Origin of the sequence: Paenibacillus sp. FSL W8-0426, assembly GCF_037969725.1 — a bacterium.
Taxonomy (GTDB): domain Bacteria; phylum Bacillota; class Bacilli; order Paenibacillales; family Paenibacillaceae; genus Paenibacillus; species Paenibacillus hubeiensis.
Map to the genome: position 1 here is coordinate 5,204,837 of NZ_CP150203.1, position 57,671 is coordinate 5,262,507.

At 51.5% G+C, this 57,671-nt stretch carries 52 protein-coding genes and 1 pseudogene (2 of these 53 running past the window's edge); 7 read left to right on the top strand and 46 right to left on the bottom strand.

What is annotated here, in order from left to right:
- The 3 genes from MKY59_RS23575 to MKY59_RS23585 all read right to left on the bottom strand — a co-directional run.
- On the bottom strand, window positions 1-1,004 hold the 5' portion of the coding sequence (locus MKY59_RS23575) for a sugar ABC transporter substrate-binding protein (protein ID WP_339274027.1). 265 nt of this gene lie to the left of the window's left edge; 1,004 of the gene's 1,269 nt are visible here — the first part of the coding sequence; it begins with the start codon at window positions 1,002-1,004; its stop codon lies beyond the left edge, outside the window.
- A 181-nt stretch (window positions 1,005-1,185) separates the two neighbouring features.
- Entirely contained in the window at window positions 1,186-2,214 is a 1,029-nt protein-coding gene (locus MKY59_RS23580; RefSeq protein WP_236415678.1) for a LacI family DNA-binding transcriptional regulator, read from the bottom strand.
- 103 nt (window positions 2,215-2,317) lie between these two features.
- Entirely contained in the window at window positions 2,318-3,565 is a 1,248-nt protein-coding gene (locus tag MKY59_RS23585; RefSeq protein WP_339274029.1) for a metallophosphoesterase family protein, read from the bottom strand.
- Between the two features lie 924 nt (window positions 3,566-4,489).
- On the opposite strand from MKY59_RS23585, the gene MKY59_RS23590 reads away from it, so the two are divergent.
- Complete coding sequence (locus tag MKY59_RS23590) at window positions 4,490-4,864, top strand: iron-sulfur cluster biosynthesis family protein (protein ID WP_339274031.1); 375 nt, start codon at window positions 4,490-4,492, stop codon at window positions 4,862-4,864.
- Window positions 4,865-5,194: 330 nt separating this feature from the next.
- Here the strand turns inward: MKY59_RS23590 and MKY59_RS23595 are convergent, their stop codons facing one another.
- The 5 genes from MKY59_RS23595 to MKY59_RS23615 all read right to left on the bottom strand — a co-directional run bounded on the left by MKY59_RS23595 (window position 5,195) and on the right by MKY59_RS23615 (window position 10,179).
- On the bottom strand, window positions 5,195-5,488 hold the full coding sequence (locus tag MKY59_RS23595) for a hypothetical protein (protein WP_339274033.1): 294 nt from the start codon (window positions 5,486-5,488) through the stop codon (window positions 5,195-5,197).
- Between the two features lie 458 nt (window positions 5,489-5,946).
- Window positions 5,947-6,807: a carbohydrate ABC transporter permease gene (locus MKY59_RS23600; RefSeq protein WP_339274034.1), complete on the bottom strand. Its 861-nt coding sequence runs from the start codon at window positions 6,805-6,807 to the stop codon at window positions 5,947-5,949.
- 25 nt (window positions 6,808-6,832) lie between these two features.
- Complete coding sequence (locus MKY59_RS23605; RefSeq protein WP_339274035.1) at window positions 6,833-7,777, bottom strand: sugar ABC transporter permease; 945 nt, start codon at window positions 7,775-7,777, stop codon at window positions 6,833-6,835.
- Window positions 7,778-7,805: 28 nt separating this feature from the next.
- Complete coding sequence (locus tag MKY59_RS23610; protein WP_339274037.1) at window positions 7,806-9,155, bottom strand: extracellular solute-binding protein; 1,350 nt, start codon at window positions 9,153-9,155, stop codon at window positions 7,806-7,808.
- A gap of 52 nt (window positions 9,156-9,207) precedes the next feature.
- Window positions 9,208-10,179 (bottom strand): amidohydrolase family protein, encoded by a 972-nt coding sequence (locus MKY59_RS23615; protein WP_339274038.1) that lies wholly within the window; start codon window positions 10,177-10,179, stop codon window positions 9,208-9,210.
- 461 nt (window positions 10,180-10,640) lie between these two features.
- Between MKY59_RS23615 and solA the strand changes: the two genes are divergently transcribed.
- Window positions 10,641-11,801 carry an N-methyl-L-tryptophan oxidase gene (gene solA / locus MKY59_RS23620; RefSeq protein WP_339274039.1) on the top strand — a complete coding sequence of 387 codons (1,161 nt, stop codon included), beginning with the start codon at window positions 10,641-10,643 and terminating at the stop codon, window positions 11,799-11,801.
- A 62-nt stretch (window positions 11,802-11,863) separates the two neighbouring features.
- Here the strand turns inward: solA and MKY59_RS23625 are convergent, their stop codons facing one another.
- The 25 genes from MKY59_RS23625 to MKY59_RS23745 all read right to left on the bottom strand — a co-directional run bounded on the left by MKY59_RS23625 (window position 11,864) and on the right by MKY59_RS23745 (window position 34,116).
- Complete coding sequence (locus MKY59_RS23625; RefSeq protein WP_339278461.1) at window positions 11,864-12,829, bottom strand: zinc-binding alcohol dehydrogenase family protein; 966 nt, start codon at window positions 12,827-12,829, stop codon at window positions 11,864-11,866.
- Between the two features lie 129 nt (window positions 12,830-12,958).
- Window positions 12,959-14,335 carry an FAD-dependent oxidoreductase gene (locus MKY59_RS23630; protein ID WP_339274040.1) on the bottom strand — a complete coding sequence of 459 codons (1,377 nt, stop codon included), beginning with the start codon at window positions 14,333-14,335 and terminating at the stop codon, window positions 12,959-12,961.
- Window positions 14,336-14,433: 98 nt separating this feature from the next.
- On the bottom strand, window positions 14,434-14,850 hold the full coding sequence (locus MKY59_RS23635; RefSeq protein ID WP_339274041.1) for a hypothetical protein: 417 nt from the start codon (window positions 14,848-14,850) through the stop codon (window positions 14,434-14,436).
- A gap of 287 nt (window positions 14,851-15,137) precedes the next feature.
- Complete coding sequence (locus tag MKY59_RS23640) at window positions 15,138-17,195, bottom strand: methyl-accepting chemotaxis protein (protein ID WP_339274043.1); 2,058 nt, start codon at window positions 17,193-17,195, stop codon at window positions 15,138-15,140.
- A gap of 461 nt (window positions 17,196-17,656) precedes the next feature.
- On the bottom strand, window positions 17,657-17,869 hold the full coding sequence (locus tag MKY59_RS23645; RefSeq protein WP_339274044.1) for a hypothetical protein: 213 nt from the start codon (window positions 17,867-17,869) through the stop codon (window positions 17,657-17,659).
- 67 nt (window positions 17,870-17,936) lie between these two features.
- Window positions 17,937-18,263, bottom strand: a complete 327-nt coding sequence (locus MKY59_RS23650) for a hypothetical protein (RefSeq protein ID WP_339274045.1) — start codon at window positions 18,261-18,263, stop codon at window positions 17,937-17,939.
- A 121-nt stretch (window positions 18,264-18,384) separates the two neighbouring features.
- Entirely contained in the window at window positions 18,385-18,612 is a 228-nt protein-coding gene (locus tag MKY59_RS23655) for a CPCC family cysteine-rich protein (protein ID WP_339278462.1), read from the bottom strand.
- A gap of 218 nt (window positions 18,613-18,830) precedes the next feature.
- A complete protein-coding gene (locus MKY59_RS23660) occupies window positions 18,831-19,127 on the bottom strand; it encodes a hypothetical protein (protein ID WP_339274047.1) in 297 nt (98 codons plus the stop codon).
- Between the two features lie 122 nt (window positions 19,128-19,249).
- Window positions 19,250-20,485: an IS110 family transposase gene (locus MKY59_RS23665; protein WP_339274049.1), complete on the bottom strand. Its 1,236-nt coding sequence runs from the start codon at window positions 20,483-20,485 to the stop codon at window positions 19,250-19,252.
- A 68-nt stretch (window positions 20,486-20,553) separates the two neighbouring features.
- On the bottom strand, window positions 20,554-20,829 hold the full coding sequence (locus MKY59_RS23670) for a hypothetical protein (protein ID WP_339274051.1): 276 nt from the start codon (window positions 20,827-20,829) through the stop codon (window positions 20,554-20,556).
- Window positions 20,830-20,993: 164 nt separating this feature from the next.
- Complete coding sequence (locus MKY59_RS23675; RefSeq protein ID WP_229523048.1) at window positions 20,994-21,365, bottom strand: hypothetical protein; 372 nt, start codon at window positions 21,363-21,365, stop codon at window positions 20,994-20,996.
- Between the two features lie 14 nt (window positions 21,366-21,379).
- Window positions 21,380-21,769: a hypothetical protein gene (locus tag MKY59_RS23680; protein WP_339274057.1), complete on the bottom strand. Its 390-nt coding sequence runs from the start codon at window positions 21,767-21,769 to the stop codon at window positions 21,380-21,382.
- 56 nt (window positions 21,770-21,825) lie between these two features.
- Window positions 21,826-22,548 carry an RHS repeat-associated core domain-containing protein gene (locus MKY59_RS23685; protein ID WP_339278463.1) on the bottom strand — a complete coding sequence of 241 codons (723 nt, stop codon included), beginning with the start codon at window positions 22,546-22,548 and terminating at the stop codon, window positions 21,826-21,828.
- Between the two features lie 591 nt (window positions 22,549-23,139).
- Entirely contained in the window at window positions 23,140-23,460 is a 321-nt protein-coding gene (locus MKY59_RS23690; protein WP_339274059.1) for a hypothetical protein, read from the bottom strand.
- A 5-nt stretch (window positions 23,461-23,465) separates the two neighbouring features.
- Window positions 23,466-24,281, bottom strand: a complete 816-nt coding sequence (locus MKY59_RS23695) for an RHS repeat-associated core domain-containing protein (protein ID WP_339274060.1) — start codon at window positions 24,279-24,281, stop codon at window positions 23,466-23,468.
- A 567-nt stretch (window positions 24,282-24,848) separates the two neighbouring features.
- Window positions 24,849-26,012, bottom strand: a complete 1,164-nt coding sequence (locus tag MKY59_RS23700; RefSeq protein ID WP_339274062.1) for an iron-containing alcohol dehydrogenase — start codon at window positions 26,010-26,012, stop codon at window positions 24,849-24,851.
- A gap of 119 nt (window positions 26,013-26,131) precedes the next feature.
- Window positions 26,132-26,434: an AbrB/MazE/SpoVT family DNA-binding domain-containing protein gene (locus MKY59_RS23705; RefSeq protein WP_339274064.1), complete on the bottom strand. Its 303-nt coding sequence runs from the start codon at window positions 26,432-26,434 to the stop codon at window positions 26,132-26,134.
- A gap of 219 nt (window positions 26,435-26,653) precedes the next feature.
- Window positions 26,654-27,853 carry an MFS transporter gene (locus MKY59_RS23710; protein WP_339278464.1) on the bottom strand — a complete coding sequence of 400 codons (1,200 nt, stop codon included), beginning with the start codon at window positions 27,851-27,853 and terminating at the stop codon, window positions 26,654-26,656.
- A 407-nt stretch (window positions 27,854-28,260) separates the two neighbouring features.
- A complete protein-coding gene (locus MKY59_RS23715; protein WP_339274066.1) occupies window positions 28,261-29,295 on the bottom strand; it encodes an ROK family protein in 1,035 nt (344 codons plus the stop codon).
- Between the two features lie 196 nt (window positions 29,296-29,491).
- The gene (locus tag MKY59_RS23720) at window positions 29,492-29,761 is read right to left on the bottom strand and encodes a hypothetical protein (RefSeq protein WP_339274068.1); all 270 of its coding nucleotides are present in this window, start codon (window positions 29,759-29,761) and stop codon (window positions 29,492-29,494) included.
- Between the two features lie 163 nt (window positions 29,762-29,924).
- Window positions 29,925-30,356 (bottom strand): DUF2262 domain-containing protein, encoded by a 432-nt coding sequence (locus MKY59_RS23725; protein ID WP_339278465.1) that lies wholly within the window; start codon window positions 30,354-30,356, stop codon window positions 29,925-29,927.
- Window positions 30,357-31,044: 688 nt separating this feature from the next.
- Complete coding sequence (locus tag MKY59_RS23730) at window positions 31,045-31,524, bottom strand: YbaK/EbsC family protein (protein WP_339274070.1); 480 nt, start codon at window positions 31,522-31,524, stop codon at window positions 31,045-31,047.
- Between the two features lie 30 nt (window positions 31,525-31,554).
- Window positions 31,555-32,112, bottom strand: coding sequence for an XRE family transcriptional regulator (locus MKY59_RS23735; RefSeq protein ID WP_236415649.1), 558 nt, complete (start codon window positions 32,110-32,112; stop codon window positions 31,555-31,557).
- A 335-nt stretch (window positions 32,113-32,447) separates the two neighbouring features.
- Window positions 32,448-33,122 (bottom strand): hypothetical protein, encoded by a 675-nt coding sequence (locus MKY59_RS23740; RefSeq protein WP_339274072.1) that lies wholly within the window; start codon window positions 33,120-33,122, stop codon window positions 32,448-32,450.
- 1 nt (window position 33,123) lies between these two features.
- Window positions 33,124-34,116, bottom strand: a complete 993-nt coding sequence (locus MKY59_RS23745) for a hypothetical protein (protein WP_339274074.1) — start codon at window positions 34,114-34,116, stop codon at window positions 33,124-33,126.
- A gap of 397 nt (window positions 34,117-34,513) precedes the next feature.
- On the opposite strand from MKY59_RS23745, the gene MKY59_RS23750 reads away from it, so the two are divergent.
- Window positions 34,514-36,781, top strand: a complete 2,268-nt coding sequence (locus MKY59_RS23750; RefSeq protein ID WP_339274076.1) for an MFS transporter — start codon at window positions 34,514-34,516, stop codon at window positions 36,779-36,781.
- A 157-nt stretch (window positions 36,782-36,938) separates the two neighbouring features.
- Here the strand turns inward: MKY59_RS23750 and MKY59_RS23755 are convergent, their stop codons facing one another.
- Window positions 36,939-37,397 (bottom strand): MarR family transcriptional regulator, encoded by a 459-nt coding sequence (locus MKY59_RS23755; protein ID WP_236415645.1) that lies wholly within the window; start codon window positions 37,395-37,397, stop codon window positions 36,939-36,941.
- 141 nt (window positions 37,398-37,538) lie between these two features.
- Between MKY59_RS23755 and MKY59_RS23760 the strand changes: the two are divergent.
- Window positions 37,539-38,420, top strand: a pseudogene (locus MKY59_RS23760) (SDR family NAD(P)-dependent oxidoreductase).
- 132 nt (window positions 38,421-38,552) lie between these two features.
- Here MKY59_RS23760 and MKY59_RS23765 read toward each other — a convergent pair.
- Window positions 38,553-39,002, bottom strand: coding sequence for a GNAT family N-acetyltransferase (locus MKY59_RS23765; RefSeq protein ID WP_339274078.1), 450 nt, complete (start codon window positions 39,000-39,002; stop codon window positions 38,553-38,555).
- Between the two features lie 327 nt (window positions 39,003-39,329).
- On the opposite strand from MKY59_RS23765, the gene MKY59_RS23770 reads away from it, so the two are divergent.
- A complete protein-coding gene (locus MKY59_RS23770) occupies window positions 39,330-40,256 on the top strand; it encodes a LysR family transcriptional regulator (RefSeq protein ID WP_339274080.1) in 927 nt (308 codons plus the stop codon).
- Window positions 40,257-40,321: 65 nt separating this feature from the next.
- On the opposite strand, the gene MKY59_RS23775 is transcribed toward MKY59_RS23770, so the two are convergent.
- From MKY59_RS23775 to MKY59_RS23810, 8 genes are all read right to left on the bottom strand, one after another.
- On the bottom strand, window positions 40,322-41,080 hold the full coding sequence (locus tag MKY59_RS23775; RefSeq protein ID WP_339274082.1) for an SDR family NAD(P)-dependent oxidoreductase: 759 nt from the start codon (window positions 41,078-41,080) through the stop codon (window positions 40,322-40,324).
- 173 nt (window positions 41,081-41,253) lie between these two features.
- Window positions 41,254-43,053: a M28 family peptidase gene (locus MKY59_RS23780; RefSeq protein ID WP_339274083.1), complete on the bottom strand. Its 1,800-nt coding sequence runs from the start codon at window positions 43,051-43,053 to the stop codon at window positions 41,254-41,256.
- Window positions 43,046-44,284: an amidohydrolase gene (locus MKY59_RS23785; protein WP_339274085.1), complete on the bottom strand. Its 1,239-nt coding sequence runs from the start codon at window positions 44,282-44,284 to the stop codon at window positions 43,046-43,048. Before MKY59_RS23785 ends, MKY59_RS23780 begins: the two co-directional genes overlap by 8 nt.
- Window positions 44,285-44,329: 45 nt before the next feature.
- Complete coding sequence (locus MKY59_RS23790) at window positions 44,330-45,313, bottom strand: dipeptide ABC transporter ATP-binding protein (RefSeq protein WP_339274086.1); 984 nt, start codon at window positions 45,311-45,313, stop codon at window positions 44,330-44,332.
- Window positions 45,297-46,316 carry an ABC transporter ATP-binding protein gene (locus MKY59_RS23795; RefSeq protein WP_339274088.1) on the bottom strand — a complete coding sequence of 340 codons (1,020 nt, stop codon included), beginning with the start codon at window positions 46,314-46,316 and terminating at the stop codon, window positions 45,297-45,299. Before MKY59_RS23795 ends, MKY59_RS23790 begins: the two co-directional genes overlap by 17 nt.
- On the bottom strand, window positions 46,294-47,217 hold the full coding sequence (locus tag MKY59_RS23800; RefSeq protein WP_339274090.1) for an ABC transporter permease: 924 nt from the start codon (window positions 47,215-47,217) through the stop codon (window positions 46,294-46,296). The genes MKY59_RS23795 and MKY59_RS23800 overlap by 23 nt, the downstream gene beginning before the upstream one ends.
- A 41-nt stretch (window positions 47,218-47,258) precedes the next feature.
- Window positions 47,259-48,209: an ABC transporter permease gene (locus MKY59_RS23805; protein ID WP_236415632.1), complete on the bottom strand. Its 951-nt coding sequence runs from the start codon at window positions 48,207-48,209 to the stop codon at window positions 47,259-47,261.
- Window positions 48,210-48,298: 89 nt separating this feature from the next.
- Window positions 48,299-49,906: an ABC transporter substrate-binding protein gene (locus tag MKY59_RS23810; protein WP_339274093.1), complete on the bottom strand. Its 1,608-nt coding sequence runs from the start codon at window positions 49,904-49,906 to the stop codon at window positions 48,299-48,301.
- Window positions 49,907-50,157: 251 nt separating this feature from the next.
- Here MKY59_RS23810 and MKY59_RS23815 point away from each other — a divergent pair, with 251 nt between their 5' ends.
- Together MKY59_RS23815 and MKY59_RS23820 are read left to right on the top strand one after the other, a co-directional pair.
- Entirely contained in the window at window positions 50,158-51,660 is a 1,503-nt protein-coding gene (locus MKY59_RS23815; RefSeq protein WP_339274094.1) for a carboxypeptidase M32, read from the top strand.
- 228 nt (window positions 51,661-51,888) lie between these two features.
- A complete protein-coding gene (locus MKY59_RS23820; RefSeq protein WP_339274096.1) occupies window positions 51,889-53,643 on the top strand; it encodes a glycoside hydrolase family 13 protein in 1,755 nt (584 codons plus the stop codon).
- Window positions 53,644-53,750: 107 nt separating this feature from the next.
- Here the strand turns inward: MKY59_RS23820 and MKY59_RS23825 are convergent, their stop codons facing one another.
- The 3 genes in view from MKY59_RS23825 to MKY59_RS23835 are tightly spaced (at most 4 nt apart) and all read right to left on the bottom strand, a layout consistent with a single transcriptional unit that may run on beyond the window.
- Entirely contained in the window at window positions 53,751-55,274 is a 1,524-nt protein-coding gene (locus MKY59_RS23825; RefSeq protein WP_339274098.1) for a fatty acid--CoA ligase family protein, read from the bottom strand.
- Entirely contained in the window at window positions 55,271-56,836 is a 1,566-nt protein-coding gene (locus tag MKY59_RS23830) for an acyl carrier protein (protein ID WP_339274100.1), read from the bottom strand. The genes MKY59_RS23825 and MKY59_RS23830 overlap by 4 nt, the downstream gene beginning before the upstream one ends.
- Window positions 56,837-56,840: 4 nt before the next feature.
- Window positions 56,841-57,671: the 3' portion of an alpha/beta hydrolase-fold protein gene (locus MKY59_RS23835; protein WP_339274101.1), read on the bottom strand. 552 nt of this gene lie beyond the right edge of the window; 831 of the gene's 1,383 nt are visible here — the last part of the coding sequence; its start codon lies off the right edge, out of view — the gene reads right to left on this strand; its stop codon occupies window positions 56,841-56,843.

Here is a 57,671-nt window from a genome sequence, read left to right on the forward strand (position 1 = left end):
ATCTGCGCTTCCGGCGTCGTCAACGCGGCGATGATTTTGAACGCTTCTTCTTTATGCTTGGAAGCGTTCGTGATCGTGAAGCCGTTAAAGAATGCATTCGTTTCGCCCCAGATCGGGGAAATGTCCCAGTTGATGCCCTCGACTTTGGCCAAGGAACCGATGTTCCAGAAACCTGTCGTTTCCATGGCAATCTTGCCTTGCGCGAACAGCGGATCGGCACCGATATTGCCCATGTCGGCGATTTCGGTCGGTGTCGGGGACGCTCCGTATTTGAAAGTCAGATCATTCATAAATTGCAGCGCTTTGCGGACAGGCTCGGTGTTGAATGTCGGTTTGCCACTATCGTCGAACAGCGAACCGCCGTTCTGGTAGATCAGCTGCATCCACTGCGGCCACCAGCTGCCTGGATAGTAGCCCCATTGCACCGTTTTGCCGTTCTCCTTCACGGTCAGCTTCTGGGCTGCCGCAAGCAGGTCTTCCTGGGTCCAGTCTTTGGTCGGGTACTCCACGCCCGCCTTGTCGAACAAATCCTTGTTATAGAAAAGCACCATGGCGCCCGCACGGTCAGGCAGGCCATATTGTTTGCCGTCGTATTTCATCAGGTTGGCAATGTCGTCGGAATAACGTTCCGAGATGCTGACATTGTTCGCTTGCAGCATCTCGTCAAGCGGAATGATCTGATTTTTGGAAGCATAGGCCTGGTAGTTCTCCGCAATCATCATAATGTCCGGTGCGGTACCGCCCGCGATCATCGTCTGTACTTTCTGGTCATAGTCTCCGGCAACCACGTTCAGTTTCACATTAATGTCGGGATACGTCTGTTTCACAATATCGAGCCGTTCCTGATAGATCTTTTTCTCATCTTCCGAACCCCAAATCGTCATGCTGAGATCCACCTTGCCGCCGGAACCGCCGGATGCACCGCTGTCGCCTTTGCTGCAAGCCGTAAGTGCGAATACCATTGTGAGCATTAATAACGAAATGATCTTCAAGCTTCTTTTCATACCGTGCGCCCCCTAGAAAGTTGAATGTTTTGGTGAAACCCATTTCATGAAATGGGTTTCATAAAGCCGGAAATTAAAACCCGATCCATTTTTATGAAAGGGGTTTCATTTACGAACCCATTATATTTCACCCTTCGCAGAAATGTCAACGCTTTCTTTTCCAAAAAAACATGTCCCCCTCTTAACGAGGGGCAGGTCCCGTGCTCTGGCGTACGATCAGCTCCGGCTGCAGCACCGTCTGTTTTTTGGGCTTTCCCTGATTGATCAGCTCATGCAGCACGTCTACGCCGAGCTTGCCGAGCTGGTACGTATTTTGCGAAACGGTCGTCAGTTCGGGGATAACCGCACCCGCCAGCGGCGTGTTGTCGAAACCCACAATCGAAATATCGCCAGGGATGGACAGTCCGTGTTCGATCGTGGCTTTGATCGCTCCGATGGCCGTGTTGTCATTGACGCATATGACCGCCGTCGGCGGATTGTCGCGTTCCAGCAGCTCATTCATCAACCGTTTGCCGTCATCGATGGAGAAGCTGCCCAGCAGTTGGCGGTCCTTCGGGAGTTCGAGCCCGTGTTCGCGCAGTTTTTTTTGCACCGCCTTCACTTTGACCATCGTGGTCGACGTCTCGGGCGATCCGCCTACAAACGCGATTTCCCGGTGGCCCAGCTCCAGCAAATGCTCTACGGCCAGCACCGCGCCTGCCCCCTCATCGGTATATACCCGGCGAAAGCCGCCCTTGGCAATATTTCCGTTCACCAGCACGATGGGCATGCGTTTGCCCATATCGATCATTTCCTGCGCCATGTTCTCCGGGCAGTTCTGGAGGTTGATCCGCCCGCCGAGAAACATGATGCCATCGACCCTTTTCTCGCGCAAAATGGATAAATATTCGGATTCCCGTCCATAGTCCCCTGCCGTATTGCACAGGAAAAACGTATAGCCCAGCCCCCGCGCTTCATTCTCTGCCCCCCAGAACACTTCGGGGAAAAACGGGTTGGTGATGTCCGGCAAAATGATCGCGATCGTGCCCGTTTCCTTCTTGATCAGGCTTCTTGCCTGCGCATTCGGCTGAAACTGGTGTTTCTCGATGATCGACATGATCCGCTCCCTGGTGCTGGCGCGCACGGGCGCCGTGTCGTTCAGAACGCGGGAGACGGTGGATACGGATACGTTCGCTTCCTTGGCGATGTCGTAAATGGTAATTGGCGTCATGGCAAACCTCTCTCTTTCTCTCGTTTTCCTGCTAATCATACCAGATAAGGATTGCCAATGAAATGGGTTTCATAACCTTGCATTCGGGCGAAATACCACGACCTTATCTTCCTGCATTATCGGCTTCTTCCCTCGTTAAAATAAAGAGCCGACCATCGGCGTTTAAAATTTGCGTGCCGTTATCCAGCTGGACGAGCGGCTGTTCCCAGTGGGTATGCCCGCAAAAAACGACCGTCTCCGGCCCGGCCTCCAGCGCCTGCCGGATCAGCGGTTCGCCCATGCACCCGAGTTCGGGAATGCCCGGGCTCTGGTGCAGCAATAGGCAATCCGGCTGCTGCTTCAGCAGCTTGGTCAGGGATTGCAGGTACTGCTTCTCCGGCAGCCGGTTCGGCTTGTCCGGCCGGCCGATGATGCCGCCGAGGCCAGCGATGCGCAGCGGTCGCTGCTGGCCTACGGCGCGGGGTGCGGGCCTGCCCGGCACGGGGCCCGCATGGCTTGGCGCGGGGCCGTCCGGAACGGGGCCCGCGCTGACCACGCCCGGGGCATCCAGGTAATGGATGCCTTCGGCGCGGTGCAACCGATGAGCGGATGCCTCATCGGTGAGATCGTGGTTGCCGTCGACGCCGGCAACCCAGCTGAACGCTTCCCGGAAGGCCAGCCATACGGGAAGCGGATTGCCGCTGGCGCCGCGCTTGCCGCGCCGGGCATAGAGGTCGCCGCACAGCAATACGCCCGTGCGGCGCGGATCGAGCTGCGGCCAGTACACTTCCAGCAGCAGCTTCGCGTGTTCCGGCAGCAGCTCGCCGAGCAGCCGGTCGACGGTTTGATCCCGTGCACCGTCTTCGCCCATATTAAAGGCATACAAATTTGCAGCGTTTGGATCACGACCGCTGACGCAGCTCCCGGTTCCACCCTTTATACCACTGTTGCCGCCAATTTGTTCATTGGCGTATTTGTTGGTGTTTTCGTTAGTGTATTCGTCGTCCTGCTCCATATTGTGTACGCAAGGGCTCCCCCCGTTGTCGCTCAACCCCCGACCGGTGACCTGTCTTTCATTTCCACTGCACACTTTCACAGGCACGATGCCTTGCAAATCCGAAGCCACCAACAAAGCATCAAGATGCTCCGGCAGCCCGGAAACGATCGCATGATAGATCGGCAGCCTGGCCGCCGCGACCTCTCCGCCCGGAACGGCATTCAGGTAATCGAACCCATCCATCGGCTCCGCATTCAGTTTGACGATTTTCACGTCACTCACCTCCTCTGTTTGACGCTGCCAAGTTAGACTGCGGGCCTTGACCGACGTTGTATAATCATGCGTAAATTGGTTACAGCCCGCACTTGTATGCAATCCAACTCGCTCGTCGAATCACCAGTTATGTTTATAATCACACAGAGAGTGCAGTCCGCCCAACATCATCTGCTGCTCTCATCCTGCATATATATAGTCCTTCTCCTCCAATCACGCTTCTCCATAAATCACTAGACAATTTTGCCACACCATCTGCGATTTCTCCATCCACTCCGGATGCGCTCCCGTATTTGGCCTTGATTACCCACCCCAACATCAGAGCGAAGTTGGGCCCCGAACATCATCGGCGGGCAACGAACCCGAGACGTCTTATTTGGCCACATTTCGGCGGGGTTGAGCGCTAACGAACTTGAGCGTCGTTATTGGGGCTAAATCGCGTGTTTGTGACTCGTTTTATGCATATTAACGTGTCTCATGTTCGTTACATTTCAAAGTGTGGGATTCCCGCAGGATAAGGTGTACAATGTTCGTTAGAATTTCTCGTTGCGTATGTAAGCACTCCAAAAGGGGCGCAAACACAGATCAATAGCCGATATCATCAGCACAGCGACCTCGACAGTCTCTTTTACTAGGCGCATATCTCATATGCAACGGGATGCATCTCACCATTCACATTCACATTCGCATACACATGCATATCCACATACACATTCTCTCCCAGCCTTATGCTTCCGTGCCAATCCGCTAATCTGTCCAAAAATGAAGCAGCGTGAGGCACCCGAGGCTAATCCAGCACATCATTAACAATGTCACCCTCATTGTAAACGGATCTTTCCACTGATTCCAACATAAGCTCAGCGCCACCCTCACCTAAATGGCGGTACTCCAAGGCATTCCGCATCCCCGCAGCCCAAACAACCTGCTCATATTTTGCATCAAGCTCCCTTTGACTTTCTCATTCTAAGCGGCGGCACACGCCCATATACTGGATTGTAAGCGAATTCATAAGAGGATTAGAGGAGTGTGATCGACGTTATGATCATTCAGGTCAGCCCATTGGCGGAATCCAGGCTGCGTGCGAAGCTGGAGGACCGGCCAGGAACATTCAAGCTGTTCTATGACACGGATGGATGCGGTTGTGACGGGATTGCGGTGCTCCTGATCGTGAACGAGCCGGACGACGATGATATTCACATTGAAGCCGGAAAGCTGCCATTTATCATCAACAAACAGCAAAAGATCTATTTCGAGTCTTGCCTTCGCCTGCAATCAGAAGACAGTTTCCCTTCCTTCCGATTGAGCAGTGACTCCATGATTTACGGCAATCATGTCAAGGTCCATGATCTTCGGGACATCGCAGACACTTCGCCGCAGCCGCTCAGTTGGTTCGTACGATAAAGTACTCGTCGTGGAACTGCTCATATGTTAAAAAGCTAGCACCCTAAGTGAAGTGCAACCTAAGAATAGACATTCGTAAAACCCCTTAGTTATTCCGTTGAATTCTAGGGGGTTATTTTACTAAGAGAAAAAAGTTTAAGCGATATTCCGAAAACCTCAAGCCAGAAGTCATTCTACTTCATGTTAAAAAAGCAAGACGCCCTGGTTTATCATCTCTGTCAGAGGATCTGGATACATGTTACGTTCCTATATTTCTGAAAAAGCATAAAGAAAGCCTTTATACTTCGCATAATCCCATGAATTAGCGTAATAAAGGCTTCACAATATAATTTAATAGATGGACACCGTGTCTGATGGAAGTGAAATGGTAGAAACCGCATCCCATGTACTGACTTCCTCGATTTCCTTGATCGTCAACTTGGCAAAAAAACTGTATCCTCCGAATCCTTCCTGGTCTGTTATAGCGTCCTTAAACGCAGAGAACTTCGTTTTCAAAAAGTGTTTTTTGGATATGTTGAGATCATATTTAAGCATAATATTCACTTCAATCTTTTCTTCTGTTTCATTGAGTCTATGTTCGTCCATCAGGGTTTGCAGTGGTTTGAGAATCACTTCGCCAGCCATGGCCCCATCCCCCTCTGCCTTTTGTTTCACTTCTTCGCCCTCGATTGGAGGGTATATTTTTTTGCCTTCACTGTTTTGACCGCAGGTGCCTTCAATTGTGCTTCCTTAGCTGAAACCACAGATGGAATGAATAAGAGACTAAAGAAACGATCACTTTTCTTCCTATCTGCATCCAATTCCCACCTTCTCCATTTAAATTTACAATCCTTTCCTAATGGACATCAATTGAACAGTAAATGTTTCGCTGCCTGATATTTTCCATCTGCTGCTGGTCTCCGTTAAGAAAAAAGATAAAACCTCCTTTCACTGAATAATTGAAGTGGCGAAAGGAGGTTATAACCTGTTGAATATCTCGGCGCGAAACCAATGAATTCGGAGAAAAAATCCATTTGCAAGCTTTAAGGCGTGAAGCGAGAAAAGCATCAAGGACAAGGTCCCCATCTATCTCAAGCTCCGCTTTATTTAAGGCCGGTTGTTGCGATCCCGCGAATGATTTGATTTTGGAAAAAAAGAAACAACACGATCAACGGCAGCACAGAAAGCGTGGCACCCGTCATGATCTGTACCCAGTTGCTGCTGTCCTTCGCTTCGCTGGAGAAAAACGCCATGCCTACCGGGATAGTAAACATCTCCTCGCTCTGCGTGATGATCAGCGGCCAAATGAACGAATTCCAGCTGCCGAGGAACGTCAGGATCGACAGCGTCGCCAGCGCGGGTCTCACGAGCGGTACGGCGATCCTAAGCAAAATGCCCCATTCGCCCATGCCGTCGATGCGCGCCGCATCCAACAGCTCGGCAGGCAACGACTCCATGAACTGTTTCATCAGGAAAATGCCGAATCCCGTGATCAATCCCGGGAACAGAATGCCCCAATACGTATCCATCCCGTTCAGGCCGCTTGAGACAAGATACCAAGGGATGATGAGCATTTCGGTGGGCACCATCAGCGTGCTAAGGATCAGCACAAAGATCACCTGCCTGCCCGGGAACGAAAATTTGGCCAATATGTATCCCGTGATCGTATCGAACACGCATACGCTCGCCGTAGCAATCACCGCCACGTACAGGCTGTTCAGCATCCACCGGGGAAACGCCGTTTCACGAAACATGGCTGCATAATGCGCCCACGTGAATTCGGGCGGAATCAGGCTTAGGGAGTATATATCGTCCAATGTTTTGAACGAAGTCGAGATCATCCACAGAAACGGAAATACCATCAATCCTAGCCCCAACGTAAGCAACACGTAACTGATCACAGCTCCGAAATGCTTTCGGCGTCCATTCGTGATCGCCCTGGGCCATGCGGCGGATCTGCTCATCCTTGAACATTCACCATCCTTTCCCTTACTCCTGACTGAAACGGTTGCCCATCACCTTCAACTGGATCAGCGTCAACACGAAAATGATCACAAACAAAATGACGGTTGCCGCAGAGGCCAGCCCCATGTCGAAGCTTTTGAAAGCGAGATTATAGATATGCAGCACTACGGAAATCGTGGAATCGAGCGGACCGCCGCCCGTCATATTGAGCACCTGGGTAAAGGTTTGCAGAAAACCGATCGATGCCAGCACCGTGGACAGCAGTATGACCGGGTTCAGCAGCGGCAACGTGATATGTACGAAACGCTGCCAGGCGGTCGCGCCGTCGATGGAGGCCGCTTCATAGTACATTTGCGGAATGTTCTGGAGTCCTGCCAAAAAGATAAGCATCTGGAATCCGATATTTTGCCATACCATCGCCGCGATGATCCAAAAGATCGCCTGCGCGGGCGAGTACAGGAACGTTTGCGGGCCAAGCCCGGCCTCGATAAACAAAGCATTCAGAATCCCGTTTTTCATCAGAATCCAGCGGAATACCCAGCTCACGGCCACGACGCTGGTCACATAAGGAATGAAATACGCGGTCCGGAACAGGCTGCGAAGCTTCACCACCTGCTGCAGCAGCAGCGCAACGACCAGCCCGGTCACCAGCTGCGCAGGCACGCCAACAATGACGTAGATGCCCGTGTTCAGCAGCGATTGGAGAAAAAGGGAATCGCCCAGCAATGCCGCATAGTTTGCCAGGCCGACGAACGGTTTGTCGGGCGAGAGCATGCCCCATTCCCGAAAGCTGACGTTGAAGGAATACAGGATCGGCAGAATGCGGATGACCACGAAATAAAGCAGCGGAATCGACAATCCGCCATAAATGAACAGCAGCCGTTTATGCCTGTAATGAAGCTTATGGACCCTGCGTTCGGAAAACAAACGTCGTTTCGGTCGAGAAGGAATGACGCCGGTTGTTCTCATCGCTGCGATGGCCTCCTTTGGTCAGGCTTTATTTTTTCTTGTCCTGTTTCGCCCAGTAATCATCGTACAGCTGTTGGGTTTTGGTCACCAAGCCGTTGAAAGCCTGCTCAACGGGAACCTGATTAAGCAGCACTTCATCCACCGCGTTCACGAAAAGGGTTCGTTCCTGGGTTTCGTCAATGAAGAAATGAGCATTGGCATCGTTCAGTTGCGAAATGAACGGACCCAGCAGCGGGTCGTTGACATACTTGTCCTGAAGCGCCACTTCCTTCTGCGCAGGCAGTTCGCCCACCTTTTCCACCCACTGCTCCTGCACGCCCTTGCTCGTCAAAAATTGCAGGAACGCCGTTGCGGCTTCCAGCTTCTCTCCGGTCACGTTGGCCGGAATGGCATTGGCCCAGAAGGAGGCTTGGGTCGATTTCCCTTTGTAAGACGGAAGGGGAGCAACCGCGAAATTCAGGTCCGGCGCGTCTTTTTGGATCGAACCCAATCGGTAAGAACCGTCGACGTTCATTGCGGCATGCCCGGTTTTGAACGCATTCGCGTCATCCGTGTAAAAACCGTTGATCCCGACTTTGTGCACGGTGGCGAATTCGACCAAGTACTTGAACGCTTCCAGCCCTGCCGGCGATTCGTTCCACAGAATCTTCCGGCGATCCTCGCTCGTATCCTTGCCTCCAGCCTGGTACAGCAACCCGTCGCGGAACCAGTGATGCAGCTGGGAACCCGGTTCCCAAGCAAATCCTTCCGTCACCAGCTGCCCGTTCTGGTCCGTTTCCGTCAGTGCCTTGGCATCCGAGACCAGCTCCTCCCACGTCGTCGGCGGTTTCTCCGGGTCCAGTCCGGCTTTGGCAAACAGGTCCTTGTTATAGAACAATCCCAAAGTTCTCACGCCGGTGGGCAGCGCGTAATACTTTCCATCCAGTTTGGCCGTTTGCACGAAAGGGAAAAACGTGTTCTCGATATCCGGGAAACTGCTCTCCGGCAATGGCTGCAAATACCCGGACTGCACGTATTTCGGCAGCCATCCGTAGTACAGGTTGATGACGTCCGGCCCCTTGCCGGCAGGCACCAGCGTGGCTACTTTTTGATTGTACTGGTCGTACGGAAAATTGGTTTGCTTGACTTTGATGTCGGGATGTTCGCCCTCGAATTCCTTGATTAACGCGTCGATCAGTTCCACCTTGGCCGGGAACTCGTACTGCCAGTATTCAATCGTCACTGTCTCTGCCTGCCCGGCGGCAGCGGTGTTTGCTCCCGTGTCCGCTTCCTGGGAAGGCTTTGCCGAGCAGGCCGTGATGCTTAACACCAGCGCACCTACAACCCACAAACACAGTGCTTTCCCAAGACCGAATGAAAATAAACCGGATCGTGTCAAGCCGTCCACTTCCCCTTTGCTATAGTTTTGTTTTCCTTGCATGCCGCTACATTTACGAACGGCCCTCATTGCCCGCCTTGTCTGCATTTCTGTGTCCTGCCTCACTCCCCCATGGAACGTGAAGCAAACGTCTCGCATTGTTGCCGAAGATCAGCTCGATCTCCGCCTCGCGGAAGCGCAGGTCACGGCATACCCTGACTTGATCCTGCAAATACCGGTATGGATACCCGCGCGGGAACCCGCTTGCATCCGTGCCGAAAATGATTCGCTCCGGCCCGAGCAATTCGTACGTCTTGCGGAACAGCGTTTCCAGCGTCAGCTCATACGGCACCCACCGCACCCATTGGTTGGAGCCTGACGTGTCGATATATACGTTGGGACAGCTCCAGCATAAATGCAGCAGCTCCTGGAAATAACCCGCCCCAAAATGAGGAATGATGAAGGGAATGTCCGGGTAAGCCCGAGCCGTATTGAAAATCGCCAGCGGGTTGATGTTGGGATGATGCACGATCCCCCCCGCATGGCCCAGCATCCCGAAATGGATCAGAACGGGCAGGCGGCGCTCCGCAAGGAATTTCCAGACGGGGTCCAATGAAGGTGAATCGAACGGGATCGGTGTGAGCGGGCCAAACAGTTTGTATCCTCGAAGCCCCAATTCGTCAACGGCGCGCTCCAGCTCGGAGGCAGCATCTTCGCTTTCAATCGGATGGCATGCAAAGCCGGTGAACCGGTCGGGATATCCGGCGATTTGCTCGGCCAGCTTGTCGTTGTCGTGCGCAGTGAGAAAGTTGAGCCCGCCGATCTTGTATTTGTCCAGTTCATCCACCCAACGTTCGATCAGAGGTTTCGCCGCTTCCCCGGCGGTCTCCTCAGGAGCCGGAAAATCCCACGAAAGCCTCATGCGCTCGCTTCGTTCCTTGCCGTAATTCGAAACCGATTCGTGCAGTTTGTGCGGGGACAGCAGCAGTTTATATGGCAGATGGCCGTGGATGTCGAACACTCGGAATTCAGGATTGGAAAACATCGCTTAGCTCCTCCCATGTTAGTTTTGTAAGAAAGATTTGATCGCATAAATGCCGACTAATCTTATCGGAATGTTTGTTTCAAAACTCTACCATGATTTCAATAACCATACAATGCCATGGCTTATCGAAAATTTGATGGTGGTATTGCCTTTCTTTATAAGCGAATGTATTGACTTCCTCGCAGATCAGGACTAAATTAGGCTACTATATAAACCGCACTAACAATCTCACTTGACGACTACGAGTGCAGTACCATCTTCCGATTACTGTTATCCCCGGATTTTTTCGAATGCCTTTTTCAAAGGGAAAATCCGGTGATAAGCCGTGCTTCCGATGCAGCTTTCTTGCAGAAAGCTTTTAGCGCACGCTTCGCTTCTTCAGATCGGTTCTGCCTCTCCGTTAACGTGTGGATATTTTTTTGCGGTTTTCTCTGGAGTACCAAGATACGGGAGGGTTGGCCATGTCACATAACTATGACGTTATTATCGTGGGAGCAGGCTCGATGGGCATGAGCGCGGGTTATTATCTTTCACGGAGCGGGCTCAAAACATTGCTGATCGATGCGTTCGATCCCCCGCATGGCGAAGGCAGCCATCACGGTGAACCCCGTCTCATTCGCCACGTCTATAGCGGCGGACCCGATTATATCGCGATGGCGCTGCTTGCTCAGCAGCTCTGGGAAGAGCTTGAGGATGCCTCGGGCAGCAAATTGCTCGTTCCTTCCGGCGTGCTTAACATCGTGGATCCGGGCGTTTACTCCTTCCGCGACCGCTTGGCCCATGCGGATGAGGCAGGTGTGCGTTACGAACTGCTGCGAGCAAGCGAGATCATGAAACGCTGGCCCGGCATCGACGTGCCGGAGCATTACGAAGCGATGTATGAACCTGACGCGGGTTATCTGTTCAGCGAACGCTGCGTTCAGGTGTATCGACAACGGGCCGAAGCGCATGGAGCCACCCTGTTGACGAACACGCTCGTCCAGCAGGTCGAATGCGGCCCGCAGACCGTGAGCGTCAAAACATCGGATGGCTCGACCTACTCCGCGAATCGGCTCATATTGAGTACAGGCGCGTGGTTCCGGACTTTGGAACCGTTCGTGAACCTGCCCATTCGGGCCGTGCGCAAAACGGTGGGATGGTTCGAAGCATCAGAGGAACTGTTTGCGGAGGAGCACTTCCCCGGTTTCACCCTGGCCGGACCGGAGGGCGGGTACTACGGGTTTCCAAGCATCGGCGGGGCGGGGTTAAAGATCGGCCGCCACGATACGGGCCAACCGTGGACGCCAGGCTCTCCCCCGACTCCCTTCGGCAGCGAAGAAACCGACGAAGGCGACCTGCGCAGGCTGCTTGAACGCCGGATGCCTCGCGCTGCGGGGAGATTGAAGCGTGGAGCGGTATGCAAATACGAATTCACGCCTGACGAGCATTTTATCATCGATCGGCATCCTGCCCATGATCATGTATGGATTGCCGGCGGATTTTCGGGCCATGGCTTCAAGTTCGCCAGCGCGGTGGGCAGTATTCTGTCCGATCTTGTGCAGACCGGGGTCACGGATCAGGACATCTCAAGGTTTGTCCTTTCCCGTTTTGCGGAAGCGAACATCTCCGGCACTTCCCCATAGAAAAGGGGCCTTCTGAGAAGGCCCCTTGGACGATATTCTGCTTTTTTCTGCGCATGCATGCCTCAAAATTTTTCCAAGACGATTTTCCCCACGGTCCGGCCCGTCTCCAGCATCGCGTGTGCCTTGCGCAGGTTCGCAGCGTTGATTGGCGACAATGTTTCGTTCGTGGTCGTCCGAATCACGCCTTCGTCGACGAGGCGCGCGATCTCGTTTAACAGTGCGTGCTGCTCAATCATGTCCGGCGTCTGGTACGTTGAACGCGTAAACATGAACTCCCAGGCAAACGTGGCGCTTTTGTTCATGAGCAAGGTCAGGTTTAACGGTTCAGCCGTCTCGACCACCGAGCAAATCTTGCCTTGCGGCGCGATCGCTTCGGCCATGTTCGCCCAGTGTTTCCCTGTACTGTTTAAGCACAAAATGTAGTCGACCTGCTCCATGCCGATCGCTTTCAATTGCGGCACAAATGCTTCGAAATGGTTGATGACGTAATCCGCTCCCAGTTCCTTGATCCAATCGGCCGATTCCGGACGGGAAGCCGTCCCTACGACCGTCAATCCTGAATATTTCGCAAGCTGCGTTGCGATTGAACCGACTCCCCCGGCCGCTCCGATGATCAGAATGTTTTTTCCTTCATTGTGCTCCTTCGTCTGCGATATGCCCAAGCGGTCGTACAAGCTTTCCCATGCGGTAATGGATGTCAACGGGAGCGCCGCAGCCTCTGCAAACCCCACTCGGGAAGGCTTGGAGCCAACGATCCGTTCGTCCACCAGATGAAACTCGCTGTTGCCTCCGGGACGCATAATGCTGCCCGCGTAGAATACTTCATCGCCTGGCTGGAACAGCGTGACATCCGGCCCGACCTGTTCAACGACTCCCGACACGTCCCATCCCAGCACTTTGGGTACGCTCTCCTCGCGGTCTTTCGGCGAACGGACTTTGTAATCGACGGGATTCACCGAAACGGCGTTGACCTTGACCAGCAGATCCCTTCCTGTTGGCGTCGGTGTGTCCAACTCTATGTCGATCAGGCTTTACGGATCTTCAATCGGTAAATAGTTGTACAAACCTACGGCTTTCATCGTTTTTTTCGTCATGTCTTTGTTCTCTCCTTCAAGTTGAATTCATCAATTTATATCATTATAAAAACTTGGGATACGTCATTGGATCGCGCCAAGCAGATCGTTGATCGTCTCGGCCATCGACGGATGGGTGAAAATGGTGTCGCGCAGCACCGTGAACGGCTGCTCCGATTGCATGAATACGGAAACGATGTTCACGACTTCGCTGGACTCCGCTCCGAACATCGTAAATCCGAGCAATCGATCGGAATCCGCATCCACGACCGCCTTCATCAGACCATCCGTCTGCTGCAACTGGCGAGCCCTCGTCGATGCCGTAAGAGGCAGCTTTGCCGTCTTGACGGCATGCCCCCGTTTCAGCGCCTCCTGTTCCGTATATCCGACATGTGCCAACGGAGGGTCGATAAAAACGGAGTAAGGAACGAATCGGCGGTCGACGGTCGTGCGTGTCTTGTCGCCAAACATCTGGTTTTTAACGATACGGGAGTCATCCAACGAGATATAGGTAAATTGCGGCCCTCCGTTTACGTCGCCCATAGCCCAGATATGCGGGACAGTGGTCCGAAGTGTTTCATCGACTCGGATAAACCCGCGTTCCGTCACCTCTACGCCTGCTGCTGCCAGATTCAATCCATCCGTATTGGCCCGTCTGCCCGCAGCGACCAGCACGGCATCTGCCAACCATTCTTCTTCGCCGTCAGGCCCGGACAAGAGCAGCCGTGCAGCTTCGCCCTGGCTTTCGATGCTCGTAACGTTCGTCTGCAGCCGGAAGCGAATCCCCTTCTGCTCCAGCACGTTTTTCACTTCTTCGGCAATCTCTCGATCTTCTCTCGGCAGAAACACCTTTCCGCTCTCAAGAACAGTCACCTGCGAGCCGAACCCGGCATAGATGGATGCAAACTCCAAACCGATATATCCGCCTCCGATAATCGTCAACCGCGAAGGGAGTTTAGCCAAATCCAGCATTTCGGTACTCGTATAGACATGGGGACCATGGATGCCCGGAAGATCGGGAATGTTCGGTTTGGCCCCTGTATTGATGAAGATCTGCTTGGCCTCCACCATAATGGTATCCGACTCGGTCTCCACCCGGACCTCATGCTGCGAATGAAACGAAGCCGTTCCGGTCAGCACGGTGATGTTAGGGTGGTTGTTCAGTTGATTGAAGTTTTTGTCGCGGAGCAGAGAGACCAGCTCATTCTTTTCCTGCATGGCATGCGCGTACTTGGCCTGTCTCGTTTGCTGGTCGTTCCCTTCTTCCCGTGAAGCGAGATGCGCTTGATAGGCCAACGCTTTCGTGGGGATGCAGCCGATATTAATGCAGGTCCCGCCGTACATGAAAGGCGACTTTTCCACCACACCCACCTTCCAGCCTTGCTCGGCCAGAAATGGAGCCAACGTTTTCCCGCCTTTGCCGAAACCAATGATTAACGCGTCAAATGTTTTTCTGGTCATTTTGGACCCACCTTTCTATACGAGAATGATCATTCTAAAATAGATAAAATCATCCCTCTTTGATGTGAACATTGCCTCTCCACTTGCGTACCTTATCTTCAGCTGATGGCGCTTAACAAAGGAACCGGGTTGGCCAACCACTGCACGGCTTCGTGCCAATCGGTGAAGTTCTCCTGGTGATAGGGTAACGCACCAAGCCCCTCTACCGTCCGGTTTACGCTTAACTTGGCGATGACGCTGGTCGGCTGCAGCAAAGCGATGTATTTGAGCCCGCTCTCATACGCCCGTCGGATGAAAAATTCCCCGATCCATACCTTGTCATCTGCCTTAATGGCTGCTCCGTTGCGCGTATCCATCAGCACTTTGCTGCCATTCATTTTTTTAAGCAACGCTGCGCCTTCCAAAAGGATGGTTTGAAATTCCTGCCCGTAAGCAAACCCTTTCCATTCGATAATTACGCTCTGCAGCTCCTCGTTCCATGATACGACGCCATTTTTGGATTGAAAATGAACCATGTGGGCCAACTCCTTCGACATTTGGATTGTTGTATTGAGTTTGAGAACGATCATTCTAATTCAGGTTGAGACATCTTGTTTCTTCATCTGCATTGATCTTATCATATTGAGAATGATTGGTAAAGAATTATTTTTACCGATCATTCTCAATACATTACATTTCCGTCCATCAACGTAATAAAGACGTGCACGAGCCTGAATCCATGGAACTTGAATTCAGGCCGATACACGTCTTTGTTAATTACATTCGGAACGGACGATGGGGCAGCGCCAAGGTTCCGAATAGGCTATTTCGTTTTGAAGCGGGAAGCTTCCTCGGCAAGCTGTTTGGTCAAGTCGTCGATAGTGCGAACCATGTCGGCCAGCATTTCCGTCTTGGCTGTCTGCTCCTGCATCGTCGCCGAGACTTCTTCCACGGAAGCCGATACCTCTTCCCCGGAGGCGGAAAGACTCTGTGCCGATCCAAGCACGTCGTCCTTGTCGCGTTCGATCGATGCGATCTGGCCCGCGATATCCTGGATCTGGTTCAGGATCGTGTTCATTTTTTCGGTCGCGAATCGGAAAATCTCCTGCGTATCTGCCACGCTCTGCTTATGCTGCTCGGCAATGGCCTCGATCGCCTGTACGCTGCGATTATTCTGCTCCACATGTTCGATCGTCTGCATGACGATCTGGTGGATGACGTCCGACTGCGCGGTCGTCTGCTGCGCAAGGCTGCCGATCTCTGCGGCAACGACGGCAAATCCGCGTCCCTGATCGCCTGCACGCGAAGCCTCGATGGAAGCATTAAGCGCAAGCAATTTCGTTTGTTTGGCAATGCCGGCAATGGTCTCGGTAATCTGCTGGATACCGCTTGAGCTTTCGGCCAATTGGACCGTAATATCGGAAATGTTGCGCACCTCGGCCTCATTCCGATCATTGACGGCAATCAAAGCATCAATCGTCGCCTGATTGTTGCGGAAGACGTCCTTGATTTCATCGGCCTGTTGTTTAACGGACTGGGAAACTTCGTTTACATGCTCAATTTTGTCGCCCACGTTCATGAACTTGTCCACGATCGCTTCCGTATCACTCGATTGGGATACCATGGCACGCGCAATTTCCTGTGCCGTTATCGTCGTGTCGGTGATCGAAACCGCGGTCTGCTTTGTCGATGAATCCAGCTCCGCGGTACTGGCGTGCAAAATGCCGATGGAATCGTTCATACGCGATATCAGCTGTTTGTTCGCCTCGGCCATCATGTTGAAGCTGTCTGCCAGCCGCTTGAACTCTCCGCTATATTTGCCTTCGGCCTTCACGGTAAGATCGCCTTCCGCCAGCTGTCCGAACAGCTTGGTCACGCGAGTAATCGGTTGGGTAACCAACCTTGAGATGAGAATTCCAGCCGCAATGGAGACCGCAATCGCACTGAAGAGCACGATATACATCTTGTACTTCATGGCTTCGAGTGGTTTGCTTACGTCACTCATGGAATCCTCGACGATCACCGTCCAATCCGATCTCGGGATTTTGGAGTAAAATGCGACTTTCTCCTCCGTACTGATTTCTCCCTGCTGCAGCTTTTCGCTGACTGGAAGATCAATCAGGGACTGGTACACGTCCGATTCCATTTTCTGTCCGGCCATCTTCTCGTCCGCGGAGTTGAACATTACCGTACCTACCCGGTCGAGGATGATCACTTTGCCTTCTTCATTGATTTTTACGTTCTGCAATTGGTTAACAAAAAAAGAGGTTGAAGCCGTGGACACCAGAACTCCTTCCACCTGCTTGTTGTCATCCAATAACGGCATCGCAAAGGCCGTACCCAGCGTACCCAACTGTTTGGAGATGATCCCCTCGCTGATGACGTTGCGGCCCTGGATTGCCTCTTTAAAATATGTACGGTCGCTGCGTTCCCCGCCCACTGCCTCAGGATCATTGGCGGCAACCACGACGCCGTGGCGGTCCAGAAGGATGATGTTGCTGTTGCCTTCCATGCCCGCGAGACTGTCTGCCAATATGCCGTTGGACTTGTCCACCAGCTCCTTGTTCTCTGCGAAGAACGCATCGTTATCCTGATCAGACGCATTGCGGAGACTCAGCAGTTCATGGAACGTTTGATGGGTCGTAATCAGAAACGTGGACTGTTCTTCCAGGCTTAACGAGGAAAACAGCGCTTCGCCGATCCGGTCCGAGGTGGCCCGTATTTCATCCTTGCTCTTGTCCAGCGTAATGCTCTCAGCTACCCTGTAGCACAGCATTGCTGTCACCACCAATACGATCGTGACCAGCAATCCGATCATCAGAGGCAGCTTCACCTTGAACGACATGCCCTGCATTCGCTCTTTTTCTTTGGGTTTCAACATGATTGCGTTCACCTTCCACTTTCATCATTATAATACATGTCAGTTCATATGCCTTGATTTTATATCGGCAGATGACATCTATTTCATCAGTGAAAGAGTGGCAATTATAAATTTGGAAATTCACCCCTCCAAAGTCCTTGCGAAGAAACTGGTCAAAGAAAATAAACATGGAGATGCTGATTCATGTTCTATAAGAAAAAACCTTGAAGATGTTATCCTCAAGGTTTCAGTATGGGGAGTTTATACATGTTCCTGGTAAGAAATTGACTCAACTAATGGACCAAATATCGGGATCAACTTTGTCATATACCAATTCATATCAGTTATTTTGTTGTAACTCTCTACATCAAGCACTTTTCGATTGATATCAGGACACATAATAAACATACCGTTCCCTTGAATTAAAAAGGTGCCCCCTATGTTCGTATCCTTCCAAGTCATTTCAACTTCAATGATTTCTCCTAAACTATCCTCTTTATGGCCAAAATCCTTAATAACTCTTCTACAGGAATATTGACGCTTTGCCAATCATACTCATCGTCATCGCCGATGGGTAAGAAAGTTACGTTTCCATGGTCATTATATGACCAACCGAATTCCTCCAGTTTCCGAAGAATAGTCATTCCTGAGATTTGCTCTGATAAACTTACTTCAATAGAGGATGAAACAGACATGCAAGATCTCTCCCTTTTTAAGAGGGTTTGGCGAATAAGAATCAAATCAAATATTAAGCGGCATGTTCTATTTCGTAAAATAATCACTGAGACTGCTTTGATCAACCGGTTTTAAACGGTCAAAGTATTTTTGTTCATATAGTGCCTTAACTGTTAAGTTAATATTCTCTTTACTTACTTCCTTCACTAGAACTAAATTAGGCTCAATGGAATAGTACCCATAATCCTTCAACTCCGATTCAAAATCCTGCTGCAGCCTTATGATGTCATACACATAAACATGGTATAGGTTGTTTGAGATACTAACAATGACATCGTTTCTATATCCTTTACTAATTGCTTCGCATTCGGCTAATTCTGTATCTTCGAGAAAATATACTTTTATTTCATCCACGACTCAGCCCCCATTATTTTATCGGTGATACTTTAATTTAATAAGTCCTTAAGCCCCGTTCAACAAAATAGCTGTATTTCCCCATGCAAAAGGTTACTTGGGAACACCTGTTGGGCAATCATCAGTCTTTCCCATTTAACCATTTGTTTATATAGTACTTATTAGAATTTATGCTGAGTTTATTCTGATAATCTGCTATACTTCCTTTATTGATAGACCTATAAGAATTTATATCTGTAGTTCCATCATCTTGCCACTTGCAATATGGGCAAATATCATAACCTGTTCCTGCAATCTTATCATAAAGTTCTGTTAAAGTTTTTAAACCACAACAAGGGCAAGGATACAATTCTTCTACTTCACCAATAACTTCAACTTCATATCCTGTAATAGCATAAACGATCTCTGCTAAAAACCCGTTACTAACACCTTGAAAATCCATCTCACTTAGTTCCATATTAATTTTTGAAGAACTTTCCTCAAAATACTTTGGCAAATCTATTTCTTTTTCAACAATATCACGTACTGAGCATATTAATTTAAAGAAATTCTCCCTGGATATATTTCTCATTCAATTAATCCCTTTCCTTTTAACATTAAGATTACAGCATCATCAGGACGACCATCCCATTTATAAAATGACTTGATTTTACCTCCCACATCAGTCCCTACGAATATAGATTTAGTTGACGGCTCATATCTATATATAAACGCTCCATCTTTCACTTGTATAACACTATCAGATGTGCTAGTACCAAATTCGTAAGCCATGTTAGAGTATTCTTTTGATGATTTTGCCCCAAATTCATTACCATGTTTTTCATAGTGCGCTTTTAATTTCCCCTTACTCCATAAATCAGCCATCTTCTCTGTTGGTCGCCATAAAGATTCAGCCTGTTGATTAGGATTACCCGTCCCCTATGTTGTAAAGCTGAACTATTGAAAAGTAACGGTTGTTGCTAGAATTACTAGCAATACCACCAGTTTCAGCTTGCTTGCTTTTCTACTTTTTCAGGCAGACGGAATGCTGTTTTGTTTTTCATCATGCCGTAGATGATGTTAACTAACCGCCGCATCACACATACCAATGCTTGCGTTGGCGTTTTTCCTTCTTCTTTCTTGCGGTTGAAATACTCATAAAACAGCGTATTGCGCGGCTTTTTGCTCCCTTTTGAAACTTGAACCTGTTGAACAGCCAGATTGTAAAACAGTCCATGCAACACTCGATTGCCTTGTCTGCTTTTCAGATTGACGTGCTTACCACCCGAACCCACTTTTACAGGGGCAATTCCGGCAAAACGAGCCAGCTTATCTGCACTAGTGAAGCGGTATATATCGCCTATTTCCGCTACCAATGCAGAAGATGTTACCAGATCTATGCCCGGCATTGTCTCCAGTTGAAGATCGAGTAGCTTCATCATGTTATGTAATTCGCCTTCCACTCGGACGATTTCCTTCTTGTTGAACCGGATGTCGCGGACATGGCTACGAATGAGAAAGTCACGCTGCTCCTGATACGTTCGGGTTGTGTCGCCATCTGCCTGAATCCACGCTAACAATTGCTCAGCCTTCCGGGTGGAACAAGCGTTGTTGCTGGTCAGCCGCAGAAAATGAGCCAGTGATTCTACTGTTTCGCCTTTTAGCAAATAAGGCGATGGGTACTTGTGCCAAAATGACAGCGCACATTTGCCATCCAGCTCACTAAAAAACTTCTTGTAACTTGGATAGTGGTAGCTGAGCTGCATGTGCAATTGGTTTTTAAGCGAGGTCAATGCCTTAATCAAGCCATTTCTCCTCGTCACCAATTGACCAATCGTCCAGTATACGTCCTGCGGGTTTGCGCCCGGTAACATGTCCAGTTTGTTCAGCAGGATTCTGGCTACGCACTCCGCATCCCAGCTATCGCTCTTTTGCGTGGTTGGATAGCTCTTGCGCTCGGCATACGACAGAGCAGAGTTGACCTCTTTCACCTGTTGCTTCTGATCCAGCAAGTACACAGCCAGCGAACGACCATAGCCGCCAACGTCTTCTAATCCATAGATCGGCGTAATGCCTCGTTTCTTGAACCGCTTCACAAATGCAATCAGTTCAGGGAATGCCGATGGCTTATTTTCAAACGTAACTTCGCCTAATTTCTCATGCCAGCAATTGACCACAACTGCCGTATGGGTCTTTTTATGCAGGTCAATACCTATGTAGATATGCTTCGCTTTGTAGTGCATGTCATCCTTCCTTCTACCCATCAAGTCCGATGCGTATTGAAACCATGTCGGCAACCTCAGTTCAAGCGTTAGCTGCTTACGCAGCCCGCAACGGGACGCTGGCGTGGTAGTTTATCCTTCTGATCTGCTACCGTATCCAAATGCTCCGCTCGGTTCAACAACTGCTGAATCTCTCCTCTAACCTGAAAATCTGTACGTCCTGATCGCTGCAACTCTGCCGCCTGTCCACGTAATTCCCTTGCTTGCTGACAGTAACTACGAATTTCATCCAGTAGTTGTTCATAGGCTACTTGTGCCTGTGCAATCATTCCTACCTGTTTTACTTCCTGTTCTCGTTTCGCCATATCATCCAGCTCCTTCGTTTATTTTCTGCACGCAAAAAAGCTCATTCCTACTCATAGTTCAAGTGGGAAAGAGCTTTTGAAAGTTTATCAAGTGTTTAAATTGTTTAGTGTTTGGTTTGTTGGTTGTATTGTACGATCTTGCTGTTGGAGTTGTAAACTCCTAACTATTGTCCATCCTCATTCTTTATTTCTTTCCACTCAACCTCGCTAGATTGAATGTTTAATACAATTACATCATCCAAACCATTGAGAACCATTTTAATACGCTCACCTTTTCCTTCAAATGGGAGTAGATCGACCTCTAGTATTTCACTACTATCCAAATTAAATAATTGAGGTTCAGTTTTGTAGAATGCTACATCAGAGAAAATTAATATTCCAAGCTGCATTTCTGGTTCAGTTTCAATATAGAAGGATTGTTTCCACTGACACAATTCTAATGTCATCCTTAACTGCTTCTTGACTTCATCATATTCTAAATCCTCTACAAGACTATCAAAAAGGGTATACGCTTTGATAAATTCTGATGGTTTCATTTTACTCTCCTAATCTAAGGTATAATGTGAGATGCTTTTGAGCCTTTTGCTACCGGATTACCATTAGCATCAAGGTAATAATCATTTTTCCCTGTACTATTGGGATTGTGAATATGATAATGATCCTTACCCTCAAAACCGTTTGCTCCTGGTTTCCCAGGATCAAACCTAACTTTCATTCCTGTAACAGGGTCAATATATTCTCGTGAGCTGGTATTCTTCGCCATTCCTTCAGGCGTTGTATCCTTCCAACCGTTATTAATTAATTCTTTAGGATCCTTCGGTAAATTATTAGTAGTATACTTAGCTTTTGGCGTCCCCTTAGTAGACTGCCCATTATTCGATGTGGAAGGCTTGCTACTACTCGATGATCCACTTCCGCCTCTGCTTCCACCGCCACCCATGCTTCCGCCTGGGGTCATTCTTCCTGCACTAGCGCTGCCGCTGCCATTATCTAATCCTAATAGAACATTGCTGCCGGCTTGTTTCCTTTTCCACTTGGGTCTACGTATTGAAGTAGATTGTTCTCCACATACGTATATAGATGGAGACTAAGCGGATTCGTAGCTTCTCCTTCAAATGTATCTTCGGTGATAAATCTTCCTACACTTGGATCATACCACCGGGCTCTTAAATACTGCAGTCCTGTTATTTCATCCCAATATTCTCCCGCATAACGCAGGTTATTTGGGACGGTTTCATTTGTTTGTTCCGGGTTGCCCCAGATATCATACGAATATTGGTTTAGTATGTTCCCGGAGGCATCCCGGATTTCGGTGACATCTCCATGGCCATTGGTCACATCATACTGCAATTGACTTTGTCCTGCCCATTGCCGTGCAATGGGATTGCCCGTGGCATCATGTACGTAGCCTACAGTGATCTGCACCGTTCCCGTACTGCTTACTGTTCCTTCCGCTACAAGCAATCCACGATCATCATAGTAGTACCGGGTGGTTTGACCGCCTGAAGCTCTCTCCACCATCAAACCGTCGCCATTGTAGCGGTATTTCACGTTTTGGTCGTTAACACTCGCTTCCGTTAACTGATTCCGCGCGTCATAAGTATAGGAAACGACGTTGGGCGGGCTCCATTCCCGCGCACTCTCCAGACTACTCCGATTATCCCGAACATCATAGGTGTACGTTTCAGAATATCGACTGGAGGATTTGATCCTGAAAATTGCTTGAACAAGAAAATGTAAAAGTTACCATGGACGGCAAAGAAAAATGCACCCCTAGAGTTTCATCGGTTAAATTTCCAATGTCCATTCTAAAGGGTGCACTTCACAGGGCCGATCCGGTTATATTTCGACTATCATCAGTCCGTCCAAGTATGAATCTATTGAAGGAATACCAAGCTATGATTCATTCTCTCTAGCCGAACAAAGGCGTAAAACAATTTCTTCACCATCATAAGAAAGTATGACGAAAAAATTCCTTTGCGTAGAGAACTGTTTATAGACTGCGCAACGAGGAAGAGTACCCCCTTTCAGCTCGGCGCATACGGAGACCTAGAGCGTGTTTAGACAAATCAAAAACACCAGGGATTCTGAAGATCCTGCTTCACGGATTACAAAAGGTAACCCCTGAGGTTGAGGGGCCTTGTCTTGCCCATAATTTCCTGAAGAAAGCAGCGATTAGAGAAATACGCAAACGCGACCGAAGTAGTGTAGACCTGTGCTTCGTCCCGTTTTGGATCCATATCGTTATTATTTTTACTTATCGGTATGACTATGGAGCCTTTTAGACATCCCCAACTTTAAGGCCTAGATCTAATTCATATCTAAGTAGTTTTTATACCAATCAGGGCGCTGTGCTCGAATTAATGCAAGCGCTTCAGATAGGGCACTTCCTTTTAATTTTAATATTTTTTCATAATCAATTCGTTGGGTCATAATCCAAATATGTGCTAAAGACTCACCACAACTTGCCGCTATCATTTCATCGTAATTATTGTTATTTGAAATATTAATTAAAAAATCAATTGTTTCGTCGTCTTGAAAATTAGTTCCCAGGTCAATTATTGCATCATCTTTTTCAGCATCATTTGATTTAGGATCTAACAAGATTTTCATTAAAGATTCTTTATTCATACCTATCAGCTCCCAAGGGGAATATGTGTACCTACGCTTCGTCCACCCGTTTCTCCAGTAAAGGGGTTGATATACGTTCCTTTATCATCCAATCTAGCATCAAAACGAGGTTGATTGCTTCCAGCTTGCAAGCCTTCTCTCGTACTTGCTTCGGGTTTAATTTTTAACCTCCAACTAAATACTCCATCCTTACTCTTTATTCCCCATTGTTCGACGCCTCCAGAGGTATTTTGTTGTACCCAACCTTTTTCTTTAGCCCATTCTCTCAGGTTTGCAGTGTTCTTGGAAATGCTACCAGTGTCTTTAACCGGAGCACTACTTGCCCCCTTAGTAGACTGTCCATTATTCGATGTGGAAGGCTTGCTACTACTCGATGATCTGCTTCCTCCTCTGCCTCCACCATCATCCATGCTTCCGCCTGGGGTCATTCTTCCTGCACTAGCGCTGCCACTGCCATTATCTAATCCTAACAGAACATTATTAGCCGGCTTGTTTCCTTTTCCACTTGGGTCTACGTATTGAAGTGGATTGTTCTCCACATACGTATATAGATGGAGACTAAGCGGATTCGTAGCTTCTCCTTCAAATGTATCTTCGGTGATAAATCTTCCTACACTTGGATCATACCACCGGGCTCTTAAATACTGGAGTCCTGTTGTTTCATCCCAATATTCTCCCGCATAACGCAGGTTATTGGGGACGGTTTCATTTGTTTGTTCAGGGTTGCCCCAGATATCATACGAATATTGGTTTAGTATGTTACCGGAGGCATCTCGGATTTCGGTGACATCTCCATGGCCATTGGTCACATCATACTGCAATTGACTTTGTCCTGCCCATTGCCGTGCAATGGGATTGCCCGTGGCATCATGTACGTAGTTGACTGGAGGATTTGATGCGATTTAACTTGTCATACGTGAAGAGATACGTATTTCCTTCCTCGGTTTTGCTCGTTATGTTCCGAGTGTTATCATAAGCATAGCTATAGCTCGGCCCTTGGTTCCCATTGAATGTATGGGAGAGGCCGGACAGGTTCAAACCGTCATACATGTAGGTTTCTTTCCAACCAGCAGCAGCACTTTTTTGAGCCATACTATTGTTGCCACGATACGTGTATGCAAAACTCCCGAGGACCGTTCCACTGTCACTGGCCAAACTCAGAGATGCCAGAAGTGCCGAAGCTCCCTTTTATGACAATAAGATGAGTGGCAGCTTCTAAAACACTGGTAAGAGAAGGTAAGCACTCATACAGGCCGCCAAGCTGTAACTGTAAAGTTGGAATGTCCCGATCGTTCAACGCAAAAAGCACCGCCATCCCTTGTTCAAAGGGATAAACGATGCCTGGTTTGCATGGGCCTGGCAGCAAGGCCAAGCGTAGAAATCTGTTCTTATAGCGAAGCTTGGTATATGGAGATGACGTCTTCGCGCTGCAATTGGTTGAAAAAGCCGAATGGTCCAAAACGCATGGCTTTATCGGCCATCGCATCAATCTGGCTGCCATCAATGCCGTAATCGGCCAAGCGGCTGGGAGCTCCGATCGAAGTCCAGAATTCGCGCAGCGCTTGAATGCCTTCTTCGGCAACCTGTTTGTCCGATTTGCCTTCCGTGGATACACCAAACACGTTTACGGCGAGTCGTTTGAATCGCTCTACATTGACATCGAGATTATGCTTCATCCAGTGCGGGAAAAGGATAGCCAGTCCGCCGCCATGGGGAATGTCATACACGGCCGACACCGCGTGTTCGATATTGTGCGTTGCCCAATCCCCGGCAAGACCCATGTTCAGCACATCGTTCAGTGCCATCGTTCCACAGTAGAGAATGGTTTCGCGAAGTTCATGGTTCTCCAGATCTTTAATGAGCAAAGGCGCCGTATCAATCACCGTCCGGAGAATCGTCTCGCAGAATCCGAGCTGAACCGGCGTGTTGGTGTCCGGATGGAAATAATGCTCGAAGACGTGCGACATCATATCTACCATGCCGTAGACGGTCTGATCCAAAGGAACGGTATACGTATGTACCGGATCGAGGATCGAAAACGCGGGATAGGAATATTCGCTGAACCAGGCCCATTTTTCCTGCGTATTCTCATTGGTGATGACCGAACCGTTGTTCATCTCGGATCCCGTTGCAGCCATCGTCAGCACCGTTCCGAGCGGAAGTCCGCCTTGCGGTGTGGCCTCTCGCACAACGACATCCCACATATCTCCCTCGTATTTGGCCCCTACCGCGATCGCTTTGCCGCAGTCGAGCACGCTGCCTCCGCCAACCGCGAGCACCAATTCGATCTGGTGCGTTCGGCATAACTCCACGCCTTTGTGGACCGTAGATAGGCGCGGATTCGGTTCGACGCCTGCCAGTTCGGTCACTTCTGCGCCGATTTCGTTCAATTGGGCGATCACCTGATCATACAGCCCGCTGCGTTTGATGCTCCCGCCGCCATATACAAGCAAAATACGTTTTCCGTATTTGGGTACTTCCGTTTGCAATGCCTGAAGCTGTCCTTGGCCGAAAATCAGCCGGGTCGGATTATAATACTGAAAAGATCTCATAACGTTTGTTTCCTCCAAAGAAGTCTGAATTTTTGTGGAACAACTATTATAGTTCTCTTTATATGTAAAAACAAATATAGGTTTATCAAGCGTGATCCGATCTTCACACTTGGGAATATTCACAACGATTCAGCACCCTCCGTGCCGACGTCGATTTCATCATGACGCTGATCCGCCTTCACTCTTGAAAGCAAATTTTTGAGGTGTTCACGCAACTCTTCATTAGATTCAGAAGGTTTAGTTTTGGGACGCAGTAACAATTCATTATTTTCCGTAACGCGTATTTCAATCTCCGAACCTTCCTCCAGATTAAGACGTTTAAGCAGTTGATTGGGAATCCGAATGGCACTGCTATTACCCCATTTGCTGAGTGTAGCTGTCGTCATGACCTTTTCACGCCTCTCTTTGGATTGTTGTCCCAATTATACTCCTCCTCACCACAATTGAATATCCATATGATTTACATAAAGGATAATAAAGATGGTTCGCTTTCCCCTTATTAAAGGTAAGAATATCGTCGGCGGCTCGTCTGTCCATCGTTATTTTGAAAAACAAAAACATCCCTGCACGTATTTCCACGACAGGGATGCTGTTTCGCTTTTAGCTTCGATGCCGAGGCATCGGCTGCGTAAATAAATTTCCTAGATAAGTTCCTGCTTCCGCTTCAGATATACATACAACGCGACGCCGGATACCGCGCAAATCGCTGCGCATAGTCCGATGAACCCGTATCCTGCCTGAAGTCCGCGCAGCAGGCCGGTTTCAGTTGTCTGACCGTAGAAACCCTTCACACCTTCGATGACCCAGCCGATCACGTAGTTGCCGATGACGCTGCCCACGCCCATCAGCGTGACCGTAAACGTAATCGCCGTGTCGCTGCCTTTGGGGTACCTTTTGGCAATGAAGGCCATGACCGTCGGATAGATCATCGCGATGCCTGCGCCGGATACCGCGAACAGGAACGCCAGACTTTCCCCGCCCCCAATCGCCGCGAACGTGCATACCGCCGAGAACGCAGAGAACAGGATGAGCGACAGCACAAACCCGATGCGGTCCGTCAGCGGCCCAAGCAGCAGCCGCCCAAGCGAGAACGTGAGGAAAAACGCCGACAACATGCCTGAGGCTTTGACCGTATCCCACGCATACGCTTTTTCCAGGAAGTTGACCAGCCAGCCGCCTACCGCAAGCTCCGATACAACGCCGAAGGACAGAATGGCGACCATCATCCAGAGTGCAGGATCACGCGTCAGCATTTTGAGGGAAATGCGGTCCTCATGCGCCAGATCGTCGCCCGGAAACGTGCTGCGCAGGGCAGCAATGATCGGCAGCAAACAGAGCGCCAACATGACGAGGTACATGCCGCGCCAGTCGAGCTGGTGTCCGAATATCGTGAGCGACATCACACCTGTGGCAAGCAGTGGCGCAATCGTCGAACTGGCCCCGTAGAAGAAATGGGACAAGTTCATCATCATGCCCGTATTTTTCACGAAAATCCGTGCCCCCAGAATCGCAAGCGCAATCTCCAGCATGCCGTTTCCGATGTACATGAAGAAATAGGATGATGCAAAAAGCGGATACGTATGAGACAAATAAATGAATACCCCCGACAAAATCATCGAGGCAAAAGAGATAATGCTAACGGCCTTGATGCCCCATTTGCGCACCAAAATCGCGGTGAACGAGCAGGCAATGAGATATCCGAGCGCGTTCAGGGACAACAACGTCCCAAGCTGTTTCTCATCCAGGTTAAAGTCGAATTGAATGCGCGGAATCGCGGGACCTTTAATATTCTCCGAGATGCCAAACACGATAAAACCTAGAAAGATCGTTGCCAGCTGCATGGCATATAACTTGTTGAATTTCTTTTTCGTCGTCGCTCGCTGATTCAAAATAGGTCCTCCTGTAATCCGATCCAAAGATCAAAAATGGTGCTGCGGACACCAAGCTTTACTTTTCCTAATATAAATTGTGTCTGGTCGTGCCGAAACGGGATGATAACGTTCCGAATTCGTTTTCGGAATAATGCCCCGAGCGAGGGAAAGCGGTACTGCTGGAGATCACTCAGGTAAGCCGGAGCAAACGTTTCTTCCTTGGTACTGCTTTCTTCCAGCGCATATGCAGGACAAAATGACAGCTTTTGCATCCTTCGCTCGGGTTGGTTCAGCCCTTTTATCAGCAATCGTCATTCGTTTGAAAATTACTCGCCTGCTTATTTCTCGGGTCGTCTTTACTTGTTCACGGCTTCCCTTTACCAGCGTTTCTCGACTCGTTCGATTCGGTAAGTCAGGCTCTCCAGCGTCACCGCTACAAGGCCAGTCACATATTCGCGTCGGGTATCCTGGTGGATCAGCAGCTTCGGCATATGCTCCTGCGGAATCGTATCGAGACAGCGTTCGATGATGGCATCGTGCATGCCCGGCTCGACGGCGTCTCCCGTGATGACGATGGCCGCGGGGTTGATAATCGCGATGATCGAGACCATTGAGTGCACGACCAATTGCAGCAGCCCTGCGGGCGTTTTCAGCATTTCAAGCTGTTTTCCCCGCGTCATGCCAAACGGCAGATACGAAATTTCACCCCCGAAATGGGTGTTGCCGGACAAAGGGTGCCCTTCGATCATAAAGCCCGCACCCGGAAAATAATTTGGGGAGAACGACAGTACGGCAAAGTTTTTTTCCTCGGCAAAATGCTGCTCGGTGTACAGCCCGTACACCGTCAGGTTCATGTCGTTGCCCACGACCACTTCCACGTCCTCGTACTGCTCCTTGAGCCGCGGACCAAGCGGCTGCTCCGCCAGCTCCGGTACGTCGCAGATGCCGATCACCCCATGATGCGCCACGCCGGGAATACCGATCCCGATCGCCTGCACGTTATGATACCGGTCAACAAGCTCCGCAACCAGTTTCTCCATCGTAACGAGGGTAATCTCATCGTACAGAAGCGTCTGCTCATCCAGTACCTCGCCATTCAGGTTGGCGTTAACCGCCACGATCGAGCGCTCCCCATTTACGATGCGAACGATGAGGGACAATACGCTGGCGTAATCCGCATTGAACTGATATCGGCTTGCCGGTCTGCCCCCGCTTGATTCGTCCGGTCCAAGGTCGATAATCTCCCCGGTCTGGAGCAATTCGTTCAGAATCGTGCCACACGTCGCGACACTGAGTTTCGTTAGATTCGCGATAGACGCTTTCGTGCCAACGCGGATGGTGCGCAGCGTATTTTTTACAAGTTCCACGTTGATTCGTTTGACCTGCTGCGTATTGTGTGCTGTCGGGTTCAAGGCGGTGTCATCCTCCTTTCGCGATGTTGGATTTCACGGTTGATTATTTTAAAAGAGTTTTAATAAGTGAAGTTTAGGTGGAGTCGAGCGGAAAGTCAATGCTTCAGTTGAAAATAAAACAGCTATGAAAGAGCGGAAAAAGACAGTGCAAGATCGTAAAACTCATGACCCCGCACTGCCCTCTGTCGGTTTCGTGTTACGTAGACTGACTGATGCGATACGCCAGCATGCTTTTCTCCAGCCGAATTTCGAATAATTTTCGGTTTAGTTCCTGCTCCATCGTGTGTAGATGGTAAGCAGCTTGCCTCACGGTATCCATTTCCAAAACGCCAGCCTGCTTGGCAATGATGTCCATCGCGTCCGAGATGAGTTTGCGACACCTTGTAAGTTCGTTTAAGGCTTCATCTTCTCGCTCGGTTAGCTTTGTGTACTCTAAGGTTAGTGCTTCAATGTTGGTAGCTGTCATGTTACCACTCCTTGGTAAGGAGAGGTTATCACATCTATAGGAGAAATGTGGTACGTGTATGCATACCATTTTTTCAGGGTCAGTATTTCGAAATGCCGATACCCACCCGGAACGCCTCTCAGATGGCCGTTTTGAACTCTTCCGTTTTCGTTATAACAAGTTTTTAAATATCCGCACGGATCAGATTATAGTCATTGTCAAAATACGCATGGATTCGGTGACCGCCAAACAGTTCTCCGTCGTCATACTCGCAGTAAATATGATCCTGCTTCATCACAATATCCAACAGTCGGATGCTCTCCGCAAATCTTTCTTGGCTGACATTATACTCCCCCGCGTCAACCCGATCCCAGTCCAGGTCTGGGTCATCCTCGTCGTACTCTGGCCAGAAATCATTTTTGAACGTCACTAACTCACCCGCGATCCTTGCCTTGGCCTGTTGATCAAATTCAGACAATCCCTCGTACAGCTTCTCAGCCCGGTGTATTATCTCTTGCATGTTTACCTTGTTGTCGGATGCATCCAATATCCAGTGCACTGCGCCTTCGCGAAGCGTGTATCCTTCACTTATTTCTTCGTAAACCAATGTGCCCATCTTCGCACTATGAATCGATTTCAACAACGTCCACAATCCTCCTTTACAACACACCGTTCATTCCGCCGAACATCCGGCCTAACACATCCCATTGTACAAATATCCAACATAATATCATAGCTAAAGATAGACCAACCAACAGATTCCTTTTGTTCTTCGGGATGGCAGCCAGCAGGATTACGACCATCAATATGTATACCGCATAAAGCCATGGGATCAAATAATAATGCGTGTGAATCGGCAAGTATGCGTTTCGTAATTCATACCCTTCCGCCAGCAGCACGGTGATGGGAAGCGATAGGATCGCAGCAGAGATGAACCCTTTTCCACGCGCATACCACATCACATACGCACAGGCTGGAGAAATTAATGAGACTTAACCCATAAGTTTGCCATTTGGCAAGCTTATGCTTCCAATTCACCCATCTACATACACACATTCCTATTTCGCTTTGAAAATGTGCAAAAAGTGCCCGTTTCAGGACCTTTATGAATGAAAAATCACTAAAAATATCGGTTGCAGGAAGTGACACCTTCAAAATGTACAATTTGAGTTAGAGGAAGTGTAAATTATGGTTTAAATGAAATCTTTAAAGTCAAAGAAGTCAATCACTATTACGATTGACTTCACTTGAATTTATTGAGCTATCGTTTCCCGTTAGCGAAATAACAGAAAGTTAACACAAATTTATTTAACACAGATTACTCGTCCTTTTGTCATTTGCACTAATTCTTCAGGTGTTAATTGAAACACTGCTCTTGGATGTCCGGCAGCAGCCCATATCTCTCTAAATTGTAACAAGTCTTCATCAATAAGAGTGATGATTGACTCTTTATGTCCTAAAGGGGGTACGCCTCCAATAACAAATCCTGTGTGTTTACGTACAAAATCAGCGTCAGCTTTTCCTAAATTGTCATTCAGATGGGTGTTAATTTGCTTTTCATTAATTCGATTTACTCCACTGGCTATCACCAATAAGGGTTTATCGTTATTTTTGAGTCGAAAGATAATTGACTTAGCTATATGTGCAACCTCGCAACCTATCGTATCGGCAGCTTCCTGTGCAGTTCGTGTACTGTCAGGTAGTTCTATAACTTTATTTGCATATCCCAACTCTATTAGTTTGTTTTGCACCTGTTGTGCACTATCTTTAAGTTGACTTGTCAACGTGTATCCCTCCTTAATGATTACAAGCAATTAAGATTCCGCATAATACATAACAACCTGTATTGTCACATCTTCGTCCGATTTATTTATATAACGGTGTTCAACATTGCCTGCAAATCTTATAGCCTGTCCTTCTTGTAAGGCGTATATTTCATCCTTAATCTGTAGATTAAACACTCCAGAGATAACTGTGATGTACTCTTGAACCCCATCATTGTGTGGGAGTGAAACATAGTTACAAGTAGGACTAAGAATAATCGTAAACGTTTCAATACGTGTTTGGGGGTCAAACGGAAACAGCAAGTATACTCTACAATTTCCATTGTCTTCTGTTAAATCTGGAATTTCTTTTCGAGTTGCAATGGATACTACTGCCTCATCCTCTTTAAGTAGAGATGAAAACGAAATATTGAGTCCCGTAGCAATTTTCCACACGGTTGTCACTGTGGGCTGCGTTTCTCCTCGCTCAATTTGATGAAGCATACCTTTACTAACCTTTGTTAAATCAGCAAGCTTATCTAAGCTTAACTGCCTATGTTTTCTAATACGTTGCAGGTTGTTTCCTATCCTGATGTGTATAGCATTCAAGAAGTAACATCCCCTTTCGTTCATTATACTATACAAATATATCATTATAAAGTACATTTTACAAACGTTGTATTGGGCTAAACCGCCCGTTCGTATTATGAGGTCAGCCAGTTTTTACTGTTTGACCTCTTTTGTTCGTAGGAGGTTTAGTATGGGTATCCGGGGTAGACGTCTCTCCCCGTGGGGCTTGACCCCGTGAGCTAAACTGTTCACCCCCTACTTCATCACAATATCCAACAGCCCGATGCACGCCGCAAATCTTTCTTTGCTGACGTTATACTCCCGTGCCCATTTTTGCACTATGAATCGATTTCAGCAACGTTTACCATCCTCCCTTACAACACACCGTTCATTCCGCCGAACATCCGGCCTAACACATCCCATTGTACAAATATCCAACATAATATCATAGCTAAAGATAGACCAACCAACAGATTCCTTTTGTTCTTCGGGATGGCAGCCAGCAGGATTACGACCATTAATATGTATATCGCGTATAACCAAGGTATCAAGTAATAATGAGTGTGAACTGGCAAGTACGCGTTCTGCAATTCATACCCTTCCGCCAGCAATAAGCTAATAGGAAGCGACATGATCGCAGCAGAGACAAACCCTTTTCCACGCGCATACCACATCACATACGCACAGACTGGAGATATCAACGCACATATGCCCCAGAACAAGATGGCTTTTCCAGGGAAAAAATTCAGGAACAGCGTGGTATACACGTAATAAACGGCAAGCATGGAAACAAAAAACGCAAAAACGTTCGCTGACGCCCATTTGGGCGAGCAGCTAAACACCGACAAAAGCGTCGCCGTAAATACCCAGATCCCCAGGCGTCCGCCGATATTATCAAATATGGGGTTAATGCTTGCATTGTCTACTAACTTTGCGGCTACACCCATGATGATTCCCAGCACGGTGGCATAAACGATGGAACGAAGCTTGTGTTCTTTGGTCGACCCAATCGGGGTTCGAATAGAATTCAAGGCTCGGTTGCTTACCATTTCACACATCCCCCAGACGAGCGATGGCATATTGCAGCAATTGTGCTTTTTTCGCTTGCGTAATCTCCAGTGGGGCGTCTTTTAATGCTTGTGGATTCACTTCGATTTTTTTTCCGGCAGCCTCCTGCTGCTGCGCAATTTCCATCATGGTGTTCACCGGGCTGGTGTAGTTTCTAAGCAATGAGCGGCATAGTCTTTCCGTGAGCTTTTCCGGTTCCTCGTTTACGAAGCAAAGCTTGCCGTGTACCAAAGAAACATGTTCCTCAAATTGGTCCTTGAGATCGACGACATGCCAGCCTGACCAAATCTCCCGGACCTCGCGAATCACTTCTCCCAGATCAGGGGCATACCACAAATGGATCGTTCGGGCTGGGATATCGAGATGAAATCCTTGATCCGGAATCTCCTCCGGCCATTCTTTCAAATCCAGTTCCGTGCGTCCGACATGTTGGTCCAAGTGTTCGAGCAGTTCGGGACCTTGCAGCAAATATTCCTCCATCTCCCACTGTGCCGGATATAATCGTAGTTCCCCGTTCGAAAAAACGATGCTCGCAATCGTTCGCACCCAGCCTTCCGCCGATTCCGGCGCTAATGCAGCAGGCTCTACAGGCTTGTTGGTCCGCCCCGTCAATTCATCCGTGGGATGGCCGACATATTCAGCCAGATCCAGAATGCCCGCCGATGCCCATTCAATGGACCACCCGGGCCATAGCGGCTTCATCATTCGAATCAGGTGCCTGCGCAGCGGAATTTCGTAATTCACGTCCTCCCCGCCGTACCAGAGCAGCACTTGACGATCCAAATCCATCAGCGCGCCCCCTTCCGCCCACGCCGTATCAAGCCATGCTGTCGTCGGCTCTTGACGTTTGATGAATTCCAATGCTCCTTCCGGGCCCCAAAACAAATTTTCCGGCATCGAGATGCCGCCCCAATGACTGTAATACAGTGAATATGTATGATGTTCAACCAGTAACAGATTTGCACGATGCCCCATTCATCATCTCTCCCCTGTATTTCATAATCGTTGTTACTATAGAAACCGCATTAATCAATCACACTTGGCCACTGCGAGTTCAGTACCATCTTCCGATCGCTGTTATCCCCAGATTTTTTTGAATCCCCTTTTTCAAGGGGAAATCCGGTGATAAAGGCGAACGCTTCGCTTCTTCAGATTGGTCCTGCCTCTTCGTTAACGTGTTTATGTTTTTGCGGTTTATATCTATCAATAATATTATAAATCCTCCACTTTTCCCCAACCTTTTAATTCCTTAAACGTAATATTAAAGTAAGAAAAAAGACAGTCCGTTGAAAGATGCCTTTCGTATACTTAACGTATCCAGCGTACGAATCGTTTGAACGAAAATGGACCATGAACAGGAAGGTGAACTTTCATGCAAAAACAGAGGGTAAACGACCAGCGTTCCGTTAAAAAAATACCCTTGCCGACATTGCCCCTGAAGCGCGTTTCTCCCCTTGGGCCGGGGTGGACAGGTGCGATCACGGTATTAAGCTTAGTCACGTTATGTAATGGATTGGTGCAAGGATACTACTATTTGGGATCACGAAGCGTTGCGGACTATTTAATCGGGACTTCATTGTTTTTGACCGTAATCCTGGGTATTACCGGAATCATTGCCGGGTTGCTGCATTGGGCAAAACAAATGCCTTCACGATATGTGTGGTCCATGCTTGCTTCGTTCTGTGTGTTGTCGATCAGTTTTTTTGGTCCCATCCCGTTAACGCTGCTGGTTGCTCTAGTAATGATTATTTGCTTTTCCCTGCTCGGTGCGGTGCTCTATCGATTTAAGGCTGGAGCTTATCGGGAAACTAAGATCTGGAAAAAACGGACGACAGGAGCAGCTGCCGCAGCGGCTCTCATTCTGATCTGCATGCTGGGGTACTGGCTCATGAGTGAAGGCAAAGCTGAGCTAACCGTGCCGTATCCGTTACAAACCGTCAAATCGGCGGAACAATACCGCACGACATTATCCAATCCGGCGGAGCCTGGGAAATTCCGCGTGAAATCGATAACCTACCGAAGCGATCCAACATCTCGCAAAGATCTCGGAGAACAAGGCATGCTTATAACCGAACCCGTCGACGGTTCAGCCTTTGTGGACCAATGGGCGGCGAGACGCACAAAAACGTTCGGTTTCGGGCCGGAAGCGATGCCGTTAAACGGGACGGTCTGGTATCCCGAAGGCGACGGTCCGTTCCCGCTGGTGTTGATCGTACACGGCAATCACCTTGCGACGGAGCCTTCCGACCCGGGTTATGCTTATTTGGGCGAGCTGCTGGCAAGCCGGGGATTCATCCTGGCTTCCATCGATCAAAACTACCTGAACACTTCTCCATTCAACGACCTGTTCATGTTCAGCGTTCTGAAAGGAGAGAATCGCGCCAGGGGATGGCTGATGCTGGAGCATCTCAAGACATGGGAGAAATGGAACTCCACCGAAGGCAATCCGTTCTATGGCAAGGTGAATATGCAGCGCATCGGGCTGATCGGACATTCCCGGGGCGGCGAAGCCGTCACCACGGCGGCGGCTTACAATGAAATGACATCCTATCCCGAGGATGCCAACATCAAGTTCGACTACCATTTCAACATCCGTTCCATCGTTTCGATTGCCGGCACCGATGGGCAATATCAACCGGCCGGACAACCGATCGTCTTGAAAGACGTGAACTATCTGGCCCTGCACGGTTCAAACGATATGGACGTCTCTTCGTTTGCCGGAGCAAATCAGTATCACCGGACCCAATTTACGGGTAACAACGGATTTTTCAAATCCTATGTGTACATCTACGGAGCCAACCATGGACAATTCAACAACGAGTGGGGCAAACACGATGGTGTCGGCTTGGGAAACATGCTGTTCAATACGGCCGAGCTTCTTCCCGAGGAGCAGCAAGCACTGGCGGCAAAGGTGCTGATTTCGTCTTTTTTGGAAGCCACGCTGAAGGATCAAGCCGGGTACCAAACCGTGTTTCAGGATCTTGGGCACGCCAGGGAATGGCTGCCCGAGACGATGTATATCAGCAATTATTGGGATGCAAATACAACAACGATCAGCAGTTATGACGAGGACAGCGATCCTGAGACGACCACGTTGTCGGGGGGCCGCTTGGAAGGAGAGTCGCTTGGGGGATGGAAGGAGCAGAAGATGGAGATGGCCCATACGGTCGAGCAGTATAGCGCCGTTTCCCTGGAGTGGGATCACGCGACAGCTTCTTCCGTCCCTGCCTACAGGGTCGTTTTGCCTGATCGGGGAATCGAAACGACCGAGCAGAGTTCCATCGTGTTCTCCCTGGCTAACGGGAATGCGGATCATGATGCAGAAGACGGAACAAACGCGCTGGTCGATCTAACCGTTTTGGTTGAAGATGACCAAGGAAATGCCGGCCGTTTGCCGCTAAGCAGCGTTTCTCCCCTGCTGCCGATGTTCGAAGGGTCGCTTGCCAAACGGCCGTTTGCTTTCTTTCAGACAACCAAGGAGCCGATTTTTCAGAATTATGCCTTCAGCCTGGCCGAGTTCGCCAAGACCAACTCTAATTTTAACCCGGAACGAATCCGCAAAATCAGCTTTGTGTTCGATCAGACGGCCAAAGGAAACCTATTCATCCGGGACATTGGCATCCGCAACGCCAAGCCGTAGATACTACCTGATGCTTTGCAATAAACAGGAAGATTCTATACTAAAAGGACGTCGTCCTTTAACCGACTTGATGGTTTTAAACCAAAGATCCCCTCCGAATTTCAGCGCTGCGATGCTCTGTTTCGGATGGGATTTTTTTTGCCGCTTCATCTCCCCTCTATTTCTCCATTCCGTTAAACTCCCTCAGCATCTGTGTAAAATCAGTCAAGCGCTGGTCATCCCAATGGGAAATTCGCCCGTAAAACGCATCCTCCTTTTCCTTCAGCGCCTCGATCGTCTGCTGCCGTCCCTGCTCCGTGAGCGAGAGCAGCACGCCGCGGCGGTCTTCCGGAGATACCTCACGGCTGACGTAACCGGCTTGCTCCAGCTGTTTAATCAAACGACTGACTGAGCTGCGGTCCATGGCCGTCGCTTCGGCCAACGCAGCCGCGCTCGCCCGGCCGTGGGAATACAGCCAGCGAATCAGGTGAAATGCCGCAGGTTGGAGGGCTGCGTCGAAGCGTGCCGCCGTTTGCACATGCAGTGCATGCGACGCGCTGATTAACGCTTGGATCTGCTCTCCGAGCGCGAGTTCCAACCGTTCCCGTTCAGTTAGATCCGCTTGAAAATCCTTCATCTCCAATATTCCTCCCACTCATTTAATTGACAAATATCAATTAATCATTATAGTTGATTTATATCAATCATATAACCCCTCGCAGCCTCTTGTCAAAATCAGAGGACGGATTTTATTTTATTCGCCAAAGGAGAATGATTCATGTCCAAGTCCAATCATCCGATCGTTGTCATTACCGGCGCCACCAGCGGGCTCGGTCAGCTCGCCGCCCTTGAACTGGCCAAACGCGGCATGCAGTTGGTGTTGACTGCCTGAAGCCGAGAGCGCGCCGCTGCCACCCATAAGCTCATTGTAGAAGCCGTGCCTTCCGCGCAGATTCAATTCTTCTACGGAGACTTGTCTTCCATGCAGGACGTGCAGCGCATCGGACAAGAAATCGGCACGGCTTTCCCGAAAATCGACGTACTCCTCAACAATGCCGGGCTGCATGCGTTCGAACCTCGCACTACGTCCGAAGGATTGCCCGAAATGATGGCCGTCAATTACCTGTCGCCATGGCTGCTCACGCAAACGCTGCTGACTTCCCTGCGAAATGCCGGGAAGGCGCGGATCGTCAATGTCGCATCCGAAGCTTCGCGCCGTCACGGAACGCTAACCTTGCCGGATGATTTGACCGACACATCTCCCTTCACGGCGCGCGGATCCTCCCCGATCTATGGCAAAACCAAGCTGCTTAATATTATGTTCACCGCAGAATTGGCGCGCCGATGCGCAGGCAGCGGCATATCGACGAATGCCCTGAATCCCGGTTTCAACGTGACCGGACTTGGCCGTGAACTCCGGTTCGCATCCGTGCTCGAACGCATCCTGAATGCTCTTCGCATCGGCGACCCGCGCCGGGGCACGGATATGATGGTGCGCTTGGTAACGGAGCCCAAATATGGGCAGGTCACAGGAGGTTATTTTAATGTAGGGACGGGAAAAGAGATCCACGCTGTCGCCCCTGCCCGGGACGTGGCATTACAGCAGCAGCTGTGGCGTGATACCGAAACCTTGCTTGCAGAACGCGGATATTTGAAATAAACAAGTACAGCAGTTGCCATGATTCATGAACTTCCGGACAACACAAAAAAGGGGCTTCATTGCCCCTCCTTCAGTCTATCCGAAGCTAGCTGCCAAAAGGCTGCGTCTAAGCTTCAACTGACTGCTCCCGCGTTATTCAGAACTCCGTACAGACATAAACACGTCCACCTCATCCTCGCTGTCCACCGCAAAACCGAAACGTTCGTACAACCGCCGTGCCGGACTGCCTTGCAGGACGTTCAGATGAACGATCCGCCCCTGCACCTCGGCTCTCGCAAGCAATGTCTTCAGCACGTGTGTACCGATGCGCCTGCCCTGATACGCAGGATCAATGTAGAAATGTTCCAGTAAATACGCATCTTCGCCCTTCGGCTTCAGCGCCACGCATCCGGCCTCATTCCCGTCCACCTCAATGATCCACGTATGCTCAGGATCGAATGTCTTTCGGAACCGCGCGCGCACGTTCACATCGTCATATTTGCCCAAGCGGTTTAAATCGTCATACAACACAACCGCCCGCAGATCGGCGAGCCTGTCCTGATCTTCCTTTGCGGCCCATCGCATGTTCACCTGCATATCCATGGAATCCATTCTCCTTTTTCCACCATTCGCATTAAAACGAAAAAGCCCTTAGCCCGCCAAAACGAAACTTCATGGCTCCTGGGCTTAAGTATAACCTATCTTAGTCAATATCAGAGTCTCTGAACGCCTAAAAGTTACGCCGTGCACATTCCACAGCCATCTGCATCCAGGACATCCCTTCCGAAACGAATCCGATCTATCCGTACGCATGCAGACAAGCTTACCAAATCCAGGAGGAACTATGCTATACTACTTAACAAGCAACGCCCGTCACAATGCCGTCATGCATCCAAACTCGATATAAAAAGAAAGGTGTATGCCATGGAAATGAGAATGATCAAAACCTTTCAGACCATCGTGAAGCTGGGCAGTTTCCAGCAGGCCGCAGAAGCGCTGCAGTATTCTCAGCCAGCGATTACGCTGCACATGCAGAAGCTTGAAGCCGATCTCGGCGCCAAACTGATTCATCGGGGCAAAAAGATCGAGCTGACGGAAGCGGGGAAAATATTCTATGCGCGTGCCGAAATGCTGCTGAGGGAATACGATTTCCTGACACATACCATTGCGGATATTCAACAAGGCGAAGCAGGGTATGTACGGTTAGGCGTTTCGGAGCCTACGGCAAGCCATCGGTTGCCAGCCATCCTCTCCGCATTCAGGGCGCATCATCCCAAAGTCAAACTAAACGTTCGCATCGGGGACAGCAAGCTGCTGAACGAACTTTTGATTGACGAGCAGCTCGATTTCGCCGTTTGCCCTTCACCGGAAGCCAGCCTGGATACCGAGTTTCACCCGCTGCTGTTTGAGCCGATGGCACTGCTCGTATACAAGGACCACCCCTTTGCCGAAATGAATGAAGTCCGTCTTAAGGACCTGAAGGACCACCATCTGTTATTCACGCCTCCCAATTGCCCCATCCGGATCCGCATCGAACAACTGTTGAAAGAACACATCGGAAACGACTATCAGGCCATTGAAATCAGCAATATCCGATCGCACAAGTACTACGTGCAAGCGAAACTGGGGATCACGATCGCTCCGGTGGGAACGATTGCTCCCGAAATTCCTGGTACAACGATAAGAAAACTGTCGGATTTAAACGTCGGACCGCTTGTCGGCATTCTGCGCAAACGCAACATGCCCATAGGCTCTGCGGGGACAAAACTGATGCAGGATATTCGCTCCGCGTTGCTGCAACGCCATTTGCATATTCCCGAATTTCAGCCCCCGGCGCCGATCGCGCGGGCAGAGTAAAAGCTGCGGCTCAGTGCCGCAGTTTTTTAGCGTTCGGGCTTGAAGGCAGTGCGGCCTAATTCAGCCTACTTCAGTCTCCCTGCCGTACGTCCGCCATCCACCGTTAACACAGCCCCTGTAATAAAGCTGGCCTGTTCCGATGTCAGATACAAAATGGCTTGCGGCGCGTCATCCGGCCCCGAAGTGCGACCAAGCGGCGTAATACGAATCATCATTTCCGTGTGCTCTTCCGTCATCACGCTTACCTCGCTGCCCGGAGCGTAACCGGGAACTACCGCGTTCACTCTAATATGGTACGGGGCCAGCTCCAGCGCAAACGTTTTGGTCAGCATTTCCAAACCAACCTTGGAAACCGAATAATTGCCCATACCTACGCCAGCCGTGCTGGCGGCCCCTGAACTAATGTTGATAAACGAACCCGGCACTTCGTTCTCGATCATCCGTTTGGCAAAACGCTGGGTCAACAGGAACGGGGCGGCCAGATTCAGGTCCAGCGTCTCGTTCCATTGTTTCAGGTCCATCTCCATCAATGTCCGATATGGATAGATACCCGCATTATTGATAACGATATCGGGCGCCCCCCAATGCTGCTGTACCGCTGCGATCAACCCGTCCGCAGAACTCTCGTCGGTAAGGTCGGCCGCATGCGTATGAACCTCCACCGCCTCCAACGAAGAAGCAGCATTTCGCAACGGCTCCTCGCGTAGATCCGTCAAAAACAGCCTTGCTCCTTCAGCGGCATAAGCACGTGCAATCCAGCAGCCGAACACGCCTGCCGCCCCGGTAATCACTACTTTTTTGCCAATGAATCGATGATCTGGCATGCATCCGTACTCCTTTTTATCATCTATGTTGTGTTCATGCCCGCAACGGGCAACCCTTCATCCTTTTACAAAGCCCAGGCTTGCCGGATTGAAATCGACGAGTCGCGCCTCTTCGTCCTGTTCACCTCGACGATGATCACATTCACGCATGTTCTTCACCCATTTTCCCGAATTCAATGGTTCCCGACATGTGCGGGAGCTTCCGCTTTCTCCAACTCGTCCATTCCGGCAGCAACCAAATGTTCCGCTCGTTTCAACTCATGGCCGAACCGGTTCATTTCACGCACCAACCCGGTTCGCAACCGATAATAAACATCGCTGCCTGGAGTGGATGCTGCCAGAAGCTCGGCATCCGCCAATGCCGGTACGAGCGGCTGGCTGATCGCCGGATCATGCCCATACACGCTGCCCCGGACATAATTGAGGGGCACCAATATGCGGCTGAGTCCCAGCACAACCCGGTTCGCAACCCGAAGGCCCGGTTCGGACAACCCCGGCGAGACCGAAGCAACCAACCGATAGAATGCGTCCACCGTCTGGTCAAGCTGCCGAAGCCGAAGCTCGATACGTCCAAAGTCGAGGTGCTCTCCCGCCAGTTTGGCATAGGCATTCACCCTGTCCTGCAGGGCATGAACGGCTTCACGCTGGTCGATGGGCACGATCGGCGCGGATGCGGCATGGTAGATGGCAGCGGCATATACTTTGCAATCGCGTACCAGATGCGCCGGGTCCAGCTTGTCGAGCGTATCCTCGGTGGTATGCCACCACCAGCCGAACCAACCGTCGGGCTGGTAGGACAAACCCATGAAGACCGATGGCAAGCCGACTCCCCAGAAAGATTGGTCACCAGCCCGGCCGAAAGGCGACCCGCGAAAGGGTTCCTCCGTGACGACGCGGACAGCGTCTGCGCACAAGGAGCGCGTCTCCGCCATCGTGTTGGCTGCACCGAGGCTAACCGCGCCAACGGCACCCACCGAGTCGATGTTAACGTGCAGTACGCCATTCTCGTACAGCTCTTCCCAATGCAAATCGCTGTATAACGCAGAGCCTGCATACCTGCCGTGCGAATGGCCGGACCAGAAGGCCAGCCTGACGCTTCGCCGCAGACGTTCCCGGTACAACGAGAGGACGCGGGCCGTCTCCAGCATGACGGCATTGGCCGAACCGTTATCCATGGCGCCGTAATGCCAGGAATCCACATGGCCGCTGAACAGAATGAACTGCTCGGGCTCCGCCTGTCCGCGGATTTCCGCCGTCAACGTCGGAATAGGGAGCCAGCCGGTCGTTACTTCCGTCTGGATCACAGCGTGAACGATGCCATCGTTTCCGCTTTCCAGCTGGGCTTTGATTCGTTCACCATCCGTCCGGTTGACAGACAGGACCGGAATAACCGGGTATCTGTCTTCCAAAGACGCAGGGTTGCCCCATACCGCCGATACGATCATTTCATGGGTGTACGTCCCGTTGTTGATGAAAATCGCGGCGCTCGCTCCTTGCTGCTGAAGTCGGTCCAACACGGTCCAGTTCGCCAAGCCGTGCACAACGGCAGCGCCTCCGTTGAACTCATGATCGCCGATGGCCTGCGCGTCCACATATTGAAGCGGTACGTCCAACCGCGCGGTCGATGCCGACATGGCATGCGTAATGGCATCGTAAGCGACGCTGCCCACGATCAGTTCCGCGTGTCCTGGCAAGCTGATGAACGCGTCGTGGAATTCCAGCTTTGGCTCCAACCCGAAACCCTCCAGCGTATCACGGATGTACTCGAAGGCACGCAATTCCTCAGCCGAGCCTGAGAGACGTATTTCCTTAGCCACGTTTTCGTTATATACGGTCAAACAGCCAGCATCAATGCTGCCGAGGATGGTTTCCAGCGCTGTCTGGCGCACTCGTTCAGCCTGTTCCTTTTCCCTTTCTCGCTCCGTCCAATACCCCGTTCCTGCCTTCCCGATCGGTGGTTTCCGTTCAGTCACGGGCATCGCCCACCTTTCCGGCCACCCCGATGACGAGGTCGTCCTGCGAATTCCCTCCAAGGTAGCGTAGCGCCGTTTCCCCAAGGATCGCGATGCCCGTGAAGATCGCGCGCTCGTCAAAGATGATCGAATCGCTGTGCAAAGGCAGCTGTGACCTGGCGTCTTCCGCCGATACGGTCCCCAAGCGGAACATCGCACCCGGCACATGCTCCAGATAAGCCCCGAAATCTTCGGCCCCCATGGAGGGTTCCAGCAGTTCAACGACAGCTTCCCGCCCCACGATGGCCTCTCCGGCCTGACGGATCACGTCCACGAACCGATCGTCGTTTACGACGGGCGAGCCTCCCCGATAATACGTCAATTCGGCTTGTCCCCCGAAGCCTTCGGCAACGCGCTGAACCAATTGCCGGATACGCTCCGGCAGCGCATCGCGCGTTTCGGTGCGGTGCGTGCGGACGGTGCCCGCCAACAGCACTTCATCGGCAATGATATTGTACGCCTTGCTGTTGCTTTGAAGCTTCGTAATCGACAACACGACGGAATCGAGCGGCGAAGCATTTCTGGACACGATCGTCTGCAAAGCACTGATAACCTGGGCCGCGATCACGACGGCATCCACGGTCTGATGGGGATAAGCAGCATGGCCTCCTTTACCCGTGATGCGTATATCGAACGCGTCCGCCGCAGCCAGCATCGGTCCTTTTCGGATACCAACCGTTCCCGCAGGCAAGTTCGGCCATACATGAAGGGCCGCAATGGCGTCCACCTTCGGGTTGTGCAGCACACCGTCTGCGATTAAGTCGGTTGCGCCTCCTCTCACTTCCTCGGCAGGCTGAAATATGAACTTCACCGTGCCATGCAATTGTTCGCGGTATTCGCTCAGCGCCGCGGCCGTGCCTAATAGAATAGCCGTGTGTACGTCATGTCCGCAGGCATGCATCACCCCCGGATTAAGGCTGGCGAAGGGCAAGCCTGTTTTTTCCTCCATCGGTAGTGCATCCATGTCTGCCCGCAGTGCCAGCACCTTTCCCGGCCTGCTTCCATGAAGCAGCCCCACGACACCCGTGCCGCCGACGCCGGTCCGCACTTCCAGACCGGCTCCCTGCAGAAACTCCGCAACGGTACGGGCCGTCTCGAATTCCTGATGTCCCAGTTCAGGATGCTGATGCAACTGGCGGCGCAGCCGGATCGCTTCATCCTTCCACTTTTCGGCAACGCATGCAAAGCTCATATCATACTCCTCCTTCTCTTTCTCCTATATAACATTCAGAACGGGTCAGTGTTGATATAGGTGGCACTGTACCTCCCTGCCCGGGGCAACGGCAAGATTGTCCGGCACGACGGCTCTGCACACATCCATCGCATAGGGACAGCGGGTGTGAAACACGCATCCGGACGGCGGGTTCAGCGGAGAAGGAATTTCTCCGCTCAAGACGACCCGCTCTCTCTTCAGGCGCGGATTCGGCACGGGCACGGCCGACAGCAGTGATTTTGTATACGGATGCAGCGGATCGGCAAACAGTTCTTCCGTCTGTCCTTGTTCGACCATATGCCCCAAATACATCACTCCGATCCGATCGGCAATGTGTCGTACCACGCTCAGATCATGCGCAATAAACAGATACGCGATGCCGCTCTCCTGCTGCACTTCTTCCAGCAGATTAATGACTTGCGATTGGATGGAGACATCCAACGCCGATACCGGCTCGTCACAGATGATGAGCTTGGGATCGAGCGCCAGCGCTTTGGCAATGCCCAGACGCTGGCGCTGTCCGCCTGAGAACTCGTGCGGATAACGACTGTAATGCTCCTCGTTGAAACCTACTTTGTACAGCAGCTCCAACGCTTTCTCGGTCCGTTGCCGCTTGCTGCCTTTGCGGTGAATCAGCAATGGCTCCTCAATGGTGTAACCAACGCGCTTGCGCGGATCAAGCGAAGTGTACGGGTCCTGGAATACCATCTGCATATGCTGGCGGTAACTTCGAAGCTGGCTTCTGCCTAGGCCGAAAATGTCCGTACCGTCATAAACGGCGTTTCCGGACGTCGGTTCGATCAATCGAAGGATCGTTCGGCCGAGCGTGCTTTTGCCGCAGCCCGACTCGCCCACAAGTCCGAAGGTTTGCCCGGCATGGACGTCAAAAGATACACCGTTCACAGCCTTGACTTGGCCCGTCGTTCTGCCCAGAGACGATTTCACCGGAAAATGTTTGGTCAATCCGTCGATATGCAGCAGCGGCTGCTCCTCAGACAATGTGCTCATATTCCTCCCCCCTCTCCTGCGTCGCCGCTGCGATACCCGGATACCAGCAGCGCACTTTATGATTTTCCCCGATGCCCTTCAAGGGCGGGGTCTCCTTCAGGCAGCGTTCGCTGGCATGCGCGCATCTGGAGGCGAACCGGCAACCGGCCGGAACATGGTGGAGGGAGGGCACCGTACCTTCGATGACATGCAGCTTCTCGCTGCGATCCCCGTCAATCCGGGGGATGGAGCTCATCAGCCCCGACGTGTACGGATGCTGGGGGTTGAAGAACAGGTCATCCACATCCGCTTCCTCCACGACTTGCCCCAAATACATGACTGCCACTCTGGAGCATGTTTCGGCGACGACCCCCAGATCATGCGTGATCAGGATGACGCCCATGCGGTTTTCATTCTTCAAGCTGGAGATCAAATCCAGGATCTGCGCCTGAATCGTGACATCGAGCGCTGTAGTCGGCTCATCCGCAATGAGCAGCTTGGGATTGCAAGCCAAGGCCATCGCGATCATGACGCGCTGCCGCATGCCGCCCGATATTTCATGCGGGTGCTCGTCAACACGACGTTCCGGGGACGGAATGCCCGTTTTGCGCAGCAATTCCACCGCCGCTTCTTTTGCCTTTTTGCCTCGTAACCCCCGATGGAGCCTCAAACTTTCGGCAATCTGCTTACCGATGGTATGCACCGGACTCAAGGAAGACATCGGGTCCTGGAAAATCATCGAGATGTCGTTGCCTCGAATACGCTCCATCTCCCGCCCGGACAACGCAAGCAAGTTGGTTCCCTCATAGCGGACCTCTCCGCCGTACCGTACGGCCTCTTCGTCAAACAGTCGTAGGATCGATTCGGCGGTGACGCTTTTGCCGCAACCGGATTCACCTACAATGCCAAGCGTCTCTCCCGCATTAACGCGGAAGGTGACGCCATCCACCGCATGAATGGTTCCTCGTTCGGTAGCAATGGACACTTTCAAGTCCCGTACGTCAAGCAGCGGCTCTTTTTCCACGGCGCTTCCCTCCTTTCGCCTTGCGTGCATGCGGGTCCATCAGGTCCCTGAGCCCGTCGCCGAACAAATTCAGGCCGAGTACGACCAGCAGCAGGAAGCTGCCGGGAAACACGGTCATCCACCAAGCGTTATAGATGACGTTTTTGCCGTCGAACAGCATGTTTCCGAGACTCGGCGCAGGCGATGGGATGCCCGCACCAAGGAAACTGAGCGACGCTTCCGTCAGAATGGATACCGCAAAAATGAACGTGGCCTGAATGATGAGCGGCGATAAGGTGTTGGGAGCCATATGGATCCAGATGATCCGCCAACGGCTTGCCCCTTGGGCATGCAACGCCTCGATGTAGGTCAGTTCCCTGACCACAAGCGCCTTGGCCCGAATGATTCGCGCCACGGATGGAATGAAAATGATGCTTAAGGCGATGACGACATTCACCGGACGCGGTCCGAGTGCAGCCATGATCGAAATAGCGAGCAAGATGGAAGGAAACGCGAACAACCCGTCGCAGATGCGCATCAGGATATGGTCCAACAGCGTGTAACTGGCCGACAGCAATCCAATCAGCATGCCGATCAGCGACGAGATGGCCGTCACCGCCAATCCCACGATGACCGAAATGCGCAGTCCGTACACCGCGCGGGTGAACACGTCGCGACCGAAGTTGTCCGTGCCGAACGGATGAGCCAGACTGGGCCCTTTCAGGCGGTTGACCGGATCGATCTGCAACGGACCGTACGGCGTCAGAAGCGGCCCGAAGCTAATGAGCAGCAAGAGCAGGAACAGAATGAACGCCCCCGTCACCAGTAGGCGGTTATGCGTGATGCGCTTGAAGGCCAAGCGCCGGTTTGTGGCGGAGCGGAGCCCGGCCGGGGCCAGAGCGGCTCCCGAATTCGCCGACATAGGCGTTCCTCCTTTTGTAGTCAAAATTAATGACGATGAAATTATTTTTTATTCAGACGAACGCGCGGATCAACCACGCCGTATAACAAATCGACGATCAAGTTCACGAATACGTATGCCACGGTCACGAGCAGCACCGAGCCCTGAATAACCGTGTAGTCACGGCGGCTGATGGAATTGACGATCAATTGCCCCACGCCCGGAATATTGAACAGCGTTTCGATGACAGCTGCACCTGTTACGAGACCGCCAAAGGATTCGCCGATGACAGTCAGGATGGGAATGAACGCAACCCGGAGCGCATGTGTATAAATGATCCATTTTTCCTTTACACCCTTGGCTTTGGCCGTTTTGATGAAGTTCTCCGACAGCACGTCCAGAATGGACGCTCTCGTCATGCGTGCGATCAGGGCAGCTTGGATTACGCCCAGCACAATGCCGGGCAACAGCAAGTATTTCAGGTGTGACCACAAGCCTGACTCCAGCGGCTGATATCCTGCAACGGGAAGCCATTGCAGCTTGACCCCGAACAGGATGACCAGCAGTGAGCCGAGCAAAAAGCTTGGTATGGAAATGCCTAACATCGAGAACCCCATGACGAATTGGTCCACGATGCCACCTCTGTGTCTAGCCGCAGTGATGCCTAGCGTCAATGCCAGCGCAATACCGATGATCTGGGCAAGGATGGCAAGAGACAACGTGGGTCCCAACCTTTCCACGAAAGCTTGCACAACCGGTTTGTCCAGAAAAACGGATTGTCCCAAATCGCCGGAGAGCAGGCCCAGCAGCCAAATGCCGAATTGCTCGTAAATCGGGCGATCCAGTCCCATCCGGCTTCGCATTTCGTCAATGTCGGCCTGGGTTGCCTCCTCACCCAGCAGAATCGCCGCCGGATCGCCGGGCGTCAGATGGATGATAGAGAACACGACCACCGCCACGACGAACAGCACAGGCACCAGCGAAAGCAACCGGCGAACCATGTATCCTCCCAATCAAATCCCCCCGCTTCGCATCAGTTAGCAGAATGGCAGCCTTTATGCGTGAATGCGCCGCAGCTTGGGCTGCCGATTCGCCGCCTTTTTTACTTGGTATTGGACGTATTCCAGAAAATCGGTCCAAGGATGTTTTGGAATCCCTGAACGTTTTTGGACAGCGCCGTAATTTGTTTCGAGTGCCCAATGATGGAGAAGGGCACCTCGTCCCATACAAATTGTTGCAGCCCATCGATCAACGGACGTGCTTCTTCCACCGATGAAGCAGTGCGAATGCCTTGAAGAAGCTCATCCAGCTTCTCGCTCTTCAGCAGCCCAGCGGCCCCTCCCCAGAACGAATACTGGTAGAACGTTGGCCGGAATGCATAACTCATCGGATAGATGTCCCATCCCTTTCCTGTCGCAAGCTTCTCCTGCAAGGTAGGCCAATCGTACACATCGAGCTTCACCTTCACCCCGATCGATTCAAGCTCTTGCTGGAGCACGACGGCCACATTGTATTGGTCCACGTAATCACGAGTGGTGAAGATGGTAATCTCCTCCCCGTTGTATCCCGCTTCTTGCAATAGCTGCTTGGCTTTCTCGGCATTCGCCTGGCTATAGGCTTCCTTGCCTTTCTCCGAGTACCAGTTCGGGAATTCCGGCAGGACCAGGGAGGATGTTTTGACATAAAATTGCTCGTCCCGGAACGTCGATGTCAGGATGTCGTCCGCATTCTGGATCGCGTTGACCGCCTGACGCAGCTTTACGTTCTGAAATAGGCCGTTCTGGCTGTTATAGAAGTAAGCGATCAGACCGCCCGGACTCAGATACGTCTGCAGATCCGGATTCGAAGCGACCTGCTGCTCATTGTCCACCGAAATGTTGAGCGCAATGTCGTACTCCCCGGAAGCAATCCCGGCCAACCGCGTGGACTCATCCGTCACGAAGCGGAAGTAGAGATCGCTGGCGATCGCTTCCTTCTTGCCTCCCGCACCGTCGGCCGGTTCGGTTCGCGCACTGTAATCATCGAACTTCTTCAGGTGAATGTACTGATCTTGCTTCCATTCCTCCAATTGATAAGGCCCTGTGCCGATGAACTCTTTAATGCCCGTATCCTCGGCCGCTTCGACCACCTCTTTTGGATAAATGGCAGCAGCCGGAATGGGGTCGGCCAACAGCTGCAGCGTCAGCAAGAACGGCGTTTTCAACTGAAGCTCCACCGTATATTTGTCTTTGTCTTTGGCTTTGGCAACGGCACCGACAAAATTGGCTTTCCCATGGCTGGACAACCTGATCCAGCGATTCAACGAAGCCTCGACATCCTCGGCTTGGAGTTCCTTGCCATTGTGAAACTTCACGCCTTGGCGAAGATGGAACGTGTACGTCAATCGATCCTCGCTAACTTCGTAGGACTCGGCCAATAGCGGAATGACTTGGGCGTTTTGGTCCAGCGTAACCAATTGTTCGTAAATTTCGCGGGACACGTCCTTTACGGCCGTATTGGAGGAAATGTGGGCGTCCAGCGTCACGGGCTGAGTCGGATATCCGATATTCAGCACCTGGCCTTGCTTGGCCTCGCCTTCGGCCGATGCGGGTGCGTCATTCCCGGACGCAGCTGCTCCCTGCGTCGTTTGCCCCTGACCTCCCGAAGCGCAGCCGGCGAGCAGCAGCACGATCAGGATCAAGAGCAGCGCAGGTTTCCATTTGTTTTTCATAAGACAATCCCCTTTCTATTCTTCCCGATGGGTGAGGTCCGACAGGAATGTCAATCACGACTTAACTTGTCGGATTAGTGAAATTTAATCTAAGGCTAAACGGAGGCCTGCGTTTTGTAAAATAAGCATTTATAAACTATGAATTCATTTTTTGTTAATCCACAAAGTGGGTCGATTTCGTTTACACCCACAAACGCCGGATGCTAAGATACTTGAAAATTTATCCTGATTATGGGAAAGGAGCTTGACCGATGCCAACGATCACGAACCTGCATCCGAAATTGCTTCAACATATCGAAAAAATCGAACATTACAAACAGGTGCTCACCCTGCTGAACTGGGATGCCCGAACAGGTGCGCCGCGCAAAGGCGCGATCCACGCCGCACGTGCCAAAGGTACACTTGCCGAAGAATTGTTCAAATTACAAAGGGACCCGGAATTCGGCAAGCTTTTGGAAGAAGCAGAGTCTGATGAACATGCGGATGATCTCACGAAGCGGATTGTACGAGAGCATCGCAGAGCTTTTACGCGCTGGAGCGCTATCCCTGTGGAGGAATATCGAGCATTCGTAGATCGGCAAGGACTCGCAAGCGTAGCCTGGCTCGAAGCCAGGGCAGCCAATGATTTTTCCCTGTTCGCTCCTCATCTGAAATCCATTTTCGATCTCAGCCTGAAATTTGCTTCCTACTGGGGATATGACGAGCATCCGTACGATGCGCTGGTGCAGCAATTCGATCCCGATTTGAATGCCCGCACCTTGAACCGTATCTTCGGAGAATTGAAATCGGCGTTGTTGCCCCTGATTGCACGCGTAACCTCCGCGCCAAGACAGCCGGACACATCCATCTTCACTCGGCCGTTTCCGTTGGATAAACAAGAACAGCTTGGAATACAGTTGTTAAATGCAATACGATACGACTTCGATGCCGGTAAATTCGGCGCAACGGTACATCCTTTTAGCTCAGCCATTAACCCCCATGACGCGCGGGTGGCGTCGAAATATGTAGAAAATGACGTGCGCATTTCATTATGGAGCGCGCTCCACGAAGGCGGCCACTCGCTCTATACCCAGCATATCGATCCCGAATTGATCCATACCGGTCTTGGCATCTTTACCTCCTACGGCATACATGAATCCCAATCCATCTTTTTCGAAAAATTTATCGGCAGGCACAAGGGCTTCTGGCAGAACCATTATCCAGGCCTGCAGCAATTGCAGCCGGACCCGTTCGCCAATGTTGAGCTGGACGAATTTTATTTAGCTCTGAACGCCGTACAGCCTTCGCTGAACCGTTTCGAGGCGGACGAGCTGACCTACAACCTGCACCTTATCATTCGATACGAACTGGAACTGGCTATCATTGCCGGGGAAGTCGATTACGATGCATTGCCTGAAGCCTGGAACGACAAGTACGAGGAATATCTCGGCGTGCGTCCGCCATCCCATCTGGAGGGCATACTGCAGGACGGGCATTGGTCTGCCGGGTTTGGACTGTTCCCTTCGTATACGCTCGGTTTCGTCTACGCTGCGCAGCTTCATGAAGCGATCCGCCGAGACCTTTCCGACTACGACCAACTGGTCGAAGAAGACCGACTTGAACCGATCCTCGAATGGCTGGCAACGCATGTCCAGCAATACGGCAAATCGCGTTCCGCTGACGAACTCATTCACGCTATTACGGGACAAGGCATTGATACCGCTCCATTGATTCGTTATTTGACCGAGAAATACGAACGGTTATATTCGTTGTGATCGCAACAAACCCAATGCAGCAAAACACAACCGGAAATGATTTCTTTTCGGGAAAAAATTTATCATTTTACGGCTTCCCTTTTCCTCCGTCCGACTGTATAATAATGACATAATTTAAAGGCTATGTTGCCGAAAGGTACAACCTCGCGAACATTGGAGGCTGTGCCTTTTTTGCGTTTTCTGGCCTGATTTGCACCACCACTATTCCATCCAAGGAGTGAATGTGTAATGCAGCTTGAAGCTATTTATCATCGTGCACGCTTGAACTGGTCTTATGCTTATGACCGCAACACCCTGCATATCCGCCTGCGAACCGGACGTGACGATCTGGATCAGGTATCCGCCGTCATCGGGGACAAATACGCTTGGGAACGCACGGCCCGCACCCTTCCGATGCGCAAATTCGCCAGCGACGAGCTGTTCGATTACTGGCAAATCGAAGTGCAGCCTCCATATCGAAGATTGCGCTACGGGTTCGAACTGGAGCAGGACGGCGAACGGATTTGGATGACCGAACGGGGATTCGAAACCGAGCTGCCCGAAAACCCGCTGGAATTTTACGACTTTCCTTTCCTGAATCCGGCGGACATTTTCCAGGCGCCTGCATGGGTGAAGGACGCTGTCTTTTATCAGATTTTTCCGGAGCGTTTCGCGAACGGCGACCCGTCGATCAGCCCCGAAGATACGGAGCCGTGGGGCGGCGAACCGACGCCGACCAATTTCTTCGGCGGAGATTTGCAGGGAGTGATCGACCACCTCGACCATTTGAACCAGCTCGGCGTAAACGCCATTTACTTTACTCCGGTGTTCGAGGCCAGCACCAACCACAAATACAATACGGCCGATTATTTGAGGGTCGATCCTCATTTCGGCACCAATGCCAAGCTTAAGGAGCTCGTGGATGTATGTCATGCCCGCGGCATTCGGGTGATGCTCGATGCGGTATTCAACCATTCGGGAAGAGACTTCCCGCCTTTCGTCGATGTAATGAAAAACGGCCAGGCTTCGCCATACGCCGAATGGTTCCATGTGCGCGAATGGCCGCTGCGGATCGAGGACGGCATTCCGACGTACGATACGTTTGCCTTCGAACCGATCATGCCTAAGCTCAACACCGAGCACCCCGAAGTCAAAGCCTACCTTCTTGAGGTCGCCCGGTATTGGGTGCAGGAAATCGGCATCGACGGATGGAGGCTGGACGTGGCGAACGAAGTGGATCACCGCTTCTGGCGCGAGTTCCGGGATACGGTCAAAAGCATCAAGCCGGACGCGTATATCCTCGGCGAGATCTGGCACGATTCCATCATGTGGCTGCAAGGGGACCAGTTCGATGCAGTCATGAACTACCCTTTTACCAATTCGGTGCTGGATTATGCGGTCCATGGCAAATTAGACGGAGCTGCCTTCGCCGGAGAGATCGGAAATCTGCTCGCGGCTTATCCGCAATCCGTCACGGAGGCGGCCTTCAATCTGCTGGGCAGCCATGACACGCCGCGCCTCTTGACGGTCTGCGAGGGCGACGTTCGGCGCATGAAGCTTGCCGTCCTGCTGCTGTTGACCTACCCGGGAGTACCATGCATCTACTACGGCGACGAAGTCGGGTTGGAAGGCGGCTACGATCCGGGATGCCGGAAATGCATGGAATGGGACGAAACCCGGCAAAACCGCGATCTGCTCGACTTCTACACGCGGATCATCACGCTGCGCAAAACCCATTCGGCGCTGCGCGGCTCCAATTGGCGCATCGTGCACGCCGCCCAAAAAGATGCCGCAATTATAATCGAACGCACCGATGACGGGAGCCACGAACATTTCCGCCTGCTGATGAATGCCGCCGAGTCGCCTCGGGTGCTGCAATTGCCCATGCCGGAAGAAGCAAGCTGGCGCGATGCATTTAGCGGCGAAGTGCTGACCTCGGAAACGTCGACGCTGGATATAGCGTTGGAAGGGCTTGATTTCCGCCTGCTCAAACTTGAAGTCTAGTGTATTCGGCTCAACGTTAACCCAAACCAAACACCCGCAGGAACCGATGGTCGATGGGCCATCCCTGCGGGTGTTTTCACGTTTAATGTTTCAGCCTTATCTTCGGCTTATGTTTCGATTTGTTCTGGCGAGACGGCAAGGGGCTGCCTTACCTTTTTCATGCGCGGGCTCGTCAGGCCGTCCTTCGCCAAGATGATCTTTTGCGGAATTTTGTAATCCGGCAGGCGTTCGCGGCAATAATCCCAGATCATCCGGCGCAGCTCGGCGAGGGGCATCTCCCGGCTTGTCTGCACGGTGACCGTTACACGCTGGCCGGTGATGCCGCTGTGTTCGCCGCAAACGACCGCCACTTCAATGACCTCCATCTGCTCCAGCACGCCCTCCACCTCTGCCGGATAGACCTTGCGGCCGCCTACATTGATGATCTCGGAATCGCGGCCCAGAATGCGGAGATACTCCCCTTCCATCACGGCAGCATCTCCTGTGCGCAGCCAACCGTCTTCGGTAAACGGCGACGGCGCGTTTAAATATCCAAGCATGGCCGTTGCCGTGCGAATTTCCAGCAGCCCGTCCACCACGCGATACTGCACTTCCCCGTCCCGTACGGCAAACAACAGGGAGCCCCACGCTTTGGAGCGCGTCGGCAAAATGCCGAGCTCGGACATCCCGTAAGCTTGAACCGTCCGAATGTGAGGAAACGCCCTGTTCCACGCTTCGAGCAGCGCCTGTGACATTACCTCAGACCCATACGACACCACTTCCAGACTGGACAGATCAAAGTCCCGGTACGCACCGCTGAGCAGGAGCAGGTTCATAAACGTCGGCGATACGGGCAAGGCCTGCACCCGATGCCGCTCGATCGTTCTGCACACCTCCTCCGGCGATCGCTCGGGGATCATGCACAGGCAGCCGCCGCTGGCAAGCGATTGCAGCAGCGTATTGAAACCGCCGATATGGTCAAAACGCATGAAAGGAATCGTCCGCAGCGGGCGGCCCTGCCTTTGAAACCGCTGCAGGAGCCGATCGGCGCGATGCACGGCAGCCTTGCTTCGTCCCGTCGAACCGGAAGAAAAAATGACCAGACCGCCGACCTGCTGCTGACGAAGTTCGGTTAATAGCGGCGGCAATCCATCCGCCTCGAATCGCTTTACGCTTAAGGCCAGCAGCCCGCCAGGCACGGCATCGCTTAACGTTGCCGTACACCGATCTTCGTCAGGCACGGAACGAAGCTTGTCCGCACTCCCAAGCAACCCCTCCGATAAAGTGTCACCTACATCATCAACGTCGGCTCCATGCCCATCAGTATCGGAGTGTTTCTCCCGCCTGGCCACGATTCGCCATTCCGCTCCAGCCAAATCCATATACTCCTCCCGCTTGTTCCGAACCAGGTCCGAAGCCAGCGGAATAACGATGCAGCGCTGCTCCAGCAGAGCCAGCAAAGCGGCAGCGGCATGGGGAGAATAGTCTGTCTCCAGCGTAACGACGCAGCCCGCCATGCCGGCATTGCCGATCAGGCGGTTCATCCTGCGTACCTCTCCGCGCAGCCATCCGTAGCTGTAACCGTCATTCTGCCATACCATGGCCGGGGCGGAGCCCCATCCCTCGAATCGCCGCAGTAACGTTTCGATCATGGTTCCACTCCTTCCCGCTGCGCACGCAGTTTGCCCTCCAGGTAATCCACCAGCGAACCGACCGTGCGGTAAGGACTTTCAGGCATCGAAGCAGCCGCCATCTCCGTCAGTGCGACCGATATGCCGTATCGATCCTCGACCTCCTGTTCCACGACGGCTAATAACGACACCAAACCAAGCGAATCCAACCGGCCGTTCCTGCCATAGAGCGGAGCATGCAGTCCAAGCTCCACCGGGATGCCGCCGCGTCCATATGCATTCAGTTCATGACAGCTCTCCAGAACGATGCGGGCCAGCGTTTCTTCCCGCTTCGCCTCCGCCGAATTCGCCTTTTCATTCCCGGCAAATGCACGCTGAACAAAGCGGGATTCGCTGCCATGGATGGATTGCATCTTCTCGTACCAGCCCCATTCATCGTTCGCCAGTTGCCCGATGACCCCACTGAGCTCATCGTTCCAACCGGAATCACGCTTTGCGAGCCTGGCCATCAGCAGCTTGTGACTCCGTTCCCAACGCCGGATCAGGCCCTGCCAGGCCTCAAGATAAGCGTCGTACGGCGAGCCTAACGCGCGAGCCGCTTCCAGCAGTAAATCTCTGAAAAAATACCGGCTCCATCGCATATCGAACAATAGGCCCGGTAGCCGGGAAACACCAGCATTACTGGATTTCCAATGACCGGAAAGGTTAACCTCAGACATTGCAGCGGTCGCCCCCTGCTGCCCATTCCGGAAGACAGAATGGTGTGCACGCTCACTCCCGGACTCTCCTTGAACGCGGGAACGTGCCCCGCCTTCGTCTTCTTTTCCTTCCATATGGAGCGTGCGCAGCAACTCTACGGTGACGGCTTGTCCAAAGTAATAATTCCGTTCCCCTTGCCTCACCTGCCTGGCCGCCAGGAACTCGTGAATTTGCGTAGCCAGGGCTGCGCGCAGCACCTCTCGATACCCGTCATCATCCAGCTGGCCCGCGGACCGAACCTCCATCGTTCCGTAGGTTCTCAGCTCTTCCTTTCGCTTGGCTGACGCCAGCTCGGGCATCGCCTTGTGCCCTTTCCAGAAATCGCGAAAGGCCGAAAGCGAGACCGCCCCCTTATATTTGGAGGGGACCGGATCATACACGTCCACATGCCGTTCCCCGATATCGCACACGGCCAGCCAGTGGTCCACCAGATGCAGGCGGGAACCCTCCCTTAGATGTTTATGGATATACTCCGGATTCCGAAAGTTCTCGTCATACGGCAAATGGTAGCTCGAACCCGTTGCGAGGAACAATTCACCTTCTCCCACGCGCTCACGAATGGCGGCAAGCCCTTCCTCGAAACTGCCCATTTCGCGCTGCTCCCCCATGCTCCAGACGGCATCCTCGTAATCCAGCTTGTGAAAATAAGGCTTGACCAGCCCCGTGTCCGAACACGAGGGAAGGGTAAACAATCGGCTGGCCGCCAGAAGGCCAAGGCTGCTCTGGCAGCCCTGGCGCCGCAACACCTCATGAATCAGCGGAAAATGGCAGGGATAATAAAACGGAATATCCATCAGTGGCTGAACATGCCGTAAGGATGACATCGGTTTACCTCCTCGTTTCGTTTCTGGCCGGGCTGTCGCCCCAGGAACGGATCGTATAATGGAGAGACTGCGGATGCGTGGCCCGGAAGACGCGATTGGGCATCGGCCGACCATCCGGGTCGGTCTCAAATCGGCGGAAACCACGCGTAAACCGGAAACGGAAACCGCTGTCCCGCGGAACTTCGAAGCATCCTTCGTAATGTCCGTCTCCGACATGTTTCAGCTTCATGCCCATGCCGCCGTATATGGTGTCTTCCGCAGGTTCGCGAGACGGCGATTGTGCGCTCAGGCAGATGAGAACGTGACCGGAAAGCTCCTCCACGACGGTGTACGCCTTGGTTGCCGTCAATTCCCCGAACTGAAGCCGAACGACCGCCCTGCCGGTAGCGACGGGAATCAGCGTTCCATCCGGCAGTACCTTGAGCACGTCAGGTTGTTCGGAAATGTATGTCCCTTCCAGCAGACTGACCTTAACGCCGTTGTCATAGCGTAGCAGAGCATTAATTCGGCATTTCATATCTCCTTTCAACCCTAGAACACTTCTGCCCTTGAGTTCGAGGGAAGCCGGGCTGCCTTTTTTGCCAAACATGCACAGCAAAGGAAGATGTACGCGTTCGGCCCAATCGGCTTCCTGATGGCCGGCATCGGGTTGTTCCAGGTAAATGAGGTCCTTGCCAGCCACGTAACCACGGTCCAGAAGTTTGTCAACAACCTCTCTAATTTGGCTTGGAAGGAACAGACCTTCCATATCCCCGATATCCATCCACATCCGTACGTCTGGTTTTCCTGCGGGAAGCCGAATCATCGGCTCTTCTTTCAGCCGTCCCGGGGAACT

Coding starts and splice junctions, on each gene's coding strand:
- MKY59_RS23660 (WP_339274047.1), bottom strand. CDS start 19,127: ATGGCTGATTTATGGAGTAAGGGGAAATTAAAAGCGCACTATGAAAAA.
- MKY59_RS23755 (WP_236415645.1), bottom strand. CDS start 37,397: ATGAAGGATTTTCAAGCGGATCTAACTGAACGGGAACGGTTGGAACTC.
- MKY59_RS23680 (WP_339274057.1), bottom strand. CDS start 21,769: ATGGGTGGCGGTGGAAGCAGAGGCGGAAGTGGATCATCGAGTAGTAGC.
- MKY59_RS23725 (WP_339278465.1), bottom strand. CDS start 30,356: ATGGGCACATTGGTTTACGAAGAAATAAGTGAAGGATACACGCTTCGC.
- MKY59_RS23820 (WP_339274096.1), top strand. CDS start 51,889: ATGCAGCTTGAAGCTATTTATCATCGTGCACGCTTGAACTGGTCTTAT.
- MKY59_RS23640 (WP_339274043.1), bottom strand. CDS start 17,195: ATGTTGAAACCCAAAGAAAAAGAGCGAATGCAGGGCATGTCGTTCAAG.
- MKY59_RS23670 (WP_339274051.1), bottom strand. CDS start 20,829: ATGGCGAAACGAGAACAGGAAGTAAAACAGGTAGGAATGATTGCACAG.
- MKY59_RS23800 (WP_339274090.1), bottom strand. CDS start 47,217: ATGTCGGCGAATTCGGGAGCCGCTCTGGCCCCGGCCGGGCTCCGCTCC.
- MKY59_RS23600 (WP_339274034.1), bottom strand. CDS start 6,807: ATGAGCAGATCCGCCGCATGGCCCAGGGCGATCACGAATGGACGCCGA.
- MKY59_RS23690 (WP_339274059.1), bottom strand. CDS start 23,460: ATGAATAAAGAATCTTTAATGAAAATCTTGTTAGATCCTAAATCAAAT.
- MKY59_RS23785 (WP_339274085.1), bottom strand. CDS start 44,284: ATGAGCTTTGCATGCGTTGCCGAAAAGTGGAAGGATGAAGCGATCCGG.
- MKY59_RS23830 (WP_339274100.1), bottom strand. CDS start 56,836: ATGTCATCCTTACGGCATGTTCAGCCACTGATGGATATTCCGTTTTAT.
- MKY59_RS23815 (WP_339274094.1), top strand. CDS start 50,158: ATGCCAACGATCACGAACCTGCATCCGAAATTGCTTCAACATATCGAA.
- MKY59_RS23765 (WP_339274078.1), bottom strand. CDS start 39,002: ATGGATATGCAGGTGAACATGCGATGGGCCGCAAAGGAAGATCAGGAC.
- MKY59_RS23770 (WP_339274080.1), top strand. CDS start 39,330: ATGAGAATGATCAAAACCTTTCAGACCATCGTGAAGCTGGGCAGTTTC.
- solA (WP_339274039.1), top strand. CDS start 10,641: ATGTCACATAACTATGACGTTATTATCGTGGGAGCAGGCTCGATGGGC.
- MKY59_RS23700 (WP_339274062.1), bottom strand. CDS start 26,012: ATGAGATCTTTTCAGTATTATAATCCGACCCGGCTGATTTTCGGCCAA.
- MKY59_RS23635 (WP_339274041.1), bottom strand. CDS start 14,850: ATGGTTCATTTTCAATCCAAAAATGGCGTCGTATCATGGAACGAGGAG.
- MKY59_RS23810 (WP_339274093.1), bottom strand. CDS start 49,906: ATGAAAAACAAATGGAAACCTGCGCTGCTCTTGATCCTGATCGTGCTG.
- MKY59_RS23645 (WP_339274044.1), bottom strand. CDS start 17,869: ATGTCTGTTTCATCCTCTATTGAAGTAAGTTTATCAGAGCAAATCTCA.
- MKY59_RS23595 (WP_339274033.1), bottom strand. CDS start 5,488: ATGGCTGGCGAAGTGATTCTCAAACCACTGCAAACCCTGATGGACGAA.
- MKY59_RS23740 (WP_339274072.1), bottom strand. CDS start 33,122: ATGGTAAGCAACCGAGCCTTGAATTCTATTCGAACCCCGATTGGGTCG.
- MKY59_RS23605 (WP_339274035.1), bottom strand. CDS start 7,777: ATGAGAACAACCGGCGTCATTCCTTCTCGACCGAAACGACGTTTGTTT.
- MKY59_RS23745 (WP_339274074.1), bottom strand. CDS start 34,116: ATGGGGCATCGTGCAAATCTGTTACTGGTTGAACATCATACATATTCA.
- MKY59_RS23675 (WP_229523048.1), bottom strand. CDS start 21,365: ATGAAACCATCAGAATTTATCAAAGCGTATACCCTTTTTGATAGTCTT.
- MKY59_RS23710 (WP_339278464.1), bottom strand. CDS start 27,853: ATGCAGCTGGCAACGATCTTTCTAGGTTTTATCGTGTTTGGCATCTCG.
- MKY59_RS23720 (WP_339274068.1), bottom strand. CDS start 29,761: ATGACAGCTACCAACATTGAAGCACTAACCTTAGAGTACACAAAGCTA.
- MKY59_RS23615 (WP_339274038.1), bottom strand. CDS start 10,179: ATGTTTTCCAATCCTGAATTCCGAGTGTTCGACATCCACGGCCATCTG.
- MKY59_RS23790 (WP_339274086.1), bottom strand. CDS start 45,313: ATGAGCACATTGTCTGAGGAGCAGCCGCTGCTGCATATCGACGGATTG.
- MKY59_RS23580 (WP_236415678.1), bottom strand. CDS start 2,214: ATGACGCCAATTACCATTTACGACATCGCCAAGGAAGCGAACGTATCC.
- MKY59_RS23825 (WP_339274098.1), bottom strand. CDS start 55,274: ATGATCGAAACGTTACTGCGGCGATTCGAGGGATGGGGCTCCGCCCCG.
- MKY59_RS23665 (WP_339274049.1), bottom strand. CDS start 20,485: ATGCACTACAAAGCGAAGCATATCTACATAGGTATTGACCTGCATAAA.
- MKY59_RS23775 (WP_339274082.1), bottom strand. CDS start 41,080: ATGCCAGATCATCGATTCATTGGCAAAAAAGTAGTGATTACCGGGGCG.
- MKY59_RS23750 (WP_339274076.1), top strand. CDS start 34,514: ATGCAAAAACAGAGGGTAAACGACCAGCGTTCCGTTAAAAAAATACCC.
- MKY59_RS23630 (WP_339274040.1), bottom strand. CDS start 14,335: ATGACCAGAAAAACATTTGACGCGTTAATCATTGGTTTCGGCAAAGGC.